Origin of the sequence: Flammeovirga pacifica (assembly GCF_000807855.2) — a bacterium.
GTDB classification, from domain to species: Bacteria; Bacteroidota; Bacteroidia; order Cytophagales; family Flammeovirgaceae; genus Flammeovirga; species Flammeovirga pacifica.
In genome coordinates, this window is sequence record NZ_JRYR02000001.1 from 2281710 (window position 1) to 2339380 (window position 57671).

46 protein-coding genes (2 of these 46 cut by a window edge) are annotated in these 57671 nt (G+C 33.9%); 20 read left to right on the forward strand and 26 right to left on the reverse strand.

The annotated features are described in order from the left end of the window. The 4 genes from NH26_RS09075 to glgX form a co-directional block, all read left to right on the forward strand. Positions 1-900, forward strand: partial view of a chorismate-binding protein gene (locus tag NH26_RS09075; RefSeq protein ID WP_052431926.1) — the 3' portion only. It extends 303 nt beyond the left edge of the window; only the last 900 of its 1203 coding nucleotides appear in the window; its start codon lies beyond the left edge, outside the window; the stop codon is at positions 898-900. 236 nt (positions 901-1136) lie between these two features. Continuing rightward, positions 1137-1772 carry a peroxiredoxin family protein gene (locus NH26_RS09080; protein ID WP_044221559.1) on the forward strand — a complete coding sequence of 212 codons (636 nt, stop codon included), beginning with the start codon at positions 1137-1139 and terminating at the stop codon, positions 1770-1772. Between the two features lie 268 nt (positions 1773-2040). Further along, entirely contained in the window at positions 2041-3354 is a 1314-nt protein-coding gene (gene murA, locus NH26_RS09085) for a UDP-N-acetylglucosamine 1-carboxyvinyltransferase (protein ID WP_044221557.1), read from the forward strand. A 77-nt stretch (positions 3355-3431) separates the two neighbouring features. Then, the gene (gene glgX / locus NH26_RS09090) at positions 3432-5510 is read left to right on the forward strand and encodes a glycogen debranching protein GlgX (protein WP_044221554.1); all 2079 of its coding nucleotides are present in this window, start codon (positions 3432-3434) and stop codon (positions 5508-5510) included. A 65-nt stretch (positions 5511-5575) separates the two neighbouring features. Here the strand turns inward: glgX and NH26_RS09095 are convergent, their stop codons facing one another. The 4 genes from NH26_RS09095 to NH26_RS09110 form a co-directional block, all read right to left on the reverse strand. Further along, positions 5576-5917 carry a cupin domain-containing protein gene (locus tag NH26_RS09095; RefSeq protein WP_044221551.1) on the reverse strand — a complete coding sequence of 114 codons (342 nt, stop codon included), beginning with the start codon at positions 5915-5917 and terminating at the stop codon, positions 5576-5578. A gap of 126 nt (positions 5918-6043) precedes the next feature. Further along, positions 6044-7030, reverse strand: coding sequence for an alpha/beta fold hydrolase (locus NH26_RS09100; RefSeq protein WP_044221548.1), 987 nt, complete (start codon positions 7028-7030; stop codon positions 6044-6046). A 304-nt stretch (positions 7031-7334) separates the two neighbouring features. Beyond that, positions 7335-8588 carry an outer membrane beta-barrel protein gene (locus NH26_RS09105; protein WP_044221546.1) on the reverse strand — a complete coding sequence of 418 codons (1254 nt, stop codon included), beginning with the start codon at positions 8586-8588 and terminating at the stop codon, positions 7335-7337. Positions 8589-8827: 239 nt separating this feature from the next. Further along, on the reverse strand, positions 8828-9520 hold the full coding sequence (locus tag NH26_RS09110) for an endonuclease V (RefSeq protein ID WP_052431925.1): 693 nt from the start codon (positions 9518-9520) through the stop codon (positions 8828-8830). Between the two features lie 252 nt (positions 9521-9772). Here NH26_RS09110 and NH26_RS09115 point away from each other — a divergent pair, with 252 nt between their 5' ends. The 9 genes from NH26_RS09115 (at position 9773) to NH26_RS09155 (ending at position 19019) form a co-directional block, all read left to right on the forward strand. Continuing rightward, positions 9773-10843 carry an L-rhamnose/proton symporter RhaT gene (locus tag NH26_RS09115; protein ID WP_044221544.1) on the forward strand — a complete coding sequence of 357 codons (1071 nt, stop codon included), beginning with the start codon at positions 9773-9775 and terminating at the stop codon, positions 10841-10843. Between the two features lie 34 nt (positions 10844-10877). Further along, a complete protein-coding gene (locus NH26_RS09120) occupies positions 10878-12023 on the forward strand; it encodes an extracellular solute-binding protein (RefSeq protein WP_044221542.1) in 1146 nt (381 codons plus the stop codon). Beyond that, positions 12016-13164, forward strand: coding sequence for a CaiB/BaiF CoA transferase family protein (locus tag NH26_RS09125; RefSeq protein WP_044221538.1), 1149 nt, complete (start codon positions 12016-12018; stop codon positions 13162-13164). Before NH26_RS09120 ends, NH26_RS09125 begins: the two co-directional genes overlap by 8 nt. 10 nt (positions 13165-13174) lie before the next feature. Continuing rightward, complete coding sequence (locus NH26_RS09130; RefSeq protein WP_044221817.1) at positions 13175-14353, forward strand: CaiB/BaiF CoA transferase family protein; 1179 nt, start codon at positions 13175-13177, stop codon at positions 14351-14353. Next, a complete protein-coding gene (locus tag NH26_RS09135; RefSeq protein ID WP_044221535.1) occupies positions 14322-15557 on the forward strand; it encodes an extracellular solute-binding protein in 1236 nt (411 codons plus the stop codon). The genes NH26_RS09130 and NH26_RS09135 overlap by 32 nt, the downstream gene beginning before the upstream one ends. A gap of 11 nt (positions 15558-15568) precedes the next feature. Continuing rightward, on the forward strand, positions 15569-16642 hold the full coding sequence (locus NH26_RS09140; RefSeq protein ID WP_044221814.1) for a Gfo/Idh/MocA family protein: 1074 nt from the start codon (positions 15569-15571) through the stop codon (positions 16640-16642). A gap of 99 nt (positions 16643-16741) precedes the next feature. Next, on the forward strand, positions 16742-17755 hold the full coding sequence (locus NH26_RS09145) for a (R,R)-butanediol dehydrogenase (protein WP_044221532.1): 1014 nt from the start codon (positions 16742-16744) through the stop codon (positions 17753-17755). Between the two features lie 27 nt (positions 17756-17782). After that, entirely contained in the window at positions 17783-18553 is a 771-nt protein-coding gene (locus NH26_RS09150) for an SDR family oxidoreductase (RefSeq protein WP_044221530.1), read from the forward strand. A 22-nt stretch (positions 18554-18575) separates the two neighbouring features. Further along, positions 18576-19019: a MaoC family dehydratase gene (locus NH26_RS09155; RefSeq protein ID WP_044221812.1), complete on the forward strand. Its 444-nt coding sequence runs from the start codon at positions 18576-18578 to the stop codon at positions 19017-19019. A gap of 161 nt (positions 19020-19180) precedes the next feature. Here the strand turns inward: NH26_RS09155 and NH26_RS09160 are convergent, their stop codons facing one another. After that, complete coding sequence (locus tag NH26_RS09160; RefSeq protein WP_044221527.1) at positions 19181-19951, reverse strand: IclR family transcriptional regulator; 771 nt, start codon at positions 19949-19951, stop codon at positions 19181-19183. A gap of 137 nt (positions 19952-20088) precedes the next feature. Here NH26_RS09160 and NH26_RS09165 point away from each other — a divergent pair, with 137 nt between their 5' ends. After that, the gene (locus tag NH26_RS09165; protein WP_044221524.1) at positions 20089-21135 is read left to right on the forward strand and encodes a lactonase family protein; all 1047 of its coding nucleotides are present in this window, start codon (positions 20089-20091) and stop codon (positions 21133-21135) included. 189 nt (positions 21136-21324) lie between these two features. On the opposite strand, the gene mltG is transcribed toward NH26_RS09165, so the two are convergent. From mltG to NH26_RS09180, 3 genes are all read right to left on the reverse strand, one after another. Then, positions 21325-22380 carry an endolytic transglycosylase MltG gene (gene mltG / locus NH26_RS09170; RefSeq protein WP_242427314.1) on the reverse strand — a complete coding sequence of 352 codons (1056 nt, stop codon included), beginning with the start codon at positions 22378-22380 and terminating at the stop codon, positions 21325-21327. A 51-nt stretch (positions 22381-22431) separates the two neighbouring features. Continuing rightward, a complete protein-coding gene (locus tag NH26_RS09175) occupies positions 22432-23676 on the reverse strand; it encodes a M16 family metallopeptidase (RefSeq protein WP_044221519.1) in 1245 nt (414 codons plus the stop codon). A 282-nt stretch (positions 23677-23958) separates the two neighbouring features. Then, a complete protein-coding gene (locus NH26_RS09180; RefSeq protein ID WP_044221516.1) occupies positions 23959-26175 on the reverse strand; it encodes a CRTAC1 family protein in 2217 nt (738 codons plus the stop codon). 684 nt (positions 26176-26859) lie between these two features. Here NH26_RS09180 and NH26_RS09185 point away from each other — a divergent pair. Both NH26_RS09185 and NH26_RS09190 read left to right on the forward strand, forming a co-directional pair. Beyond that, positions 26860-27429 (forward strand): YceI family protein, encoded by a 570-nt coding sequence (locus tag NH26_RS09185; RefSeq protein WP_052431923.1) that lies wholly within the window; start codon positions 26860-26862, stop codon positions 27427-27429. Positions 27430-27568: 139 nt separating this feature from the next. Next, positions 27569-28801, forward strand: coding sequence for a hypothetical protein (locus NH26_RS09190; RefSeq protein ID WP_044221513.1), 1233 nt, complete (start codon positions 27569-27571; stop codon positions 28799-28801). Positions 28802-28923: 122 nt separating this feature from the next. On the opposite strand, the gene thiD is transcribed toward NH26_RS09190, so the two are convergent. The 4 genes from thiD to NH26_RS09210 all read right to left on the reverse strand — a co-directional run bounded on the left by thiD (position 28924) and on the right by NH26_RS09210 (position 32865). Further along, positions 28924-29739, reverse strand: coding sequence for a bifunctional hydroxymethylpyrimidine kinase/phosphomethylpyrimidine kinase (gene thiD, locus NH26_RS09195; RefSeq protein ID WP_044221511.1), 816 nt, complete (start codon positions 29737-29739; stop codon positions 28924-28926). Further along, positions 29727-30380 (reverse strand): thiaminase II, encoded by a 654-nt coding sequence (tenA, locus tag NH26_RS09200; RefSeq protein ID WP_044221508.1) that lies wholly within the window; start codon positions 30378-30380, stop codon positions 29727-29729. The genes thiD and tenA overlap by 13 nt, the downstream gene beginning before the upstream one ends. A 200-nt stretch (positions 30381-30580) precedes the next feature. After that, positions 30581-31720, reverse strand: coding sequence for a CaiB/BaiF CoA transferase family protein (locus tag NH26_RS09205; protein WP_044221505.1), 1140 nt, complete (start codon positions 31718-31720; stop codon positions 30581-30583). Between the two features lie 2 nt (positions 31721-31722). Continuing rightward, complete coding sequence (locus NH26_RS09210) at positions 31723-32865, reverse strand: CaiB/BaiF CoA transferase family protein (protein WP_044221502.1); 1143 nt, start codon at positions 32863-32865, stop codon at positions 31723-31725. Between the two features lie 586 nt (positions 32866-33451). Between NH26_RS09210 and NH26_RS09215 the strand changes: the two genes are divergently transcribed. Next, positions 33452-34642: a DUF6786 family protein gene (locus NH26_RS09215; protein ID WP_044221499.1), complete on the forward strand. Its 1191-nt coding sequence runs from the start codon at positions 33452-33454 to the stop codon at positions 34640-34642. A gap of 167 nt (positions 34643-34809) precedes the next feature. Here the strand turns inward: NH26_RS09215 and NH26_RS09220 are convergent, their stop codons facing one another. The 7 genes from NH26_RS09220 to NH26_RS09250 form a co-directional block, all read right to left on the reverse strand. After that, positions 34810-35121: an FtsB family cell division protein gene (locus tag NH26_RS09220; protein ID WP_044221496.1), complete on the reverse strand. Its 312-nt coding sequence runs from the start codon at positions 35119-35121 to the stop codon at positions 34810-34812. Positions 35122-35132: 11 nt separating this feature from the next. Further along, positions 35133-36977, reverse strand: a complete 1845-nt coding sequence (locus NH26_RS09225; RefSeq protein ID WP_044221494.1) for a M1 family metallopeptidase — start codon at positions 36975-36977, stop codon at positions 35133-35135. A gap of 148 nt (positions 36978-37125) precedes the next feature. Next, positions 37126-37515, reverse strand: a complete 390-nt coding sequence (locus NH26_RS09230) for a hypothetical protein (protein ID WP_044221491.1) — start codon at positions 37513-37515, stop codon at positions 37126-37128. A gap of 69 nt (positions 37516-37584) precedes the next feature. Further along, positions 37585-37971: a GtrA family protein gene (locus NH26_RS09235; RefSeq protein ID WP_044221489.1), complete on the reverse strand. Its 387-nt coding sequence runs from the start codon at positions 37969-37971 to the stop codon at positions 37585-37587. A 166-nt stretch (positions 37972-38137) separates the two neighbouring features. Further along, positions 38138-39952: a DEAD/DEAH box helicase gene (locus NH26_RS09240; protein WP_044221486.1), complete on the reverse strand. Its 1815-nt coding sequence runs from the start codon at positions 39950-39952 to the stop codon at positions 38138-38140. A gap of 340 nt (positions 39953-40292) precedes the next feature. Then, complete coding sequence (locus tag NH26_RS09245; RefSeq protein ID WP_044221483.1) at positions 40293-40865, reverse strand: hypothetical protein; 573 nt, start codon at positions 40863-40865, stop codon at positions 40293-40295. Positions 40866-40877: 12 nt separating this feature from the next. Beyond that, the gene (locus tag NH26_RS09250; protein ID WP_158021910.1) at positions 40878-42335 is read right to left on the reverse strand and encodes a S8 family serine peptidase; all 1458 of its coding nucleotides are present in this window, start codon (positions 42333-42335) and stop codon (positions 40878-40880) included. A 173-nt stretch (positions 42336-42508) separates the two neighbouring features. Between NH26_RS09250 and NH26_RS09255 the strand changes: the two genes are divergently transcribed. Next, positions 42509-43801: an aminopeptidase P family protein gene (locus NH26_RS09255; protein ID WP_044221481.1), complete on the forward strand. Its 1293-nt coding sequence runs from the start codon at positions 42509-42511 to the stop codon at positions 43799-43801. Between the two features lie 248 nt (positions 43802-44049). Here NH26_RS09255 and NH26_RS09260 read toward each other — a convergent pair whose 3' ends face one another. The 6 genes from NH26_RS09260 to NH26_RS09285 form a co-directional block, all read right to left on the reverse strand. Beyond that, a complete protein-coding gene (locus NH26_RS09260) occupies positions 44050-44316 on the reverse strand; it encodes a transposase (RefSeq protein WP_044221478.1) in 267 nt (88 codons plus the stop codon). Between the two features lie 377 nt (positions 44317-44693). Next, positions 44694-45440, reverse strand: a complete 747-nt coding sequence (locus tag NH26_RS09265) for a class I SAM-dependent methyltransferase (protein WP_199880234.1) — start codon at positions 45438-45440, stop codon at positions 44694-44696. 70 nt (positions 45441-45510) lie between these two features. Beyond that, positions 45511-45765, reverse strand: a complete 255-nt coding sequence (locus tag NH26_RS09270) for a NifU family protein (protein ID WP_044221472.1) — start codon at positions 45763-45765, stop codon at positions 45511-45513. Positions 45766-45802: 37 nt separating this feature from the next. Next, entirely contained in the window at positions 45803-46906 is a 1104-nt protein-coding gene (locus tag NH26_RS09275; RefSeq protein WP_044221470.1) for an Mrp/NBP35 family ATP-binding protein, read from the reverse strand. A gap of 241 nt (positions 46907-47147) precedes the next feature. Next, the gene (locus NH26_RS09280) at positions 47148-49046 is read right to left on the reverse strand and encodes a helix-turn-helix domain-containing protein (protein WP_044221467.1); all 1899 of its coding nucleotides are present in this window, start codon (positions 49044-49046) and stop codon (positions 47148-47150) included. A 197-nt stretch (positions 49047-49243) separates the two neighbouring features. Beyond that, on the reverse strand, positions 49244-55261 hold the full coding sequence (locus NH26_RS09285) for a starch-binding protein (RefSeq protein ID WP_158021911.1): 6018 nt from the start codon (positions 55259-55261) through the stop codon (positions 49244-49246). Between the two features lie 252 nt (positions 55262-55513). Here NH26_RS09285 and NH26_RS09290 point away from each other — a divergent pair, with 252 nt between their 5' ends. Continuing rightward, a complete protein-coding gene (locus NH26_RS09290; protein WP_044221466.1) occupies positions 55514-56374 on the forward strand; it encodes an NAD(P)H-binding protein in 861 nt (286 codons plus the stop codon). Between the two features lie 254 nt (positions 56375-56628). On the opposite strand, the gene NH26_RS09295 is transcribed toward NH26_RS09290, so the two are convergent. Beyond that, positions 56629-57501, reverse strand: a complete 873-nt coding sequence (locus NH26_RS09295) for a fructosamine kinase family protein (RefSeq protein WP_044221463.1) — start codon at positions 57499-57501, stop codon at positions 56629-56631. Positions 57502-57601: 100 nt separating this feature from the next. On the opposite strand from NH26_RS09295, the gene NH26_RS09300 reads away from it, so the two are divergent. After that, a protein-coding gene (locus tag NH26_RS09300; protein ID WP_052431920.1) for a porin family protein crosses the window boundary here: on the forward strand, positions 57602-57671 show its start. The gene runs 668 nt beyond the window's last position; 70 of the gene's 738 nt are visible here — the first part of the coding sequence; its start codon is at positions 57602-57604; its stop codon lies beyond the right edge, outside the window.

The window sequence follows — 57671 nt, forward strand, 5'->3', positions numbered from 1 at the left end:
GATTTAAATATCAAGGAGCGCGTAGAAAAAGAAATCCACAATTTTGACCCTAAAAAATCTTTAAAAAGGTGGAAAGGTAACATGTTGAAGGAACATTTCCCTCCAACATCAAAAGAACATTTCACTTCTATAGTTGGTGAATCCGTTCGTGCTATGCAAAATGAGGAATTTACTAAAGTGGTACTTTCTAGAACGAAAGAAGCCTCTATAAAAGATGATTTTTCTCCAATAGATTTATTTCAAAGATTAAGTAGTGCTTATCCAACCGCTTTTGTTTCCATATGTTACATTCCACATGTAGGTTTATGGATGGGTGCTTCTCCTGAAACACTTATCAGTGTAGATGAGAATGGTGTTTTCAAAACAGTGGCTTTAGCCGGAACACAAGCTAGTGATGGTTTGTCGCCAAAAGAAGCTTCTTGGAAGAGTAAAGAAATTGAAGAACAAGCATTGGTGAGTAGATATATCATTAATTGCTTTAAAAAAATACGTTTACGAGAATTTGAAGAAATCGGTCCTCGTACAGTGGCAGCTGCCCACCTTTTACACTTGTGTACAGAGTTTAAAGTAGATACAAAAGCAACAAATTTCCCACAACTTGGTACAGTGATGTTAGAATTATTACATCCTACCTCTGCAGTTTGTGGTATGCCTAAGGAAATTGCTACAGACTTCATCTTACAAAACGAACAATATAACAGATCTATTTACAGTGGTTACATTGGACCTATTGGTCTAGAAAATAGACATCATCTTTTTGTCAACTTAAGATGCTTACAGCTTTTCAACGACCATGCCTTGTTGTATGCAGGAGCTGGAATTACAGCAGATTCTGATCCTGAAAAAGAATGGAAGGAGACTGAAATCAAGATGGATACCATGTTGAAACACTTGAAATAGAACAAAGTCAGGAATTTGCAGTATTAATTAAACTAGTTGATATAACATCTCATTTTTTTATAAGAAAATCCCTTGGTTTCTTTTTAGGAAACTAACAGATGACTATTTTCTTTTTTTGATATCATCTTCTTTATCAAAATACCTGTTTCAAGAAAAAATCACTTGAAAATTGTAAGGAATGGGTATTTCAATTGTCTAATTGATACAAAAAACATTTACACACTCTATCTAATCACATGAAAAAATTCATCACTTTCATTATTTTAATGACTCTAAGCTTATCGATTTTCGCCCAAGAAAAAGATATATATGCTAAATATGGAATTAAAGTAGAAACATTACAACCCGGTTTAAATATTGGTGATACTGCACCTGATTTTAGTGGAGTAGATCAAAAAGGTAATAAAATACAGCTTTCAGAAATGGTGAAAGAAGGACCTGTTATTGTAAACTTTTTTAGAGGTAGTTGGTGTCCTTCATGCTATAAACATCTAAAATCTATCAGAGATTCTTTAGATTACATTTATGATACAGGAGCAAAAATTGTGATGGTAAGCCCTGAGGAAAAAGAAAGCCTAGACAAGTTTGCCGAAAAGAAAAAATTCACCTTCCCCATGTTATCTGATACGGATATGAGCGTAATGAATAATTATAAAGTAACGTTTGAGGTAACAGAAAAATATCAGAAAAAAATTAAAACTTTTTTGATGACAGACATTGCAGCAAATAACGCTTTACACAATGCATCGCTACCTGTACCTGCCACTTATATTGTTGATAAAAACATGAAAATTATAGCAAAACAATATAATCCAAAATACAGTATCCGTATGTCTCCAACTGCGATGATCGAGGCAATTAATGCAGAATAATATTATGAATTAATGATGATTTCGTATCATCTAGGTTTTAATGCCCTATTTTACTTAAAATTTATATTAAAAAAGCAATGAAAACACGATTCTACATAGTGTTTTAAGCTATAAATGATTAATATTGATGTGAGATACTTTTTAATAAGTATCTCCATTTTTTTTACAAGCTTTTTGATAAAGCTTTCCGGATGTTTTTTTATTTGATTAACCCCTATTAAAACATTCGAAAACGGTATTATCTCTGAATTTATATATATCCACTACTATGTCGACAGAACTAGGAGAATTTGTAGTTGAAGGTGGTCACCGCTTAAAAGGTGAAATTACTCCACAAGGAGCAAAAAATGAGGCACTTCAAATTTTATGTGCCGTACTCTTAACAGAAGAAAAAGTTACAATACATAATATTCCAAATATTATTGATGTCATGAAACTGATTGACATCTTAAAAGACTTTGGAGTAAAAGTAAAAAAACTGGCTGAAGGATCATTTGAGTTTATAGCAAAAGATGTAAACATCGATCACCTTCAAACAGAAGAATATTCACAAAAAGCGTCTAAACTTAGAGGATCTATCATGGTATTAGGTCCACTATTAGCTCGTTTTGGTAAAGGAAAAATTCCTAAGCCAGGAGGAGACAAAATAGGTAGAAGAAGGTTAGACACTCACTTTTTAGGTTTTAAAACCTTAGGTGCCAAATTCGATTACACTAAAGATGGTTTCTTTAAAATTGATGCGACCGACCTTCATGGATCGTACATCTTATTAGATGAACCTTCTGTAACAGGTACTGCCAATGTGATCATGGGTGCAGTAATGGCAAAAGGAAAAACCACACTGTATAATGCCGCTTGTGAACCTTACATTCAACAATTATGTAAAATGTTGAACCGTATGGGAGCTAATATTACAGGACATGGCTCTAATTTATTAACTATCGAAGGTGTTGATAGATTAGGAGGAACAACTCACACTATGCTTCCTGATATGATTGAGATTGGTAGTTTCATTGGTTTAGCGGCCATGACTCAATCAGAAATCACTATTAAAAATTGTCGTATTGATGAACTAGGACAGATTCCAACCGTGTTTAAACGATTGGGTATAGAAATGGAATTCAGAGGTGATGACATCTTTATTCCTGCTCAGGAAAGCTATCAATTAGATCGTTTTATTGATGGTTCTATTCTAACAGTAGCTGATGGACCTTGGCCATTGTTTACTCCAGACTTATTAAGTATTGTTCTGGTAACAGCAATCCAAGCAAAAGGTACTGTACTTGTTCACCAAAAAATGTTTGAAAGCCGTTTATTCTTTGTGGATAAACTTATTGATATGGGAGCTCAAATCATTTTAAATGATCCACACAGAGCAACTGTTATTGGTATGAACAGACAATCACACCTTAAAGGTATTCGAATGAGTTCTCCTGATATTCGTGCAGGTGTTGCTCTTTTAATCGCAGCCTTATCGGCAGAAGGTACTTCTGTCATCTCAAACATTGACCAAATCGATAGAGGTTACCAAGATATCGAAGGTCGTTTGAAAGCACTTGGTGCTAAAATAGAAAGACGCTAAAAGGTTTTTACCTTTTCTAATATATGGAGAGTCGGCTATAGGCTCTCCATTTACTATCATAAATTACTTATTGTGCGATGAGCATTAAACATTCAAAAGGAACAAGCTACCCGTTAGGTGCAACTGTTACCGAGAAAGGAACCAATTTTTGCATTTATTCTAAGGGAGCAACCGCTATTGAATTACTTCTATTTAATGACAAGGATAGTCCAAGACCATTCCATGTGATTCGACTAAATCCGCAAACAAACAAAACATTTTATTATTGGCACGTTTTCGTAGAAGGTGTCGGTCATGGCCAAGTGTACGGCTATAGAGCATTCGGTGATTTTCTTCCGGAAAAAGGAGCATGGTTCGATGGTAGTAAAGTACTTGTCGATCCTTATGCAAAAGCCGTTTGCATGAACGATAACTATTCTCGTAAAGCTGCTATAAGACCTGGAGACAATTGTCTTCATGCCTTAAAAAGTATTGTTGTAGATGATAGAAAATACGATTGGGAAGATGATAAACCTTTATCAAGACCATATTCTAAAACTATTATTTATGAAATGCATGTAGAAGGATTTACTAAAGATCCTTCCTCAGGTTTAAGTGATAAAAAACGAGGTACCTATGCAGGTCTGATAGAAAAGATTCCTTATTTACAAGAATTGGGAATTACAGCTGTAGAATTACTTCCTATTTATCAATTCGACCCTTACGATGCTCCTAAAGACCGCATCAATTATTGGGGTTACTCCCCTATTAACTTCTTTGCACCTCACTCTTTATATGCCATGGATCAGAAAGATCCTACAGCTCCCGTAAAAGAGTTTAAAGACATGGTGAAAGCTTTACACAAAGCAGGTATTGAAGTTATTTTGGATGTAGTATACAACCACACCACGGAAGTAAATCCAGAAGAAGGTCCGACCATTAACTTTAAAGGTTTAGATGCTTCTACTTACTATATATTAGATCGTCACAACGACTATAAATTTTTAGATTTCTCTGGTTGTGGCAACTCATTTAATGCCAATCATTCTATTGTTAGAAGAATGATCATGGACTCCTTAAGATATTGGGTCTCTGAAATGCACGTAGATGGTTTCCGTTTTGATCTTGCTTCTGTATTGTCGAGAGACGAATATGGTAACCCATCAGAAAACCCTCCTATCCTTTGGGAAATTGAATCTGATCCAATTTTAGCGGGTACAAAAATGATTGCTGAGGCTTGGGATGCTGCTGGACTTTATCAAGTAGGTTCTTTTGTTGGTGATCGTTGGAGTGAATGGAACGGAGTTTATAGAGATGTACTTCGTCGTTTTGTAAAAGGTGATGATAAATTAGTAGGTGCATTCGCTGGATGTGTGGAAGGTTCTCATCATGTTTTCCAAAATCAAGAAGAAAGAGATCCGAACAGAAGTATCAACTTTGTGACTTGTCATGATGGCTTTACCATGAATGACTTGCTTTCTTATAATGAGAAGCACAATATCGCCAATGGCGAAGATAACAGAGATGGTTCAAACGATAACTTTAGTTGGAATCATGGTCATGAAGGAACGACTGATCATTGGGAAATCGAACATTTGCGTAAAAAGCAAATGAAGAACTTCTTTACTTTACTATTACTCTCACAGGGTACACCTATGATTTTAATGGGAGATGAAGTAAGAAGAACACAAAACGGAAATAACAATGCTTACTGTCAGAATAATGAATTAAGTTGGTTCAATTGGAACGATCCTTCTCAACATGAAGAAACATTACGTTTTGTAAAGAAGTTGATTCAATTCAATTTGAAGCATGAGGTATTTCAAACAGAACGTTTCTGGAGTTCTAAAGCAAGAGCAAGAAGACCAATTATTTCTTGGCATGGTGTAGAATTTGATTACCCAGATTGGAATGATAATTCCCACGCTATTGCCTACATGCTGACTTCTCCTAACACAGGAGAACAACTATATGTAATGGTCAATACTTTTTGGGAGAAATTAGAATTTGAAATTCCTGAACCAACAATCTATGCACAACATACAGAATGGAAATGCTTGATTGATACCAGTAAGGAATCTCCTGAAGATATATTTGAATATGAAGAAGCACCAATTGTAACAGCAGGTTCGAGAGAATTAAACCCTAGATCCGTAGTTGTTTTACAATCGTATTAATTCAGCTTTAAATAAAAAGAGCCTCAATTTCTCAGCAAATTGTGGCTCTTTTTTTATTGTTTTTATTATTGATTGGCTACGGATTTCACTCTATCAGAAGTATCGTATTTCGTTAGAGTAAGTCGAATGATACTATTCTCTAATGCTTCCAAATTATGAGGTACACTACCATCTAATGCCAATAGATCACCTTTAGTTAAATGTAGAATTTCATTATTAACACCAAAGTCAACTTTCCCTTCTACCAATTCTACTACTATAGGAAATTTTGTTTTGTGTTCTTTCATCACTGTACCTTGATGCATCGCTATTCTGATCTCTTTAGTAAAATCAGTCTCGAAAAGTACATTAATTACTGGCTTTTGTGCATCGAATGCTACCTCTTTTAAAATTGAAGATGTTTTCATGTTGAAAGTAATATTGGATAAACGATTGAATCAACTTACAATCAAAGATTGAAGCGATTTATTATTTAGAATGATTCAAAATTACTGAATAACAAAGTAAAAACAAGTGATCACCATCACCAAATTTTATAATGTTTTAATAAACTTATCAACTTCCGAAGCAAAAAATGAAGGTTCGTTCAACATCATAAAATGTCCAGAATGACTACATTCTACATCTGTTACTTTTGTAGCAGATAAATAGTTTTTTAAGTCACTTTTTATTTTCTTGGACACACAATAATCATATTTCCCCCAAATCAATAAAACAGGTTTAGTAAAATTTTTCAAAGACGGATTATTATTAGTCTGAACTATTTCTGGAAATAAAGATTGATTTGTTTTTATTCCTCTCTTTGTCATTTTTAATTTTTGGATATCAACATAATTAGCTGCATCCTGAATATTTGCCATAGCAGAATAAGACAAAATTAAAGCATTCTGCACATTAACCATTTTGAGTAGATGATTCCAATACTCAGCATTTTGATTTGCATCAATATACCTTTTAGCTGCTGATGTTAAATCGTTATAGGCATATTCAAATAAATGAGTTCCATCACTTACTCCTGCTGCATCTATCCAGGCATCAATTTTCTTTCGATGTTCCTCAGAAAGTAAATAAGATGAAGTTAAAGTCCCCCCCCAGCTATGTCCAAATAAAACTATTTTTTTGTGAGGATAAATCGATTTCATAGTATCTATCACATGATCAAGATCAGATACATACTGATTTATAGAATAATATTTAGTATCATCTATTCCTTTCGATTCTCCAGCACCTCTTTGTTGCCAATAAGCTACAATATATTTACCTTCTAAAAGCTGAAGTCCACTTTTACCATTATAATATTCACGGTACTCTTTCACATCACTTCCTGGCCCGCCATGCACAACAAGTATTAGATAATCTGATGCTAAATCTCCATGTAAATAAACTGGCATTGTTTCATGGTTATTGGTCACATGAATTTTTTCATCAATATGTTGATGATTCCAACTTTCACCCCAACTATTTAATGAAGTAAAAAGTAAAAAATGTAGGAAAATTAGGTTTATTCTCGTTAAGCTCATTTTTATAATAGATTGTATAGATTGTGGAAAAATTCAATAATTCATAACTAAAAAACAAATTCATTAGATTATATTCATGAAATTGCCCTTACAATAAAAAATTTCGTTTAAATATTAATTCTAATTATTTTTTATTCGATCAAACTATAGTGTCTGTTCGTTAATTTGAAGTAATAACATTGAACTGTGCGAACTAAAATTACCAAACAAATTGCAATAAAATTCTCGAAATTAAATTGGTCTGATATAGCAAAAAAAGAGGAAAAATAAACTGTTCATTTTTCCTCTTTTTGGTTTTCATCAATTAGTTTATTTGAAAGTTGACCACAAAATAATTTCTATTTATAGTGGATTTCACAGCTGGCCAAGGAGAAGGCCCTCCATTACTTTCATATCTATACTCAAATCCTAATCTATAAAACCTGATGCCTAATCCTCCAATTAACCCAAGAGAATGAGATTTTGGATCTGCATCAATAAAAGCATCTTCTAATTCTGCAGGTCTATTTTCTAAATTATAACTTACCCAACGTTCTGTTTTAGAACTTGTCAAGAAAGAATTAGTTAAACCAAAATTGATAAAAAGCTTAGAATACTTAGATAAGTGAAATGTATATCTGGCCATATTTATCATTTGAAAGTAATTAAACTTCAACATAATATCATGAGTATAATGAGAAGAAGTGTATTGACCAGAATACTCTGAATCAATCAAACCAAATTCATTATAAATAGACCATTTTTGATTTTTCACAGGTAAGATTACATCTAAAGAAATGGCTGGATAAAAAGAAGAAGATGTACTATAATTATCTACTTTGACTACTGGTTGAGCACTACCATCAAAATTAATAGAAGAAGATGTTTTCCCTAAAGTCACACCAAATTTCAATTTCATCTTTACAATATCAATTACTTCTGTCTCCCCTACTTCCTTTTGATAAATTTTAAATAATTTTTGTAATGATGTAATATGGTACTTTGTATTTTTTACCTCAGCAACTACTTTATCGTGTCCTCTAAAATAATAAGCCAATTGTCCTAAATACACCTTATTGTATGCTTTTACATAACTAACAGAACTAGTTTTACTGATATCCTTTTTATACACCTTGTACTTTAGAAGAACAGGTTGTCCCTTTTCTAAAATATAAAAATTAGATTTTGAGGTAGTTTTATATTGATATAAAGGCCTACTTCCACCAATAAGTTTTTGAACAAAAAGTTGTTCATTTTTGACATCCACTTCAGATTCATCTGACATATACTCTAAACTGCTTGTAACACTAATTTCATGATCAATAGCTTGTGACCATAATGTTAGTTCACTACTAATAATTTCGTTAGTGTTTTGAGGGGTTAACACAGTTTCAGTTCCTTTATTAGAAATAAACTCTATTGATTGAGGTGTTTTAGGCCATCCTTTATCAAGAATTTTCCCTGATAAAGTATCCATTTCATTCGTAATAATTTTGGCTTCTACCCACAAGTTTTGGGCATATATGTTTTGAATAGATACTACTAAAAGTACCAAAAAAAATTGGCTTAAGATTTTCATTTACAATTAGGTTTGCTATCTGATTTCCATTAGACAGAAGAGCAGATATTTAGTTTGATTGAATAGATTTACCCTGCAAATATTACCCTTTCTATAATATCTTTTAAACCAATAATAGTTAATGCTTATAATTCACTTTATTTATCGGAGATCTTTACCCATTTACTTGTAATAATTTTAGACAAATACCAATTATAAGGTTTTGTACCTGTCGTTCTTTTTGAGGTTAGTATTGAATATTAATCTATTAAATCATACTCTCCTACCTCTCCTTTTGCTGCTAACCTCACTGCTTGATCTGCCCTTCGGATTGGTTCAAAAATGCGGTATTCGCCATGAAACTTTTTTATCCAGTGTATACTTGCATCTAGACTTATTAAATGGCCTGGCGATATATAAATAGGTTTCACTCCTTTATTTGATCTGAAAGCTACACCCACTACTTCATCATTTAGGAGTAAAGGAGCAATACTACCTTTTCCATTACCCAGTTCCATTTGGTGTGGTATCATGGGTTTCTTTGCCACACCAATAGTTGGGATATTAATTTTCAACCCTAGCCAACAAGCAATTCCAAATTTTCTTGGATGAGCCAATCCATGTCCATCTAATATTACCAAAGCAGGAGTTAGTTTTAATCTTTTATTTAAAACCTGAAGGCATTCCAATAATAAAGGACCTTCGTAATAAGCAAAATAACCTGACTGATAAGGCGTAGTTGGTAATTCATGAATAGTCACAAACGTATTAATCCATTCTCCTGTTTTTCCTCGCATAATATCACAGGATACAAAAGCACAATCCTCAGTGTAAGCCACATCCATACTACAGACAGCATCTTCATCTTTAAACTTTAGCTTAAATTCTCCATCAGGAAATATTTTAACATGATTTGCTAACTCTTCCTGTTCTTTATCTCTTTCATCTTTCATTCCTTGAATTCCACTAAAGTATTATTAAAGTGATAACAAATATAGAAACCTTCCTAAAATATATAGAATTAATTGAAGTAAATATTCTTCCTTAACTATTATACAAGTATTCAAATGGGAGGGGTAAAAGTTGAAGTATTTATGCATTTAAAGGGGGTAAATGTGTAACAAATACATTTGTCTTTGTGCTTTAAATATAAAATGGGTTATTGCATTCATATTTAAAACATTCATTCATATTTGAAATACACAATGCAGCAAAATCCAATAATAGGCACATTATTACATGCAGTAGGTGGCGTATCAGCTTCAACCTGTTACGTTCCTTTTCAGAAAGTGAAACAATGGAATTGGAACTCCTATTGGTTAGTTCAGGCTACATTTGCTTGGTTTATCTTCCCTTTAATAATAGGCTACATTACTGTACCAGATTTATGGGAGGTATTCTTAGAATCACCGTCTGAAGTCGTTTTCAATGCTTTTTTATTGGGTACTATTTATGGATTTGGCGGCATGTGTTTTGGATATGCCATTAAAGAAATTGGTTATTCACTTACCTATACTATCTCTATAGGTATTTCTGCCATTTTAGGAACCATTGTTCCGCTAATAATGCACGGGGAACTTATCTCAAAATTTCATGAACCCGGAGGTAACATCATTTACTTTGGAATGTTTGTTTCTCTTATTGGCATTAGCCTTTGTGGTGTTTCAGGATATAGAAAAGAAAAAGACCTTAAAGCTTTAAACTTAGAAACTACAGACCAACCTTCATTTAATATGAAGAAAGGTTTTATACTAACGCTTATCGCAGGTGTATTATCTGCAGTATTTGGTATCTCTTTAGAAGTAGGTGCACCAATCGCAGAAATTGCAGGACAACACGGTGCAGGTTATTTTGAAGGTAATGCCAACCTTATGCTATCTACAATGGGTGCTTTTGCTACTAACCTTGTATGGTTTGTAGTAGTAGGTATCAAACAAAAAACACTGAAAGAAATAGTTGATGTTAAAGGATTAGGATCAAAAACAATAGGTAAAAACTTCTTTATGTCAATCGTAAGTGGAGCCTTATGGTATGGACAATTCTTCTTCTACAATATTGCTCATGTTAGAATGGGTGATTTCAAATTTGCAAGTTGGGTAATCCACATGTCTATGCTCATTTTCTTTAGTTACATCTTAGGCATTCTCATGCAAGAATGGTCTCAAGTATCTAAACGTACTTACAACACTCTTCTTTTTGCATTGGCGGTATTGATCGCATCCTTCTTAATTATGACATACGGAAGTAGTATGGAAACATTTGCAGTAGGTCATTAATCTGATATAACACAACAATAAGATATACATTGAAATGAAAAAATTAAAAGGTATTACATGGAACCACAGTAGAGGATTCACTTCTATTGTAGCAGTTTCACAACGTTTTGAAGAATTATATCCTGATGTTCAGATTTCATGGGAAAAGAGATCATTACAAGCATTTGCAGATGAACCTATAGATCAATTAGCTGAACGATATGACTTTTTAATCATAGATCATCCTTGGGCTGGATTTGCTGCTCGTACTCAAGTAATAATGCCTTTAGATACTTTACTTTCTGAATCATTAATGAAAGATTTGGAAGAAAACTCCGTGGGTAAATCTCATGAAAGTTATAGTTACAATAATCATCAATGGGCGTTGGCTATCGATGCAGCAACTCCCGTTGCTTCAAGTCGTCCTGATTTACTAGAAAAAGAAGGGTTTAAACTACCTCAAACTTGGGATGATTTGGTTGAATTATCTAAAACAGGTAAAGTGGCTATCCCTGGTATCCCTCAAGATACTTTGATGAGTTTTTACATGGTATGTTCTACACTAGGAGAAAATGTATGTGAATCTCAAGAATATGTAGTATCAGAAAAAGTGGGATTAACTGCTCTTCAAATGCTACGTGATCTAGGTGAAAATATCAATAAAGAAAGTTACGATTGGAACCCTATCAAAGTCTGTGAAGCAATGACAAAAACAGATAATTATGTCTATGCTCCTTTCGGATATGGGTATACTAATTACTCTCGTGATGGCTATGCTCGTGTACCTTTAAAATATCATGATTTGGTGGCTATTGGTGATCAAAAATTAATAAGTACACTAGGAGGAACCGGATTGGCTTTATCATCAAAATGTAAAGAAAAAGAAATGGCTTCTCAATTTTTAGAGTTTGCAGGTTCTTTAGATGTACAGAAAGGAATATTTTTCGATAATGGAGGGCAACCCGGCCATAGAAAAGCTTGGACTGATCAGAAAGTAAATAGCAAGTGCTTAGACTTTTTTAGTGATACATTACCTGCCTTGGACAGAGCATTTTTAAGACCAAGATACAATGGACATATGTATTTCCAAGATAGAGCCGGTGCTCCAATCAGAGAATACATGATGAACGGTGGAGATCCTAAATCACTTCTTAAGCAATTAAACGAGTTATACATTAAATCTCTTTCTCAAAATGACTAGTTCAAAACCTTTAGAAGGCCTTTTGGTGTTAGAATTTTGTCAGTTTTTAGCTGGACCTTCAGCAGGTTTACGCTTGGCTGATTTAGGAGCTCGTGTTATAAAAATTGAGCGTCCTAATCATGGAGAGGCAGGGCGTCAAATTGCCATAAAAAATTTAAGAGTAGATGGAAGCAGCTTAGTTTTCCATACGCTCAATAGAAATAAAGAATCTTATGCCGCTAATTTAAAGGATGCTGAAGATTTACAAAAAGTAAAAGAATTAATTGCTAAAGCAGATGTGATGACCCACAACTTCCGTCCGGGTGTGATGGAAAAAATTGGGTTGGACTATCCTACTGTCAAGGCGATCAACCCACAAATTGTATACGCGACTGTTACTGGTTATGGTGCTGAAGGTCCTTGGTCTGCGAAACCCGGACAGGACCTTTTAGTACAGTGTATGTCGGGCTTGGCACACCTTACAGGCGATAAAAACGACGGCCCTACTCCTTTCGGGTTGGCGGTCGCTGATATCATCACAGGATCACATATGACACAAGGTATTTTAGCTGCTTTATTGAGAAGTGCTAAAACACAAAAAGGTGCATTAGTAGAAGTCAGTTTATTAGAATCTATGCTTGACTTTCAGTTTGAAGTAATTACTACTTACCTCAACGATGGAAATAAACTTCCACAGCGTGCTGAAAAAGGTTCTGGACATGCCTACTTGAGTGCTCCATATGGAGTTTATGCCACAAAAGATGGTCATATCTCTTTAGCAATGGGTGGATTTACAAAGTTAATAGAAGTATTAAATTCAGATCGATTAAGAGGTTACTCAGAAGAGGAAACTTTTACCAAGCGTGATGAAATTATGAAGGTACTTCATGAACTTCTTGCTCAAAAAACTACTCAAGAATGGTTGGCTCTTTTCGAACCCCAAGGTATTTGGTGTTCTGCCGTATTTGACTACGAGCAACTGATGCAACACGAGGCATATAAGGTATTAAAAATGGATCAGAAGCTTCCGCTTGATACCGGTGAGTTCATTCATACCACTCGTTGCCCAATTCGTTTAAATGATGAGAGAATTTTTGCTTCTAAACCTGCTCCAAGAGTAGGACAAGATACAGATGCAATTACACAAGAGTTTAACTTATAAAGACAAAAATATGCTTCCATTAAAAGATATATTAGTAGTTGATCTAAGCCAGTTTTTGTCTGCTCCATCAGCTACCTTAAGATTAGCAGATTTAGGAGCGAGAGTAATTAAAGTTGAACGCCCCGAAACAGGTGATATTTGCCGTCAGCTTTATGTTTCCAATGTAATGCTGAATGGAGAGTCTTCTGTGTTTAGAGCTATCAATAGAAATAAAGAAAGTTTTCAAGCAGATTTAAAATCGTTAGATGATAAAGAAAAAGTATTAAAACTTATCGCAAAAGCAGATGTTTTAGTACACAACTTTAGACCTGGAGTAATCGAACGTCTAGGTTTAGACTATGAGACGATAAAACGTACGAACCCTTCTATCATTTATGGAGATATTTCTGGTTATGGATCAGAAGGTCCTTGGTCTGCTAAACCCGGACAAGATCTTTTATTACAATCATTATCAGGTGCAACTTGGTTAAGTGGGAACGCCGATAAAGGTCCTGTTCCTATGGGGATTGCAATTGTTGATATTTTAGCCGGTGCCCACTTAGCACAAGGCATTATCGCTTCCTTAATCAAAAGGTTCAAAACCAAACAAGGTAGTAAAGTATCTGTAAGTATGTTGGAGTCTATTCTTGATTTCCAATTCGAAACGATCACTACTTTTTATCACGATGGTGGTGAACCAACAGTCCGTACTGCTAGTAATAATGCTCACGCCTATTTGGGTGCTCCTTATGGGGTTTATGAAACTAAAAATGGACACTTGGCTTTAGCTATGGGGGCAATCCCTGTACTTGGAGAATTATTAAGTTGCTCATCATTAAAGAATTATCCAGAATCGGATACTTGGTTTACACAACGAGATGAGATCAAAAATATACTAGCAAACCATCTTCTAACAGCAACAACAGAACATTGGTTATCTATTTTAGAACCTGCCGATATTTGGTGTGCCGATGTATTGAACTGGGATACCCTTTTTAACCATGAAGGTTTTAAAGCACTAAATATGATCCAAAATGTAACAATGGGTGATGGTTTTGAATATAAAACCACTCGATGCCCTATTAAAATTGATGGAGAATACCTTACTTCTCCACTGGGATCACCTGCTATTGGAGAACATACTCAGAAAATATTGAATGAACTAAACACTCTTGATCATGAAGGAAAAATTGAGAATTGCTGTTCGTAAGTTTGGTCCTTTTGAAAGTGCTCTTCAAAAGATTTGGAGCGACTTCTGTTCTCAAAGATCATGCGATGTTGAATTAGAAGCAGTACCACTGGACTTGCATCCTCTTTACGATACAACCTTAAAAAATTATGGGTTAAAAAATGGTGATTGGGATATTGCATTAATGAATACAGATTGGATCACTGAAGCATTTAGTACTAAATCTATTATTGATCTTATGCCTTTTATAGGAAATGATCCTTCAGTAATTGAAACGGCTTGGAGTCCATCTCTTTTAGGGAAACAACGTTTTGAAAAATCTGTGGTAGGATTACCTTTTCATAATGGCCCTGAGTGTTTGATGTATAGAACCGACTTGTTTGAAGATCCAAAAGAAAAAGAAGTATTTAAGAAAAAATATAATAGAGAACTTACTGTCCCTTCTACTTGGGATGAACTGATGGAAGTGGCTACTTTTTTTAACCGCCCATCAGAAAATTTATACGGAACTACCTTTGCCGCCTACCCTGATGGACATAATACTGTTTTTGATTTTTGTCTCCAATTATGGACTAGAGGTGGACAATTAATTACAGAAAACAATCAAGTAGTTTTACACTCCAAAGCAACTGTAGATGGTATGAAATTCTACAGAAAAGCTCTACAAAATAAAGATGCTATACATCCTAAATCTAGAGAATTTGATTCAGTAGAAGCTGGTCTTGCTTTTGCCAACGGTGAACTTGCTTTGAGTGTTAACTGGTTTGGGTTTGCCGCAAACTGTGAAGTAAACCCAGATTCAAAAGTAAAAGGGAAAGTAGATGTAGCCTATATTCCTGCTGGCCAAGGAGGAGAAGGTGTTTCCTTAAATGCTTATTGGATGTATGTAATTGGTGCTGGAAGTAAAAAGCAACAATTGGCATATGACTTTATCCAATTCGCTACATCTGTAAAAAATGATGAACTACTTACGTTAGAAGGTGGAATTGGATGTCGAATTTCTACTTGGAGAAGTCCAAAAGTAAACGAAGAAATTCCTTATTATCATAAGCTTGAAGAACTACATCAAAATACCGAATCACTACCAAGAATGAACAATTGGTCTCAGGTAGCTGATATAATTGATGAGCTAGTGCTTAAAGTAATCAATACCGATGAAACGATTGAAAGCATTTTATCAAAGGCTCAAATTAAAGTCAATCAACTTCAATTAGTCAATAACTAACCAGTATGAAAATGGAAATAGATTATCAATATACCTTACCGAAAGCCTCTCGCCCTATCATTATTATAGGTGCTGGTGGTATTGTAAATGATGCACATATGCCCGCTTATAGAAAAGCTGGATTTGAAGTATATGGCATCACTAATAGAACCAAAGAAAGAGCTGAAAAAATAGCAGAGAAATATAATATTCCAAGAGTTTTTGATAGCATTGATGATGCGATTGCTAAAGCTCCAGAAAATGCTGTTTTTGACCTAACATTAATGCCTAATCAGTTTGAAGCTACATTAGAAAAGTTACCTGATGGCGCCGCCGTATTGATTCAAAAACCTTTAGGTGATTACTTTGAGCAAACTAAAAAAATCATCGAAATATGTAGAAGAAAGAAACTTAAAGCAGCTGTAAACTGTCAGCTGCGTTTCGCTCCTTACATCATGGCGGCGCGTGACCTAATCACAAAAGGGCACATAGGTAAAATATATGATATGGAGGTTAAAGTCTCGGTATACACTCCTTGGGAAATCTTCCCGAATGTGGTACATCATCCAAGATTAGAAATCCAACAACATAGTATTCATCATATCGATCTAGTGCGATCTTTCTTAGGCGATCCTACAGGGATAATGGCAAAAACGTTGAAACATCCCGCCAAAGCCATGTCATCTACTCGTACCAATGTAATTATGGAATATGCTGAAGATGTTCGAGCATTAGTAAGTACAAACCATGATCATATTTTCGGATTTGATCACCAAGAAAGTTATGTAAAATGGGAAGGTACTAAAGGGGCAATTTATGCAAAAATGGGTCTTTTAATGAACTATCCTGATAGTGTGCCTGATGCTTTTGAGTATTGTATCATTGAAGAAGGTAAAAAACCAGAATGGAAATCTAAGCAATTAGAAGGGTCATGGTTCCCTGATGCCTTTATCGGTACGATGTCTTCTTTAATCTGTTATGCTAATGGTGAATCAGATCATTTAGATACTTCTGTAGAAGATATTCTAAAAACTATGCATGTAGTTGAAGCAGCTTATAAGTCGAGTGATATGGGTGGAGTGAAACCTGAATATGGATCAATATAATACATCAAATTGTTTGGCTTAATTCCTACTCAAAAAAATCAAAGGCATAAAAAAGCTCAACATTGGTGACATAAAATATATAGAAATAATAATAGAGCAATGAAAGCATCATTATACGAAGGAAATCAAACTTTTTCAGTAATAGAAAAAGAATTAGAAGCTCCCGCTAAAGGAGAAGTAAGAATTAAAGTGGCCTATTGTGGCGTTTGTGGTACAGATGTACATATTTATCATGGTATGATGGATAAACGTGTAAATATTCCCATAACCATAGGTCATGAAATGTCTGGTACTGTAGATGCCATTGGCGAAGATGTTAAAGGGTTTGCAGTAGGTGAGAAAATTACTGTTCGTCCATTAGATAATCGTGGTGAAACTGCATCAGATAAAGGTCATAGTCATATAGCAAAGGCTCTTAAATTTATTGGAATTGATAGTCCTGGTGCGATGCAACAATATTGGAATGTACCTGCTTTTACACTGCATAAACTAAAAGAGGAAACAGACCTTAAATTAGCAGCACTTATAGAACCACTATCTGTTGCTTGTCACGATGTTCGTATGAGTAAACTGAAAAAAGAAGAAGTTGCCATTGTTCTTGGTGGCGGCCCTATCGGTTTACTTGTAGCAATGGTGGCAAAAAGTAAAGGTGCTAGAGTCATTATTTCTGAAGTAAATGATGCTAGAATCAAGATGGCTGAGGGAATGGGCTTTGAGGTAGTGAATCCTATCAATACAGATCTTGTGGCTTATGTCGATCAACAAACAGAAGGTGGGTTAGCTGATGTTGTCTTTGAAGTAGCAGGTGTTCAAGCATCTTTAGATGTTATGACTGAAGTTGCTGGTATAAGGGGACGTATTGTAATGGTGGCCATTCATGGTGAGAAAAAACCGGTAGACTTATTCAAATTCTTCTGGAAAGAATTAGAGTTGATCGGTGCTCGTGTCTACGAAAAAGAAGACTACGAAGAATCGATTCAATTAATTACTGACAATAATTACAACTTCGATAAAATCATCACTGGTACAAAACCACTGGATGAAATTCAACAAATTTTTGAAGACATCGATAAGAATCCAACAGGAATGAAATTCTTAGTGGACTGTCAATAATATTACATCAATAGAAAAAATATAAAAATGAGCGTTTTAAATACATTTAGTTTAGAAGGGAAAGTAGCCTTAGTTACTGGTTGTAAAAGAGGGATTGGTATGGGTATGGCAGTGGCATTAGCAGAAGCAGGAGCTGATGTTATTGGTGTGAGTGCCTCGCTAGAAAAAACAGGTAGTAATGTAGAAAAAGCAGTGACAGCTTTAGGACGTAAGTTCTCTGCTTACACATGTGATTTCTCTAACCGTGCATCTCTTTATGCTTTTATTAAAGAAGTAAAAGCAAACCACCCAGTTATTGATATTTTAATCAACAATGCAGGTACTATTTTAAGAGCTCCTGCGGCAGAACACCCAGATGAAATGTGGGATAAAGTGATTGAAGTAAATCAAAATGCTCAATTCATTTTAACGCGTGAAATTGGTAAAGAAATGGTTGCTCGTGGTTCTGGTAAAGTAGTATTTACTGCATCACTTTTAACGTTCCAAGGTGGTATTACTGTCCCTGGATATGCTGCATCAAAAGGAGCAATAGGTCAAATGACTATGGCTTTTGCGAATGAATGGGCATCAAAAGGTGTAAATGTAAATGCAATCGCACCAGGTTACATCAATACTGATAACACCGAAGCTTTACGTAACGACCCTGTTAGATCGGAACAAATCTTAGCACGTATTCCTTCAGGACGTTGGGGTAAACCAGAAGACTTTGCCGGCCCAGTTGTTTTCCTTTGTTCAGAAGCAAGTGCTTACATGCAAGGTGCCGTGATGCTTGTTGATGGCGGATGGATGGGTAGATAGTTTGATTAAAAAAAAGACATTTATGCATATAAAATCTCAATTTTTCGAAGACTATACACTAGGAGATTATAGAGAAACTCTTGGTAGAACAATTACTGAAACTGATTTTGTTGTACATGCAGGTCAGACAGGAGACTTCTTTCCACATCATATGGATGCGGAATGGTGTAAAACACAACCGTTTAAGGAACGTATTGCACATGGTACATTAACGTTTAGTGTCGCAATAGGAATGACGGCTACGGAAATTAATCCTGAAGCATTCTCTAAGGGATATGACCGCTTACGTTTTATAAAACCGGTACATATTAATGACACTATCCATGTTAAAGTAACCATTTCAGAGAAGACAGAATCAAAAAAACCAGAATTAGGTCAGGTGATTGAACATGTTGAAGTGTTCAATCAGAAAGAAGAATTGGTTTTGGTTTGTGACCATATATTACTAGCTAAGAAAAAAGGGTAATTATATTCTCTAATTAATAAGAGAGAAAATTATAAAAGTTCTTTTTCTTAAAATTGATAGTATTTGAGCGTCATTAAAGATTTACCTTATTTGACTACTGTAGAACCTACGACGTTACACTATCTATACCTCGATCTGATGTTCTTTACATCATTTCGGGGTTAATTTTTATCACTTGATACACCTCCAATAGAAACATTAATTGCATCAACGGTATGTAATATTTCTTTAATAATATCTTCCTGAGATACATTTTTTAATTGTGATGTTAAACCAGAAACTACTAATACAGCCATCACTTCGTTATTGATATCATACACTGGAGCGGCAAAGTCAGTAACCCCTTCTGTTAAGGTACTTTTTTGAACAAAACATTTTAGTTTTTTCAGTTCTAAAAACTCCTTATCAAGTTCAGCTTTCTCTGTTTTTGATAACTCTTGATAATCATCTGAGGCTTTTAAAATTTGCTTTCTTTCTGAAACTGATTTATTGGCTAAAATAATTTTACCAGAATTGGTTTGCGTAATTGGAAAAACTCCGCCTACCTCTACAGACAAAGATATGGGAGTCATACTCTTTGCCTGACAAATAATCAATAACTTATTCTGATAGAAAAAACTGAGGTGACATGATTGATTTATTGTCTGAGAAAGCTGTTCCAAATATGGCATTGATGCTTTTACCAAATAATCAATTGAAGAGTGATGATGAGATAATTGAAATAATCGTAGAGTCAACTGATATTTTCCTGAAATAGGTTCTTTATTAATATAACCCCTCTCCTCTAGACACACCAACATACGGTAAATCTCATTGGGTTTACGTTGAATTCCTGTCCCAATTTCTGCTTGAGATTGAGGCACCGACTGTGCTGATAAAAATTCTAATATATCTAATCCTTTGTCTAAGGCTGGAGAGTTATAAGTAGTCATATGTTTCAATTAGTTTTAACAAAAATAAGAAATTAGGCCTATTTTAGGGTGTAAATCCATTAGTATTTTTGAAAGATTATCAATCTATTTCAAATCAAAAAAATATTAGCTAAAATCAACAAAATAAACTTAATGAAATGAATTTTTATACTTCTTCTTATACAGAACATGTCGGACCTGGATTGTCAGGTGACGGTATAGGTATTCAATACTTCAGTATCAATAATGAAACTTCTAAAATTACATTATTACAAAGTTTTGAAGCGATTAATCCAGGGTATTTTTCTCTAAACCTAAGACATCAAATAATATACACTTTTCAAGAAAGACTACAATCATTAAAACCCAAACTGAACTGTTATCAAACAAATTTGGGGCATTTAGAATTGATAAGATCTTTAGATATAAATGGAGGGTTACCATGTCATATATTACATATCAAAAAGTACGATTGTTTAATAGTGAGTTGTTATCAAACAGGTAACTTTTTAAAATACAATTTGGATGAAAATGGTCTTCCTCTCCCTTATTCTCAAAACATAAAATATCAAGGAGGTAGTATCAATAAAGATCGACAAGAAGGTCCTCATGCTCATTTGGCTTACTATGATGAAGCTCATGACCTTTTACAACTGATCGATTTAGGAAATGATAAGATTTATTGTTTGAAATATCACAATAATCAGTTCGAACAAATGAATGAAATAAGTGTTCCTTCAGGTGGTGGACCGAGGCACTTAGTACAACATCCGAATGCCAATTTCAGTTTTGTTTCCAATGAAATGACAGGAGAAATCAGTCTTTTAAAATGGGAAAATGATGCTTGGCAATGGATTAAAAATGTCTCTGTTATGACACAAAATCATAATAATGAGGCTTCTGCTTCTGCAATAAAAATATCAAAATGTGGACAATTTGTGTATTGTGGTGTGAGAAGTACCAATAGTATTGCCATCTTAAAATTTGATGAAGCAACAGAAAATCTACAATTAATCGACGATGTGCCTACACTTGGAATTACACCCAGAGATTTCGAAATCTCATCCGATGGAAAAATATTGGTTGTGGGTAATCAAGACTCTGCTTCTTTAATTACATTTTCTCTTTGTGAAAAAACAGGTAAAATGGAGAAGATTGAAAAAGTGAATGGTATAAGATCTGTTTGCTGCGTGAAGTTTGAGTAAATTTTTCACTTGTCTAAATGTCATATTTAGGTAATGACAAAAACATTCATTTAAACAATGAATTAAGCTCTATAATACCTTCAGGTCATTTCTAAAAAATGGGGATAATACAATTTTCGAGATAAAATATTTTCAGAAAAAAAGGGAACATTAAATGTTCCCTTTCTTCTATTTAGATATTAACTGTATTTACTTATAAACACGAGCTTTATTTAAAGCTCTTTGATATTTAGCGGCATAAATATTATGCTCTCTTAATGTCTTTGAAAAATGATGGTATCCTGAAAAATCATCAGAAGCAACCATATACATATATCTATGCTTTTCTGCATTTAATACCGCATTAATAGCCTGTGTAGATGGAATTCTAATTGGTCCAGGAGGTAAACCAGAATACTTATAAGTATTATAAGGAGAATCTACCTCAAGATGTTTATTCAATACCCTTTTTACATCAGTAAACTCTGCTACAACACCTTCTTCTACACAACCAAAAACTACTGTAGGGTCTGATTGTAGTGCCCAACCTTTATTTAGACGGTTCACATACAAACCAGCTACTTTAGGCATCTCATCTACCTTAATTGTTTCCGATTCAACAATAGAAGCTAAAACAGTTACTTGATAAGGTGTGAGACCTAATTTCTCAGCTTTCTGTTTTCTTATATCGTTCCAAAAGTTATCATATTCCTTTTTCATTCTTCTTACCAAATTCTTGGCAGACAATGTCCAATACACCTCATAGGTATTCGGAATAAAGATGGCTTTTACAGTCATGCTATCAAGTCCTAAAGAAAGAAGTAATTCTTTATCGTAAATAGCATCCAATACTTCATCAGGAGTAACTTCTAACCTTGGAGTAATTCTATCTGCAACATCTTTTAAAGTACGTGCATTATTGAATGTGATTTTTGTCGGTGATTGTGCGCCTGATCTTAAATATCTTACCGCTTCAATATTTGTCATATTAGGCTGTAAAACATACAGACCCGGTTTAATATTTTCGTTGTACTTCATCGCTTTACTAACAAAACGGAAAGGTACCAACTCAGAAATAAGATCATATTTCTGTAAAGTATCAGTTACATTCTTTATCGTTGCATCATGAGGGATTCTAATCACAGCAGGTTCTCTGTTTTGTCCCGGTAAAATGTTTGCAGTGTAAAAAATTTGGTAAAAATAAACAATCATACTGATGGCGAATACTGAACCACCAATAAATAAAAAAACGCGTATGTTCTTCACTGTTATAATTCACTTAGTTACCCTCAATATAAAAAAATCGTTAATTGAGGTTTATTGTTTTATTTCTGAACGGTAAATCAACGTAGATAAACGGTCTTTTGCAAATATTTCGTTGGCAACATCAAGTAAATCTTCTGATGTTATGTCCTTAATTTGCTGAAAAACTTCTTCTATTGTTTCAAATTTTTCTTTGTCCAAAAGTGCTTTCCCCATACCCAACATAATAGATAGGTTCGACTCTCCAGACATGGCAATTTGTCCCATGATTTGCTGTTTAGCTGCTCTTAACTGCTGCACTCCCAACTTCTTCTCTCTTAACTTACTTAACTCTCTATCAACAAGTTTCAAGCATTTATTGAGACTCTTTTCTTCAGTAGCAAAGTATATACTAAACTGCCCACTGTCTAAATAAGCAGAAGAACCTGCCGTAATATCATACACATAGCCGTACTTCTCACGAATTCCTAAATTCAATCGAGAATTCATAGCTGGTCCTCCAAGAAGATTGGTCAATAAAAAGAAAGGCATGCGTTTTTCGTGATGCAGTTCGTAAGCTTCAGCTCCCATCATCACATGACATTGCGTAATAGGCTTTTTTCTTTCAACAACAATGGGTTGGTAACCTGTAAATGGAATTCTACTTTTCTCATTTTTCACTTCTGGAATATGAGAAAAATATTTCTCTCCTAAAGCTACCACCTTTTCAAACTCAAGGTTAGAAACCGAAGCAAATACTACTTCATGAGTATTCACATTTTGATGAATGAATTCGAAAAAGTCTTGTTGCTCAAAGCTATTGACACTATCTATTGTTCCTAATATATTTCTACCTAAAGGATGATTAGGAAAAATCATTTCATCAAATTCATCACCAATAGCATCGGCAGGATCATCTCTATACAAAGACATTTCTTCCAATATCACAGACCTTTCCTTATTGATCTCTTTGACCGGAAAGCTTGAATTAAAGGTTAGATCAGATAGAATATCCACCGATTTTTCAAAATGCTCTACTAAAGTCGACGCATAAAAGTTGATCTTCTCTTTAGAAGTATAAGCATTTAACTCTCCACCAACAGCATCAATACTGTTAAGAATATGATAAGCCTTTCTCTTGTTAGTGCCTTTAAACGCCATATGTTCCCAGAAATGAGCAATACCTTGTTGTTCCAAAGTTTCATCTCTACTTCCGACATTTAAAATCACTCCACAATGTGCTAGTTTAGTGCTTTTGACTTGTCTATGAATTATTCTTATTCCGTTATCTAAACGGTGTATCTGAAATCTCTTATCCATGAGTTGTAATCCCCTCCAAATGAATACGCTATAGTTAACGTATCCACTATAATATAATTAGCGTGCAAAATTACGCATTTGGAATGAAGAATTAGCTTTTAGGACCGTTTTTTTAGTGAACAAGCTTTTATTAATTGAAGTCTCTTAAGGATAAAGTAATTAATATAAAAAAGGAGACCCTTAGGCCTCCTTCATTTATCAGAAACGTAATCAATTATATTTAAGCACTTACTTGTTGATGTTTCACTGATTAATTCATTCAAATCACCAACACTTTTATGATTAATTTATGTTCTCTTTTCCTGCTACTACTACTTTATTCGCCTCTTGAAGTTCTAAAGTTTCTTGCTCTCCATTTCTCCAAGTGATGATCGCTTTAGTAGGAACTTCTTTACCTAATCCAAAATGAACGGTATTTAAAATACTTTGTGAATGGATTTCTCCGGCTGAAGCAACTCGTCTTTTATATTTATGTTGAGCTGTAAATAACTCCACCACTGCAGACATAGGATCTATATTGTTCTTTGCACTATATCCTACTCTAACTTGTAAGTAGTTGTTTTCTGTGTTAGTGTTATTTTTATAGAGATACCATTTCCCATAATTATCACTACCACTTAATAAATCTACTTTACCATCTAAGTTATAATCAAATGCCTGCCCCATGTCTCCATGTCCTTTATCGTTAAGATCTACCGCATTATGAGACGTAGTAATATCAAACTTTCCGTGACCATTATTAAGTAGAAGCCAATCGGTTACTCTTCCTTTTAAAAATCCAAAACGATAAACATACAAATCTTGAAAGCCATTATTATTAAAATCGCCTACTGTTACTCCTTGGTGACTGCCACCTTTTGGAATATTATAAGCTTCAGAAACATCAATAAATTGACCTCCTACATTTTTTAATAAAATATCTTGTACATTTCTATTTTGTGGATCCCATTTTGAATTAACGTTGGCAACTCCATCAATGGAAATTCTTACATCCCAATAAATATTATCATTCCTCACCCATTCCATTTTCCATTTCCCATCTCCTACATATCCTAAATACCAGCCATTTTCAGATCGATCTTCAGGCCAGCCTTCTGCCATCTTTTGAGATACTACTAATTGATCTTCTTCTTTAGGTGATTGAATAGTTTGTTTTTGTTTGCCTAAGTGAATAGGAAAACCATCATCATAAAGACGATACCATAAGAAAATACCAGAAATAGTGATATCACTTTCAGCTTCAAACTCTAAAGAAGTAATCGCTTTATTTCCTTCATCTCTAATATCTAACCTATTGGCTACGGGATCAAAATCATACGATTTATTTGCCGTTTGATAATACGTTTTACCTCTAGCTAAATAAAGATCTAAGAAACCATCATTATCAAGATCTATATCTGTAGCTCCTGTTATATAATCCAAATGCTGAACATCTTTGGGTAGCCACTCGCTCGTTTTATCCTCAAAAGTAAAATCACCCTTTCCTATCCAAATTGATAATGGTTCAAACAAGATTAAATCTTCAACCCCATCATTATTAATATCTGTGACAAGAACTCTTTCCGCATCTGCACTTTCAATACCTTCACTTCTTACATTTGTAAAAGTACCATTTCCATTATTTTTATAAATGATATGTCTCTGACCATCTGATGTATTTAAACCTTGTGCATTAATAAATAACAGGTCCAAATCTCCATCTTTATCCATATCTATCCATCTTACAGACCTCCCTCTTGAGCCTAAAGTGATTCCCACTTCTTGTGTAACAACTGTAAAATGATCACCATCATTTCTTAATAAATGAGGTGGTTGAGGGTTAGTTCCATTTCCTCCTCCTTGAGATATTAAAATATCAAGATCTCCGTCGTTGTCATAATCACCCAAAGCCGATCCATGAATATCCCACCTCCTCAATTCTTCTGAATGTTGTGTGACAGTGCCATCTCCATTATTCCAAAATAATTTTGCGGGTACTTTATCATGATTATTTAAAACAAAATCGTAGTATCCATTATTATTGACATCTCCTATGGAAGGTCCTCCATATTTCCAGGTTACTTCAGTTGTAAAACCCGATTCTTCAGAAACATCTTCAAACATCGGAATACTGGCATTATCAGCTTCATTAAGTGCTATTTGATGAATATTGATTTTAGAACCTTTATTAAATAATTGAATTTTTTTTGTTCCTAGGCTTTTAAAGTCCACTAGAATTTCAAAAGTTTGAATTCCTTTTTGGGGTATATCAAGGTTGTCTACCAAAGTAACATTCTCTGACTTTATTGTTAAGTTGGCATAATTCCCTAAACATTCTACCTCCAACAACATGGTCTTCACCGGCGAAGATTGAACCTCAACTTTAATTTCTTCGGTATTTAATCCTACACCTAAAGGCTGTTGTAAAATCTGATTTGGAGAGGTGACACAACTAAAAAATATTAGACTAAAAAATAATGATAAAACAGGTCTTGTATTCATAATTTCAATTCGTTTCATTTCCAATGCAAAATCAAATTAAAATCAGAAATTATAAAGATTTTAGACTAGACAATAAATTGACATAAAATCAAAAAGTTTGAATACACACCTTTTAAACATGACTTTAGCTAAACAACAGCCCTAATTACCGATCATTACATTAAATTGATCAAAGAATTCGCCTACTCTCTTTCTATTTATAGTATTTAATCGATATTGGTTTATAAACCTTCATTTCTAATTCATGACTTAAGTCACTTTTTAAGATAAAAGATAATAAAGTCTATTATGATTTTTTGACATTCTTAAAATAAGAAGGTAAATGTTAATACATTTAGAAAACAACACATTGTTAATAATAAATATATCAATAAAAGACCTGTATTATTAATATTTATCAAAAATACACCCTTATTTTACAATTATCACAAACCTCTTCTATTTCTCAAAAAATAAATGATCAATATTTTTCTATAGTTTTAACGTTCATATTCTCATTTTTCATCATTTAGTGACTTAGGTTAAGAAGAATAATTGACGATCATCACCATGCGTAAGTGATTTTTCATAAAGGCTGTAAACGTTAAATCTTGTTTACAAAAAAACTATTTGATTTAAAAAAACAGCCTACATATTTGAATCACAAACAAAACACTAAAAGATATTTTTATCTGTTATCAACTCAATCAATCAATTTTAATCATGAGAGAATTATCCAACTTCATCATATCATCTTTAATTTTATTTCTATCGTTATCTGCTTCTATCAATGCTCAAAACATTAAAAGCCTGACAAAAGAAAGTAAAATAATTATTGAAGGTACTTCTTCGCTTCACGACTGGCATTCTGATGTTAATCAAGTTTCAGGATCTGCTCAAGTTTCTGTAGAAGACAATAAAGTAACTTCTGTAGAGAGCCTATCTCTTACATTTGTAGTTAAAAGCATTGAATCTGGAAAAGGAGCAATGAATAAAAATATATTCAAAGCACTGAAAGAAGATAAAAATCCTAATATCCTATTTACTTCTACTTCTACTACTGTTGATGCTAAAGGAGTTGTTACTGCTAAAGGTAACTTAACTATTGCAGGAGCTACTAAAGAAGTAACATTAACAGCTAATTCATCCGTTAGCGGCAATAATGTAACTTTCGAAGGGAAAACCACATTCAAAATGACGGAGTATTCTGTAGAGCCTCCTACTGCAATGTTTGGTACAATTACCACTGGTGATGAAGTAACTATCGTTTATTCTGCAGTTTTTGGTAATTAATCCATCTTTCTAAATCGTCTATTCATTTGCTCCAAGCAAATCTCAATTTATATATTTTAATCAGGAGTTTTTATCTGTAATTATCCTTTTTGATAATTTACTCCTAGCTAAACACAACCTATTTTAAATAGAACAAACAATGAAAAAATTTTTATTATCTATCGTAGCGTCATTATTTGTAATGTCTGCTTTCGCTCAAGCTCCAGTAAAAGTTACTGAATCTGATACAACTTCAAGAAGAGTCCAAATTGGTGGTGGTTTAAACCTAATCTACCAAGGTCTTAACCAAACAGGTGTTACTGCTGTTGATGGAGAGGGTAATACTTATGATGCACAAGTAACTGATTGGTTCCGTCTTCCTGCTGGTGACTTAGATCTTAAAGTAAGAATTGCTGATGGTGTTACTTTACACTCTTCTATCTGGTTGGCTTCACACCATCACACTGATACTTACTTTGGTTTCGGTTATTTAGAAGTACAAAAGTATGATGTTTTAGGATTAGGTGGTAACGCTACTGATTTCTTAAACAACCACTTAGTAATTAAAGCTGGTATTGGTAACTCTATGTTCTCTACAAACCAATACTACAGAACTACTAACGCGAACGCTAAAAACAATCCTTTCATCTCTAACACTTTAATTGATGATTTCGGTACTGCATTATTTGGTGAAGCTTACTTCTACGCTAACGACAAAGAATCTTTCTTAATGTTCGGTCTTCATGACTTCGCTTCTAAATTTGGTAACGCAGTAGTTCCACAAGGACAAGACAAAGGTAGACTTCCAAGATTATCATTAGTAGGTAATAAAGCATTCAACTTCAACGAAGACACTAAATTAGCTATCCAAGCTGGTTTTGTTACTTCTTTAGAAGATGGTACTTCTTCTCAACAATTCAAAAATAACAGAGCAGGTGCTGAATTAGCTCAAATCTTCAACCAAGGTGACTTCGGTGGTGATATGGGTCTTCAACAAAGAAATGAAAACAACATCTCTGTTGACGGTACTTTCAACTGGAAAAACTTACAAGCTAGAGCTTCTTACCAATTATTAATGGGTGAGCATAGCATCAACAGAAACTGGATCGAAGGTGATGTTAACCAAGTAACTTTAGACTTAACTTACCAAATCCACCCTAAAGTATATATCGCTGGTCGTTACAATGCTGTAGGTTCTAACCTTGAATTATCTGCTGAAGATGCTGGTAAAGAATACAAAGGTGACAAAATCGAGTTAGGTTTAGGTTACGAAATGACAAAAGGTATCTTGATGAAAGCTTCTTACTTCAACCAAAACATGACGAATGATTTCGTAGGTATGGAGAATGGTAAAGCTGAAGGTTTATTAGTAGGTCTTAACCTTTACTTCTAATCCAACGCTTTCTAAAAAGCATTAATATATTAAGCCTCTTGATTGATTATTTATCATTCAAGAGGCTTTTTTATGAATCAAAATTTAGTCGCTAATCTAAAATTCAATTTTTCTTTTTCTATTTACTTCAATCCAAAATGGTTGATAGGACCATTGCCCTTTCCTAAAACTTTATCTTTCCCAGCAGCAATTGCTCGATTCACATAAAGACATGCCTCTTTTACAGCCTTTTCTAAAGGATACCCTTTAGCCAAATAAGTAGCTATACTCGAAGATAAACTACAACCAGTTCCATGAGTATGATTCGTCATGACTCTTGGATTGTTTATTAGATGTAACTGATCGGTAGTCTGCTCGTACAACACATCCATCATCTTATCAGAAGAGGGATCTAAATAACCTCCTTTAAGTAAGACAGATGTTTTAAATTCTTTACCTATTTCTTTGGCTGTCAATTCACAATTGTCCTTATCGATTGCATGACCAATAAGAATTTCTGCCTCTTTTTTATTAGGTGTGATTACTGTCGCTTTAGGTAAAAACTTCTTCAGACAATCAATCGCTTCATCGGTAATCAGTTTATCCCCTGAGGTGGCTACCATTACAGGATCAATTACTATATTTTTAGCATTATAATCTGACAATTTTGATGCGATTGTATTGATCACTTCACAAGAATGAAGCATACCTATTTTAATAGCATCAAAATCAATATCACTAAAAACAGCTTCTAATTGTTTTTCTAAATGAGGTATTGGTAAGGCATGAATATCTGTTACACCTTTAGTATTCTGAGCAGTTGTCGCAGTAATTACCGATGCAGCATAAGCTCCACAAGCAGAAATACTTTTAATATCAGCTTGAATTCCCGCACATCCGCCAGAATCACTTCCAGCTATCGTTAATACCGTTTCATAGGGTGTTTTTATATTTTCCATGCTTCTTTATTGTATGCACTATCCCAAAACATCCATTCTAATTTCGATGCTTTTTCAAAAGCCTTATTCATTTTTTCTAACCTTTCGGGCGATGCCTTACTTGCATATTTATTGGTGATTTCAATGGCTTTATTCACTGAATTTGCAAATGCTTCACCTCCATATGTATTGATCCAATCTTGGTATGGGTTTTCTCCTTTATTACTTTGATTGGCTAAAATATAATCACCTACCTGTTTATAAATTGTGAAACAAGGAAGTACGGCTGCCAAACCCTCTTCTAAAGAAGTAGTATGCACCATCCGAGACAAGTAACTAATGTAGAGCTCGCAAGTAATTGAGGCCTCATTTGTTGTCATCTCATCTTTTAAAAAATTCTGATGTAAAGCATTTTCAACATTGATAATACCTGTAGCAGAACCTAAGAAAAATTGTGTATCATTTTCATCATCACACATAATACCTACCTGAGCCAATACTTTTTTGTATTCTGCCAAGTAAATGGTGTCTTGATTGATATAAAAATAAAATACTTCTTTTGGAAGAGTCCCTGCCATCAGTTCTTTAATAAAAGAATGCTCCTTTATTTGTTGTAAAATGGAATCCGTTTTTTCACTGATTTCTTTGTACCAATTATTCATTTGAAGTTTGAATTATAATTTCAAGTTTAGCTACTGCTACTATCAATTGTTAGATAGTACACCCTATGATGAACTAATTAGAATGTAATTTAGTTTATGATAGTTATAAATCATTGAAATTTTGATTCAAATGTACTTTCTCAGAATAATTGATTTGATAATCATCAAGAAGTATCTATGGTTGAATACACTCATATATTTTATAAAAACTCCTCTTCAATTTTATCCGTATCTTCTCCTAAAATAGGTGAACCTTTTTCTGAGGTCATTAATCGCCCATCAATTTTGATAGGACACCTTGTAGTTTGATACTTATAACCATCACTCATTGTTACAGTTTGAAGCATTTGAAGAACTTTAAATCCATCGTGTTTCAACAAATTATCCCAATCCATTACATCAGCACACCAAACATCTGCAGGTTCTAAAATTGAAAGCCAATATTCTGTTGTTTCCGTTTTAAGGTGATCTGCCAACGTTTGTTTAATGATATCTCTTTGATCATACCAAGTACTTTTTTCTTGATAGACCAATAAATCAAAACATTGTAACAACTCTCCTAACTTTGGTATCGATACTAATGCTAAAGTTATGTATCCATTTTCTGTTTGATAAATACCATAAGGAGCACCTAGATAAGCGTGCCCGTTATTTTGAATCGTTCTCTGAATTGGCTGTCCTCCATCGTGATAATAAGAGGTAATTGTTTCAAATTGAAGATCTAACATTGACTCCAATAAATTCACAGAAACTTTACAACCTTTACCTGATATCCCTTTCTGCACTAATCCCGCTAATATTCCTTGTGCTAAATGACCTCCAGCTATCATATCTGCAATAGCTAAACCAAATGGAACAGGTCCTTTATTGGCATTCCCATTTAAAAATGTCGCTCCCGAGATGGCTTGTACAAATAAATCTAGTCCTGGCTTTTTCTTCCATGGGCCTTCTTTTCCATAACCAGAGATTTCTCCATAAATAATAGAAGGATTCAATACTTTTACTGCATCATAATCTAAACCCAATCGTTTAATTACACCGGGCCTAAAGTTGTGTACCAACACATCTGCTTTTACAATTAGTTTTAATATTTTTTTCTTCTCTGAGTAGTTCTTAAGGTCGGCACAATAACTTTCTTTATTCCTGTTGATTACTCTAAATAGTGATGATTCTCCGTTCATATCCACATTCGATAGATACAATTCTCGACCTGCATCTCCAGTTATAGGGCGTTCAATTTTAATGACTCTTGCACCTAAATCTGCTAACTTAAGTGTACATGAAGGACCGGAAAGGTATTGGCTTAAATCTAGGACTAATATATCTTGAAGTGGCTTCATGGTTATAAATTAAATTCTTTAGCAATTTGATCTGTATGTTCTCCTACCCTTGGAGCCCCCTCTGTAGAGAATATTTTATTTTCATTTATCCGAATAGGGCACCGTGTTGTATGTATTTTTTCACCATTGGTTAAAGTTAGTACTTGATCAAAATTTAATATTTGATACCCTTCATGGTGGATCAATTGTTCAAGGTTGAAAACTTCTTCACATACAATACCCTTTGCTTCTAATTTTTCAATCCAATATGAGCTATTTTCTTTTATTAAGCAGTTATTGATCAACTCCATAATATCATCCTTTTTTTCAAACCAAGTTTTTTGATTTTTATACTTGGTGAATGCTTTACTTCCTAGTGCTTCTCCTAGATCTTTGATTGAAGCTAAAGCAATTACTAAAAAACCATCATTTGTTTTATACACTCCGTATGGGGCACTTAAAAAAGCATGAGCATTACCATTCCTAGCTCTAGTAGGTTTGTACTTATCTCCATTAAGGTAAGTGGTAATACCTTCAAACTGTAAATCAATCATAGATTCTAAAAGACTAACTTCGATTAAAGCACCTTTTCCTGTTTGAGTACTTCTTATCAAACCGGCTAAAATACCTTGAGTAAGATGAGTCCCACTAAAAATATCAGCAACAGCTAATCCCATTGGTGTTGGTGGATCTTCTTTATCGCCCGTTAAATATGTTACCCCTGAAATACTTTGTGCCAATAAATCCTGTCCTGGCTTTTTTGCCCATGGTCCGATAGTACCATATCCTGTTATTGTAGCATAAATAATTTTAGGGTTTAATACTTTTATTGTTTTGTAATCTAAGCCTAATGTTTCCATTACCCCTGGACGAAAGTTGTGTGTCATCACATTGGCTTTTTGAATGAGCTTTTTTACATTAATAAGATCTTCTTCGTCTTTTAAATTTGCAGTATAAGATTCTTTATTTCTATTAAGTGCATGAAAGAGCAAACTAGAATCATCAATAAAGAGATTCTTAATGTTAATTTGACGACCTTCTTCTCCAAATTTTGGTCGTTCAATTTTTATAACTCTTGCTCCTAAATCTGTTAATTTTAAACCCGCCGATGGACCTGCCATATATTGACAGAATTCCAATACTAAAATTCCCTCTAATGGAAGCATTTTGTTGTATAGTTGTAAGTGTTGCTATTCAATTTTTGTCGTGTTGCTGTTTATAAATCATTAAACCCCTTTCAAGGTCTTCTTAAATGAATTGAACTATCCCATACAATTTTTGAAATATGAAAAGTATACAATTGGTTCATAGTCGTAATATTCATTTCAAAATCGTTTTATGTATTTCTAATATCAACTTTAGAAATCATTTCTTCAAAAAAATGAGTTACCTAAAACGAGAAGTCTATATTATGTCTACTAAAAAAATAAATTGATATAGGATATTTTTAAATAGACATCAGCAAGCCTACTCATTGTTATTATTCATTGTAAATATTCTGTTTTAGAAAAGTACGATGATAACACACTACACTACATTATGTCATTATTCTAATATCCAATCAGTTATAAAACCTTGTCTATTTAATATCTAGATTTTCATATCAAATTATAAGGCATTAATCATTATAATGTAATTACTAAAAAACAGGTTTAGAGATAAAGCAACTATTTTACATTCAGAAAAAATAAAAATGTCTAGAAGTTGAATACTTTATTGAATACATCATAGTAATTAATTGAATTAAACAAGATGAATAAACAGCTTTTATTTCTTTTACTTAGTCTGCTCTTTTATGATTGTCAGACACCAAATAGCGATGAATATATTACATTTCAAGATGATATAAACTTCCTTCAAAAACATATTGATGATATAGAAATACTTGAAAGTGGGGAATCTCTTATTGCTCTATCTCCAAAATTACAAGGAAGGGTATTTACTACTTCTAACAAAGGGCTACAAGGGAGAAGTCTAGGGTACTTTGATAAGGAACTTATAGCAACAAAAAAAGCTCAAAAAAACATTTCTAAAATCGGAGGTGAATCACGTATGTGGTTCGGACCTGAAGTAGGAGAATTTTCTATATTTTTTCCTCCAAATGTAGAGCAAGTAGGAGAAAACATGAAGGTGAGTATTGGTTTAGATACTACATTATTCCATTTATCTGATAAAAAATCAGATCAGATTTCTTCAAGCAATACAATGTATATTCAAAATACATTTGGGTCTTCATTTCAATTAGAAGCATCAAGAACTATCACCATTCTTCACTCCTTGCAGATTGAAAAAGAATTAGGTATCTCATTAGATAATACATGTGCAAATGTGGGTTTTTCTACTTCTACTACAATTAAAAATATAGGTAATAAACAATGGAAAAAAGAATCAGGATTACTTCCGATATGGGATTTAGGATGTTTTCATCCCTCTAAAAACCAATGGGCAATTGTTCCTTCATCCAACTCTAAATTAGATACTGTTACTAATTATTTTACGGATCAAAAAGGTCGAGTGATGATAAAAAATGGTGTAGCCTTTTATAAAGTAGATGCTAATTATCTTAATAAAATGGGGATACCAAAAGAAGATGTAACACCAGTTATGGGTAGTTATTCTCCAGAGATGAATTTACTAACCATAGTCAAATATTCTTTTGAGGAAAATAATGATGACTTATACGTAAGTTCTGAATGGGGTTCTGATAAAAATTATGATGGAGATGTTATGAATATCTTTAATGGAGAAGTAAACCCATCTTTAGATAGAAATTGGCCTTTCTTTGAGTTGGAGTCTTTTTCTCCGGCTAAAGAATTAATACCTAATGATACGATAACACATGAGGTGCAAGTGTATCATTTTACTGGAAAAAAGGATGAGCTATCTAAAATTTCAGAGAGTGTATTGGGTGTTAGTTTATTCAATGCTCCTTTTTCAAATTAATTATCAAAAGATGAATAGAGCGCCGCTACACCCCAACATTATATCCCTCATTCCTAACACTTTAATAAAAAAGAAAGCCAGCATTAAGAAAATGCTGGCTTAAGTTGATGGATCACGGTCATGTTCAACCATCAATACTTTATAAACGAATATTTAAGTATATATGTTTAATTGTCTGTTTCTTTAATGACATAAACATCCTCCCCTTTTTTATGAAGAAGATATTTTTCTCGAGCAAATTTCTCCAATGCTTCATTATTCGATTTTAACTCTTTCATCTTAGACTCGAGTTCAATAATCTCATTTTGATAATAAAGCTCTTGATTCTTTAAGTCTTGCTCTTTATTCTTTTGAGCATGTCTTTTGAAAAAGTTATCATTATCAAAAAAGAGCATCCATACCAAAAACACTACACCTGTCAAGATGTAAAAGTTCTTGAAATATTTTAACAAAGGATGATTTGAAAGGGGTGTTGCCATAAATTTTAATGTTATAAACCTGCTCCTTTTTCAACCATGTAGCTCACTTCAAAGATATTATTTTCTCTGTTTACATCAGCTACTTTCATGGATGGATCAATTTCTACTTTTTTCAATTTAACACCTTTTGTTGGAACCGCAATAGTATACACAGGATGTGTCCAAGGCCAATCTTCTAATTGTATCCAATTCCCTTCAACTTCTTTCTGTTTAGCTCCTCTCATTATACGTAAAGGCATATAATAAGTCGTTTCATCACCATTATCAAAAGTCATCTTTACTTCCATAGGCATTGGCATATGGCCAATACGCTCTAGAGTGACATATGTAGTATCATCCTCTACAAAAGTATTTTTCACTCCGTAATCAACAGTTTTAGTCGTGTAAACGAAATACTCTTTATACCATTGTAGTTGCATTTTAGATTCCTTTTCCATCACACGAATAAAATCGTGAACGTTAGGATGCTTAAACTTCCACTCTTCATAGTAACGCTTAAAAGCTTTATCAAAAGTATCTTGTCCAATAATATAACTCAATTGATGTAAGAAGACTGCTCCTTTAGAGTAGGATGCAATAGAGTAAGCGGAATTTAATTCAAAATGATCTGCATGAGTGCTTAAAGGTTCTTCTATCCCTCTTTTCACTACATAAAAATAAGAATTATATGAACTACCATGAGCATTATCCTTACCATTCACATACCTCTCTATTTCATTGCCAATATAACTGTTAAAGCCTTCATCCATCCATGCATACAAGCTTTCATTTGATGCTAAAACAAATTGAAACCAGCTATGTAGCATTTCATGTACAGTTACTCCAACTAGGCTATTTAAATTTCTCTTACCTGTTATTAAAGTAAGCATACCGTATTCCATTCCTCCGTCGCCACCTTGAACAACGTTATATACTTTATACGGATATTTACCCACTCTTTTATTAGTATATCTAATTGCTTGCACAAGAAAATCAGGTAATTTCTCCCAATTTTCGTCAATACCTTGATTCTTTTTCCAGAAGAAATGAAGTTCGGGACCGTCTTCCATCTTCACCACTTTATGATTGTATTCTGGATCTGCTGCAAAAGTAAAATCATGTACTTTAGGTGCTTTAAAATGCCATGTTAGTTTTCCATTCTTTGGCTTTCCTTTTTTAAAACCTTCATAACCATGACCTACTTGTTCTGCATTTTGTATGTAGCCAGTAGCTGCTACAACATACTTGGCATCCAATGTTAATTTTACATCAAAATCGCCCCAAATACCATAGAATTCTCTACCTACATATGGGTCAGGATGCCACCCTTCGTAATCATATTCTGCTAGTTTCGGATACCACTGAGCCATAGAATAAGCTACTCCTTCTTTATTATCTCTACCATTTCGGCGAATTTGAATAGGCACTTGTCCATCAAATTGCATCGATAATTTTACCTTAGATTTTGGCATGATAGGTTTTTGAAGTTCTACTTCTAAAATAGTACCTACCATTTTATATTGAAGAGGTTTCCCGTTAAGTTTAAGTGAATTTACTTTTAAGTAACCTATTTCATCTGGAGACAATTTAGATATACGGTCTCTTACTCTTGGATCTGGATCTTCAATAGTTCGAGATCTCACATCCATCATACTACCTGGCTGAAATGCATTCATGTATAAATGATAATATACATGATACAAAGTATCTGGAGAATTATTGTAATATTCTAATTCCTGTGTACCTGAGTATTGATGAGTTTCAACATCAAGTTCCACATTCATTTTATAGTCTGCTTTCTGTTGCCAACGGTTAGATTGCCCCAAAACAACAATACTTAAAAAGCATCCAATAACGGTTAAAAAAAATTGTCTCATGGAAGAAAGTTCCTCTTTAGTTCTTCTTACTTTTACTGTTTTGCAAAGTACGAAAGAATTTACACGAATTGAATTATTATAGGGATCAGATTAAATTTTGAATCAGATTTCATAGAAGAATAAGAATTTATTTAGATTTTTTACAAAATCAATCCCCTAACATTATTTCTAATTCTTCAATTTTTTGTTGTCTTACCATAGAAAAAGTCATCACGTCTACTTGTTCTATTCTTTTATAAACTTCGAGAGCTGCAACTAAGAATTTATGGTTGCTTTCAATTTTCCCTTTCACTGTTAGAGCATCTGCTAATAATTCAATTTCATTGTATCTCAATTTTGAAGATAAATCGAATACTTTCAAAATCATTTCATCAGCATCATCATCTGGGTCAATACCAACAATTTCTCCTAAGTATTTATCAACAGATGTTACAAGTTCTTCTCTATACTTAATCCAATCAAGTCCTGAGATACGAATCATTAATTTCTCAAGGTCTTTAACTAACCTTTTGATGTAATCTTTTTTGTCTTGTAACATGTCTTATCAATTAAATTATGATTGAGAGGGCTATAAAAGTGTTAGGATTTACTGAGACTTTAATGGAATTTATTTAAAGGTAAAAATCAAGTTGGCAAAGAAATTCCAAACCACAACTACACCAATTGCTATGATTTTAGCTACATAAAAATTCATTTTAACTTTCTCATGCAATACCCAAATGATCGCATTTGAAAATAATAATCCTATGACTGCAACGCCAAAGAATTTAAAATATTCTACTCCGATTTGTTCATTTTGACTCTCAAATGTCCAGATTCTATTTAGAAAATAATTGGAAGTAGCCGCACAAATAAAGCCTAAACTATTGGCTAAATATTTGTGTCCTTTCATTACTTCTTTGACTAAATAAGTAATGCCAAAATCTACAAATAATCCAGAGAATCCTACGACTCCGAACTTTACAAACTTCCAAAATAAAACTTCCCAGTTCATCCAATCATTTTAAATTATACATAGAATACAAATATAAAGAAAGATAGTGCCTTAAATTTTATAATGATAATTTTTTATCAATCATTATTAATAGAGTGAAGTGTTACCTTGAAGAATAAAAAAACGCTCTTCCTTTCGAAAGAGCGTTTTGATATCTATATCCAGCTTAGTTGCTTGGTCTTCTTCTTCTACGGTCTCCACCGCCACCGCCTCTGCGATCACGATCTCCACCTCCACGGTTTCCACCGCCTCGGTAACCACCACCGCCTCTACGATCACGGTCTCCACCGCCACCGAATGAGCGACGACGACGATCTCCGCCTCCGCCTCTACGGCCTCCGCCACCTCCGCCAGGAGCATTAGAAACTTCAACGTCAATTTTTCTACCGTTGAATTCCAATTTACCCATGCCGTTAGTAACATCTTCATCTCTTCCTTCTTTTACTTCAAAGAATGAGAAGTTTTGTTTTAAGTCGATACGTCCAATTTCTAAACGCTCACCTCTAACACCTTGATTGATTAAATCAATTAGATCTTTTGGTCTAACTTCATCACGCTTACCAAGGTTGATAAAGAAACGAGTGAAACCATTTTCAGCATTTCTTCTGTTATTGTTTTCACCTCTTTCTCTAGAGTTAGTATTGTCTCTGCGATCAGCAACATTAAGATCTCTAGCACCTCTGTAGTAATCTAAGAAACGGTTAAACTCAAGAGCAACAAATCTATTAATGATTTCTTCTCTACTTAAGTCTTCTAATTTCTCATATACTTTAGGAAGGTATTGTTCGATCTCATCCTCCTCCATTTCTACATCATGAATTCTGTCTACTAAGTGGAACAACTGACGCTCACAAATTTGAGGTCCAGTTGGTACAGGATCCATGATAAAGCTTTGTTTCAACACTCTTTCGATTGCTCTCAATCTGTGTTTCTCTCTCATGTGGATGATAGCAATAGAAACACCATCTTTACCTGCTCTACCAGTACGGCCAGAACGGTGGTTGTAAGTTTCTATATCATCTGGAAGATTGTAGTTAATTACGTGAGATAAGTCGTTAACGTCCAAACCACGAGCAGCTACGTCTGTTGCTACTAATATTTGAAGAGAACGTTGACGGAATTTACCCATCACATAATCACGTTGTGCTTGTGATAAATCACCATGCAAGGCATCTGCGTTGTAACCATCGATCATTAATCTCTCGGCTACATCTTTTGTTTCCTGTCTTGTTCTACAGAAAACGATACCATAAATATTTGGATTGTAATCCACTACACGTTTTAATGCTTCGTATCTATCATTAGCACGAACCATGTAACAGAAGTGTTTTACATTTTTGTTACCTGTGTTTTTAGTACCTACAGTCACCTCTTTAGGTTCAGACATGTAGTTAGAAGCAATTCTTGCTACTTCTCTTGGCATAGTTGCTGAGAACAACCATACGTTTTTCTCTTCAGGAGTGTTTTCTAAGATAGAATCCAATTCGTCTTTGAATCCCATTTTCAACATCTCGTCAGCTTCGTCAAGAACAACCGTTTCTACTTGAGTAATATCTGCTTTACCTCTTTTTAGAACGTCGTCCATACGACCTGGAGTAGCTACAATTACGTGTGCACCTCTTTTGATCTGACGGATTTGTTGATCAATTGGAGCTCCACCATATACTGCTACAACTTTTAAACCTGGGATTTTCTTCGAGAAATTTTCTAAGTCTTTTGCTATTTGCAAACCTAATTCTCTAACCGGACATAACACAAGTGCTTGTGTTCTTTTATCTGATACGTCTACTCGGTGCAAAAGTGGTAAACCGAAAGCTGCTGTTTTTCCTGTTCCTGTTTGAGCCAATCCCACCAAATCGGTGTCTTCTGTTAAAAGTGTTGGTATTACTTCTCCTTGGATTGGTGTTGGTTCCTCGAAACCAAGTTCAGAAACTGCATCTAACAGCTCTTGTTTAAGCCCTAATTCGCTAAATTTTGCCATGTTGTGTTTTTTAGAGCGCTTACCCCTTTTACAATGTGAATAGACAGCGGACAGCTGCCCTTTAATAATGAGATGAGGATAAAAGCGCCAACTTATTTTAATTCGGAAATGCAAAGGTAACTCTTTTATTATTTGTTTCACCTTATTACTTCACAATCATTAGTCTTTAAGTGGATTTATTTATGAAATTCTCGGTTGTTAACAAAAAAACGGCTGTTTTTAGTCAAAAAAAAATCAGAAAGTTGGTGTTAACTGTCTGATTTTGTAAAGTGTTATAATTACGCTATTTCATTAAACCCTTAGATTCTTATCTTTCGTCTATTAAAAAAAAGTGAGATCATTAAGGCTGTATCACTTTTGCATTTACAGCAAAATACTTATCTCCCAAAAAGACAATTTGATTCGTACCTTCTAAAGAATAGTTCTCTAGTATTTCTTTATCATCAAATAGCAACTCTCCTTTTTTTGATACCTGAAAAAGTGAATTTTTAGTGCTTATTTCAAACATCAGTTTTCGAATTTTACCATTATTATCTTTACTAATAGATAACCACTTTACATCATTCTTATCATTTTGAGAATTGAACTTAATAACATTATAGTCTCCTTCCTTTTTTTCTGTTTTCTGATATGATTCTTTAAATATTGGACGATTAATATCTGCATCGTTGAAAATATCTAATTCTTTAGACCAATCCACCTCTTTTATACTAACATCCTCTTTCTTGTTATCATATTCTACATGCTTCTTGATACTAACTTTTGTCTGATCTAAAACTTTTGCTTGTTGCTCTATCAACGACTTTAAATCAAAATTGTATACTTGATGTTTTTCATCAATATTCTCATTAAAATCACAAGAGAAAGCTAAAAAAACAACGATAGCTGTAATCAAATATCTAAATGGGTGCATTTTCATTAGGTACTATTTCCAAATAATTTCAAAGTGACGCTTACCTGTCCATACTGTGGAAGAGGTTTCATTATTGACGCGTCTTATTCTAAACTTTTCCTTTTCCAAATATACAACTTCTTGACGTATCACTACAAAATCATCTTTTTTATGAAAAACAATTGCCATACTATGTTCTTCTTCAATAGCATCTATTTTGATTTTTTTATTTTCTTTACTATGTATTACAATCGCATCAGATTGCACTTCGCCAGTGGATAGTATTTTCATTGCTTTATGCGCATCTGGCACTCCAAACCCAGTGTAATTATTACCGTATGGATAAAAAGAAGAAGATTTAATTATTACGTCTTTTAATTCTTGAGCCGTTAAAGAAGGAGCTATTTCCCAAAGACATGCCGCTAACCCCGTAATAACAGGAGCCGAAAAAGAAGTTCCAAAAAGAGAATAACAAGTTACTTCTGGCTTCACATAATCTATATAAGTAGGCCCTATACTGCTGTAACTAGCTTTTTGTCCATTTTTATTATTAGCGCCTACGCTTAACACACCTTTCGCATCTGCAGGTGCACTAACAATTCTCCATCGATCATTCTCGCCTTCATTTCCTGCGGATACTACTAATAAAACACCCTTTTTTACAGCAGCTTCAGCAGCCAAAGTAACCATACTGGTGTTTCCATCCATTTCATGCTTTTTATAATTATCTTTAGAAGAATCAAAACCAATAGAATAACCAAGTGAACTGTTGATAAGTTTAATATCTAAAGAGTCAACCATCCATTCCAAAGCTGCAATCCAATTCTCTTCATCCGTTCTATTTTCTTTATCACCATGATCTGTTCGAGCTAAATAAAAATTTGATTTATGAGCTAAGCCATAACGCATATTTTCATGCTGTCCTGCGATCATTCTTAAAACAGTTGTTCCGTGACTATCGCTTCCTGTAATCTTTTCATTAAAAAACGATTTTTCAGATCTATTCTCAACAAAGTAATCTTTATAGGCTTTTATTTGTTGATTATTGAATAAGCTTTTCAGATATTCATTCTTATGAGCGTTCCAGAAACCTGCATCAATTACTCCTATTTTAATATTCTCTCCATGTACTCCTTCCTCCATCAATTTCTTAGTATTTAGTTGCTTAATCACATAAGCCGATTGTTGCTCTCCATAAATCGGAGCTAACCAATCACAAGTACCCAATTTCCAATCATTTTGAACAGGACGTACTTCTTTTATAAAGTCAAATTCTTTAAGATGGTCAACATCATCTTGTTTGTCTATTTTTATAGTAGCAGCATTAAGCCAATGTGATATGGTTTGAGGTTCAAATCCTCTGCTTTTAAGCATAGATAGATAATCATCACAAACTTTTTGGTTAAAAAAGTCTAACGATATATTATTGCACTTATCATCAAAAATCACCCATACCCTCTCCTTGTCGGAAGAATATGCTGGATAACTCACTACAAAACAAGTAAATAAAGAAAGTGTTAATATGTTTATTATGGTTGTCTTGCAATTTTTTTTCAATTGTTTTGCTAGTCTTAACGTCATGTAGTTTTGAAAAATCAATGGAAGAAGTAAATTCGAATATAAAGTAAGATAATTAAATAATTCATATAAACACATCAATTCAAATGAGATACGATAAAATCGATCAAAACTTATTCATTGAAAACCGTAAACGCTTTGTTGAACGCTTAAATGATAGTTCAGTTGCTGTATTCAATTCTAATGATATCATGCCAACAAGTGCTGACGGTACTATGCCTTTTATTCAACATACCGACATCTTTTGGATGAGTGGTATCGATCAAGAAAAAAGTATTTTGGTTATTAACCCAGATGCAAAAGACCCAGCTCACAAAGAAATCTTATTCTTAATCGAAACTAATGATGAAATTGCCATTTGGGAAGGTGCAAAACTAACTAAAGAACAAGCTACTGAGGTTTCAGGTATTGAATCTGTTTATTGGTTATCAGAATTTGACACTGTATTCAAAAGTTTAGCTTTTGATAGCGAATACATTTACCTTAATACAAACGAACATTTAAGAGCAGATACTACTGTTCAAACTCCTGATGATCGATTTATTGCTGAGTGTAAAAGAAATTTTCCTCTACATAAGTTGGAACGCTTAGCTCCAATTATGCATGACCTTAGAACTGTAAAAAATCAATACGAGATTGATGTAATGCAAAAGGCTTGTAACATTACAGAAAAAGGATTTAGAAGAGTTTTAGACTTTGTAAAACCAGGTGTAATTGAGTATGAAATAGAGGCTGAAATCACTCATGAGTTTGTTAGAAATGGCTCTAGAAGACATGCTTACACACCAATTATTGCTTCAGGTTTTAATGCTTGTGTACTACATTACATCGATAACGATCAAGTATGTAATGATGGGGATTTATTGTTGATGGACTTTGGATGTGAGTACGGAAATTATGCTTCTGACTTAACACGTACCATCCCAGTGAATGGTAAATTTACTGAACGTCAAGCTGCAGTTTACTCTGCTGTTTTAAGAGTACATAAAGATGCTGCTAAAATGCTTGTTCCTGGTAATAACTTAATGGATTACCATGTTGAAGTTGGCAAATTAATGACAAAAGAATTAATTGATCTTGGTCTAATTACTCAAGAAGATGTAGATAACGAAGATCCAAAATGGCCTGCATACAAGAAGTTCTTCATGCATGGTACTTCTCACCATATTGGTGTAGATGTTCATGATTACGGACATCGTTATAAAACTTTTGAGGCAGGAATGGTATTTACTGTTGAGCCAGGTATTTATATCAGAGAGGAGAACATGGGTATTCGTATCGAAAACGATTATGTCATCCAAGAGTCTGGTGAGCCTTTTGACTTAATGAAAAATATTCCATTCGAAATTGAAGAGATTGAGTCGATTATGCAGAAGTAATCAGCTCTTCTGAAATATCACTCCACTGTATTTACCCATGATTAAAATCATGGGTTGATGAAATAAAAACCTTGTATGACTGAAGTCGTACAAGGTTTTTTTATGCTAGTAGTACATATTTTTGAATAATTTCAATTCTTCTTCTAATTGCAATTTTTCATGTTTTATCCATTGGTCTACAATGTACTTCCGAACTTTCGAAACCATAAATGGACTGACAGATGATGCATAATACCCTACATTCCAATTTATATTTTCATCATAAAAGTTTCGTGAACTAACACTTTTAGCATCTTCACTATTCTTGAAATACTCAATGTAGAAGGTACTTTTAAAAGACAATGAATATGATCTGTATGACTATTTACAGCATCTAATTTAAAACCTTCCTGAAATCCAATTTGAAATAGAAGGGGTATAAGCTGATTATCCAAAAATGTTTTTGATAAAATAGCTTCTTTCCCTTTTGTGGTCCAAACAATATGAACCCAATTGTGGCAGTAAGAATGAGACATTATTATTAGAATGTTAAGCAAAAAATAGTTTACACTAATGAAAATAAATAAACTAAAATGAAAAACCTACTGAGTTTTGATTTATGGGGTACTTTATTTCATTAACCCATGATTGAAATCATGGGTTAATGAAATAAAAACCTTATACGACTGAAGTCGTACGAGGTTTATCATCGAATATTAAGAAACCAAATACAATTTCAATCGCAATAGGTTCAAAACTTAACACTATTGATTTCAATCATGAGTTATATACAATAACCAATCTACCAAAAGAAGTATAATCAAAAAAGACCTAATTCGATTTCAATCGCATTAGGTCTTAAACTTAATAACCCATGATTTCAATCATGGGTAAAAACAGTGCACTAGCAACACTAAACCTTCCTAGCCACATAAAACCCATAACTATACACATCTTTATGTTTCATGTAAAGATCTATTTCAGCTTGAGTTTCCTTGACAATAAGTTGAGCGTCTTCGCTATTATTATGTCTTTCTAAAAAGTTAGAAAAACTATTGATTAAAGGTTGATAATACTCTTTGATCCAACTATCCTGAGACAAAAAGAAATATCCCACAGGCGAATAACCATTTTCTTCAAGAATTTTAATTTTATCAGAAGCCGTTCCCACCTCAGGGTAATTTACCTTCCAATATTCATCAATTTCTTGATCTCGAGAAGGAGTTGTCCAAGTAATTTCACTCACACATAGATACCCTCCTTTCTTTAAGAATTTCTTCCATTGCTTTACACCCTCAGCAAATCCCATATTATAGATAGCACCTTCAGACCATAAAATATCAAATGAAGCTTCCTGTAATGGTAAATCAGTCATTGATCCTTCTAAAGTTTCAATTTTATCATCAACATTTTCTTTTTTGGCATTTTCCTTAAGAATATCCAAAAACTGAGGAAATAAATCTATTGCGGTAATTTTAGCATTTATTTTTTTTGCTAAAGCGATAGTTGAAGCACCGGTCCCACAACCAATATCAGCCACTTTTAAATCAGATGTTTCAATGAATTCTAAAAAGGATAAAGCTTTTAAAGTTTCTTTTTCAGAACCCGGGCCCTGTCTATATTCATTGATATGCAGGTCTACAAGAAGTTCAAAATTCATAATATTTAGGTTTAGTATGTAGCAAAAAAGGCTATCAATAATGATAGCCTTTCATTTATAGGAATTAATACTAATTCTCCAATTCTTCCATATTGATGGCTTCTACCTTTTTTACCTCAGGTACAGCATTGATGATAGCTTGTTCGATACCTGCCTTCAATGTCATCGCTGACATAGGGCATGAACCACAAGCACCAAGTAATTCTACTTTAGCGATACCATCTTCGGTAACATCAACAATTTTTGCATCACCGCCATCTGCTTCTAAGTAGGGACGAATCGTATTTAAGGCTTCCTCTACTTTTTCTATTAATGTCTGACTCATATCTTTAGCTCCCTTACAGGGATGTTAATTTCTTAAATTATTCCCAAGTCTTTATTTCGACTCTATCCGTTTCCGGTAATTCTGCATTTCTAATGGCTACATTTCTTGCTAATTCCTCAGCAATTGTTGTGAATGCATCGCCTGCTGGGTTATCAGCTTCCATAACTACAGGTACACCATCATCTCCACCTTCTCTTACACTTTGTACCAATGGTATCTCTCCTAAGAAAGGAACTTCGTATCTTCTAGCAAAAGTCTTTCCTCCATCTTGACCAAACAAATAGTATTTATTATCTGGAAGTTCAGCCGGAGTAAAGTAAGCCATATTCTCAACTACACCCAAAATAGGAACATTAACGTCTTTAGACGCAAACATTTTATATCCTCTAACTGCATCTGCAAGAGCTACTTTTTGAGGAGTTGTTACAATTACAGCTCCAGTTACCTTTGCTGTTTGTACTAACGATAAATGAATATCTCCAGTTCCCGGAGGAAGGTCGATTAATAAATAATCCAACTCTCCCCAATCAGTATCCATAAAGAACTGACGGATTGCAGAAGAAGCCATTGGACCTCTCCAAACTACAGCATTATCTGGTGACGTTAAGAAACCAATTGAAAGTAATTTTACTCCATATTTTTCAATTGGAATAATTACATTCTTGCCGTCTCTAACAACAACACCTGGCTGTGCATTTTCTACATTAAACATTGTTGGAATAGACGGACCGTAAACATCCGCATCCATCACCCCTACTGTTGCTCCAGACTCTGCCAAAGCAAGTGCTAGGTTTGCTGTCACTGTTGATTTACCAACACCACCTTTACCAGAAGATATAGCAATCACGTTTTTCACACCTGGCAATACAGGTCCTTTTTGTTGAATAGAAGTTACTTCTGCAGTCATATTAACTGTAATTTCAAGATCTTCAGAACAATCTCTTTTGATTGCATCTTCACATCTTTGACGGATCAACTCTTTCAACGGACAAGCAGGAGTAGTTAGTACTACTGTAAAAGATACCTTGTTACCTTCTACCTCAACATCACGAATCATGTTTAGTGTAACTAAATCCTTCTTTAAATCCGGTTCCTCTACTGTAGAGAGTGCCTTTAATATATCTTCTTGCGTGAAACTCATGCTGTTTGTTTAAGCCAATGATTATGTTGGACAAAATTAATACAAAACTAATTTTAATCCTTATGTTTATTTGGATTAATTTTGAATTTGTATCTGTTTAAACAACAATTAACCAAAATATATGTTTATTCCTGTTGATATTATCAATAGAAATTGATGTTTTTGATCAATTTAAAGAAAAAACACCCACCTTTTTTCAGTTAAAAGGTAGGTGTTCAAAAAGTTATCAACAATTTGATGTTTACATCAATTGCTTTTCCTTATTAAAATATTGTGTAGGTGTTTGTCCTGTTTCTTTTTTAAACGCTCTATTAAAAGCTGTTTTTGAATTAAAACCAACATTATAAGCGTGACCTAAATAAGTAAATTCCTGCTTTTCATCGGAGTATACTTCCTTTATAAAAGCTTCGACTCTATAGGCGTTTACAAAATCATAGAAGTTTTTATTGTAGCCTTCGTTGATCACTTTAGATAAATCATGAGTATTTGTATCTAATTCTTTGGCTAATTCTGGAAGGGTTAATCTAGGGTTAGTGAATAATATCTTAGTGGTCATCATCTCCCCTAATTGTTTTTTCACCTCTAATAACTCTTTCGAAAGCCCTTCTTGTACATCAATATTTTGAGTATTTACTGGAGAAACAACGCCTTCTTCAGGTACTTTGTAGGTAGTTTTTAATTCGGACACTCTTAACATTTCTGGTTGATTCATCGCATAGTACCCCATCATAAATGAAACTCCAGCAATAATAAACCACATCACATCAATTAAAAACTCAATCAATGGTAAGGTTTCTAAATCGAAAACTAAACCAATACCTCCACCAATGTAAAGAACTCCCCAAATAGTCAGGCAAACTAGATAAACGGTGAGTACAACATTTAAATAATTCAAATTTCTATCTTCTGATAAAAAAGCTGCACTTTCCTCTTCTTGTTCTCTAATAAGATTTCTACATTTCCACCAATAATAACCAGAAAAGAGTAAACCTACTCCTCCAACTAATTGATAAAACCATGCATATTTAAAATTAATTACTGACTCTATAAATGCATCTTTGGGCATGGCAATCATAGGAGTATAGATTAAAAGCTGTATCATAAAAGGAGACAACCTTTTAAAGTAATCTTTAATATCGATACTTTCTTTTATGGTTAGTGACTTGATGTACAAATAGAATAATGGCCCATATAAGAAAAATAACATCTCTGGAAATAAATATAATTTAGGTGCCGCATTAAAGATTTCTCTATAAAAAGTACCTACTCTACATATTATCGCTATTGATGTTAAAAATATCAATGTGATTAGAACCACATTGGCCTTTCTGTTATTTTCTTGTATTCCAAAAATTGATATTATTAATAGTAAGCCTTGAAATGCTCCAAGAAGTAATAAAAACATGTAAGGAGTCATAGTATTACCTGATAAATCTTCCCATGAATTTACTTTCACTTCTGACATCCATCCATCCTCTTCCATATTAAAAACACGGTTATGAATAGCTCGACCATTATCTCTACCCTCTACAGACTCCCAACTTCCTCTTGTTATTTTATATTCTAATTTTTTTAAACCCAATGGTAACGATAGATAATACTTTCCATCAGGATGTTTAGACATTTTACTCTCAGGATCTCTCGGGTTCCAATTATTAAAATCCCCTGCCACAAATAAAGTAGCATCATAAGGTGTTTCTTCAGGAATCGAATTGACAGTAATTTTCAGTCTATTCAAATATCGTTTGGCCATATCTTGCCACGACATAATCACGACATCTATTTGCTGAGGACCCTCTGGGTCATACCATCGATTTTGCTTGATTTCACCTATATCATTTCCTTCTACTTCTAGCCAAGTTCCTCTAGTAAATTTATATTGAAAAGGTTTATCTCTTTTTTGTAAAGTGATAAAAAACTCTCCATTTGCATTTTTCTTTAATTGAAAATTCTCATCACTTGGATTCCAATTATTGTAGGAGGTGACCAGAAAAACCTCTGTATCTTTAGGTGTATAATCTGGTAAATGTTTAATTGTAATCGTGATATGATCAGAAGCAAATAAGGAAAAGCTAAATAATAATAATATAAAAGTTAGCCTTCCTGTTATTAAAGTTGAATTGCTGGTAATAATTCTCATACGCATCTGTTAGTAAAAAAAATGTTGAGTGGACAGTAGATTGAACCTTCATATAGTTATCAAGATCAAAAAAGTGTCCTATTTTAACTCTATTTTATCTAAAAAAAAAGATTTAGATATAAAAAAATAAGCCTAAAGTAAGCTTATTTTAGAAAAAGTAAGAGTGTACAGTAAAACTGTACACTCTTGTATATCAATTAGTTTTTATAAATTTTCCTGATTAGTATCTGATTATCTACTTGAATTTTTAGAATATACATTCCAGAAGATAACCCTTGAGCATTCATTTCAACTTTCTGATGCCCCAATTCTAACATTTTCACTTCACTATGATGTACTTTACCATTAAGATCAAACAATGAAATCATTGCTTTTGATTCATGATCTATAGTATAATCAACGGTGAATGACGTATTTACAATTGTAGGATATACTGAAAGCTGTAATTGATCTTCTAAATCAATCAATCTACTACCACTCATCTCTGGATTACTATCATACCAAGTCCCATCTTTATACCATCCTTCTTTATTTCTATTGAGGTCTGAAGTTTGAGCTCCGCTACCATTATGAAATAACAAGTTAGATGATGATGCACCCTCAATTGTGTATTGATACCATCCATTCCCTTCATCAATCATGTTCTCTCCTGGCCAATTTGATGATGTGCCATTTGAAGTATTCCAATAATGAATCTTGGTACTGTTTCCCCATCCACTTTTAAAATGAACTGTTAAACCTGTTGGCTGTGGAGGTTTTGAATCATACCAAACACCATTCTTAAACCAACCTTCTTTATCTCTAGATAAGTCTGCTGATTGAAAACCTGCATTGTTATGAAATAATAAACTGATAGATGATACGCTTGATGGAAATTCATAATAATACCATCCTTCTGCTTCTCCTGCTCCTTCTGTCATACTCACTCCTGGCCAAGTAGTACTTTGATAAGCACCTACTGGAGAAGCATTCCAATAATGTATCAAAGGATTACTTACACCTTGGAAATACACTCTAAAACCACCTGTAAATGGTACAACCGTATACATGGTTGAAACTATATCAGAAGTATTATTAGCTTCATCTACAGCATAAGCTTTGATTACATGATCTCCTTCTGTTGTTAATGTAAGGTCAATACTACCTGATGCACTTGCAGATGATTCTGTTGGAGCACTTCCATCTACTGTATAATAAATAGTTGGAGAAGTAGTTACATTATCTGTAGCAGTGATCGTTACTGTTCCTTGACCATCAAATGTAGTAGAAGGGGTCATACCAAGACTTGGCTTAACAGTATCAGGACCGATTTCTACCCATTGTCCATTTTCATAACCTTTTCCTTCATTTCCACATGTAGTTAAATCTGCAGTTTGACCTCCTCCGTTATTAGAGAAGATGACATTCGAACATGTTCCTCCAGAAACCGTTACTTTTTTCCATCCTGTGCCTACTTCTGAAGCATCTTCTAAAGTAACGCCAGGCCATTCCACTGGGGTAGGTACAGTTACAGTTCCATTTTCTTCAACTTCCCAATAATAAGCATGAGTATATCCTTTTACATAAATAGTAAAAAGAGTTTCATCTTTAAAGGTATACGTTGTGGTAGCTACTTCAGAAGCTCCTGCTGAATTAAATGCAATAGCTTTTACTGTTTTCACATCACCATCATTACCATTCAACACAAAATTACCTGTGTATTCTTGGCTTGACATAGTTGGAGTACTTCCGTCCGTAGTGTATTTTATTTCTCCATCAAAAGTAGCTGTAATACTTACTGATAAATCTCCAATAGGATAACTTCCTGTACTTGGATTAATACTTACTACTGGCTTAGGATCTGTTGGACACTCCCCAGGACATTGATCATACCATTGCCCATCTTTATACCAACCATCTTTAGTTCTTGTAAGGTCGTCTGATTGCTCACCTCCATTATGATTAAAGACAATACCAGTAGAAAGTGCGTTAATGGTTATGTGATACCAATTACTTCCTGGAATTTGATTCATTGGGACGCCTGGCCACGCAGTATCTTCGGTAATACCAACAGGAGTAGCATCAAAGTGATGGATATTGGCAGAAGACCAAGAGCTTGGCTTGTATAAATAGACATTAATGGGGTCAATAGCTCCGACTTGATACTTCTCTTCCCCCATTAAACTTGTTATACCATTATTATTTAAGCCTACAGCTTTTACAGTAGTTGTAGAAGTAACTGTAAATGTTGTGTCTTGTCCATTTACTTTAATCCAATTTAGATAATTATCTTCTGTTTCATTTTCATCAAAAGTAATGTATAAAGCAGGTGATGGATCTTCTTTATCTGTGACAGATATATCAACTAAAACACTATTCTCATCATAGATACCTTTAGTCATACTTACTTTAGGACGAATTATTGGCACGTAGTTAATATCTTCCAGCAAGATAATCCCTTCTGCATCTGCAGTAAATACTACTTTTCCATTTTCAACAATATCCATTGCTCCAGAGTATCTATCAAATATAGAATCACCATCTGCAAAGTAATTTTTCACATCAAAAGTAACTTGACCTGAAGCTCCGATAGCAACAATTACTCTATCATAAATTTCTTTAGTATCATTACTATAATCACGAACAAAAGTATAAGGAGCATCTCCAATTTTTTGATGAGAACCCGCTCCAACCGCTGGGTGATCTCTACGGAATGTCCCTAACTTCTTCCATACTTCATGCTGAGATTGATTGAAGTTCCCCCAGTTCATATCTGAACGAGTATTTTGTTCTTCATCACTCCACGATCCTTCAGGACGACCTGATTCATCTCCATAAAAAATCTGAATACCACCTGGTAATAATAAGAAACCTGGTGCTGCTGATTGAAGACTATTTCTATCAAATAATGGAACTACATCATGTGAAGATAAGTAACTCAATGAGTTCCATGATGGGTCATCATTAATAGTCGCGTATTCTGAATACAATGATTCTAATGATGATGCATCTCTACTAGAAACACGTGCATCATTTTTTAAACCAAAATTGATTACCGAATTAAAACCACCATCAGAATGATATTCTGATTTATTTTTTCCATGTCCCCAAACCTCTGCAGTCATCCAGAAGTCTTCATCATCCATTGCTTTATTTGGATTTTCAGCTTTCCAATCCTTCAATGCTTGTACTGCATATTGTTTTAACCTTGCCCATCTATCCAACTCTACATGTTTTGCAGTATCTACTCTGAAACCATCGATACCATATTTTCTAATCCAATCAGTCAACCAAAAAATCATATAGTTAGATACTACTCTTGGCAAACCTGTTTCATTAAAGAATACATCCAATTCGGCTTGTTTCTGTGATAATGTTCCTTCTTGTGTCCATTTATTTACTAAGATTGGAGGAATTCCAACAGTACTTACATCCTCTGTTTTTAAATCAGGAAGGAAACCAACACAATTTTCAATTCCACCACCAGAAGAACATCCATCATAACCATCGATGTCCGGATGACGCATCCAATCTGGCCCCCAATAATTGCTTAGCCAAGATCCACCGCTATTATAGTCTACAAATTTCTCATGATAAGAGTGCCACGACTCTCCTCCTGAAGGCTGCCATGATCTCCAAGCTTGATCTACAGAACCATAATTATATTGTTCCATATCTTGCATGGTCACATAACCTGTATGGTTCATCACTACATCTACCACTACACGAATACCACGACTATGTGCTTCATCAATAAATTCAACAAAATCGTTTTCAGTACCCATGTTTTTATCTATTTCCGTCCAGTCCATAGCATAATAACCATGGTAACCATAATGTCTAAAAGATCCATCAGAAGATCCTCCAACCCATCCGTGCATTTGCTCTACAGGTGAAGTAATCCAAATTGCATTCACACCAATTGACTCGAAATATCCTTCTCTCAATTTTGCTGTCATACCTTTTAGATCACCTCCGTGGAATTCACCTGCAGAAGAATCGTCAGTATAATCTTGTCCGTTACCGTTTTTTCCTCTCCCGTAAGAATTATTATTTGATGCATCTCCATCATAGAATCGGTCTGTCATTGTAAAATAGACCGTTGCATTATCCCATGTAAATTGAGATTTTTTAGCGGGAGTATCGACTACAATTACAGTATCATCATCAATAATGATATTTTTGGTGTAAGTCGCAGAGACTACTTCAGAGCTTTTTGCGTTCAGTGTTGCAAATGCTTTTACAGTAGCTGTTTCTGTGATTACTATTGGTTGATTGTAAACCGTAGATTGATTTGTTGGATCCGTACCGTCTGTTGTGTAATAAACAATAGCATTCTCTGTAGCTGATAATGTAACTGATATTTCATTATCGAAATTAGTTGACACTGGAGAAATAGATGCTATTACCTCTGGGTCATTATTATCAGGACAATCAATAGTACAAGTAGTCGCTACCACTCCTTCTCTGTACCATGAGCTGCCAGTAATTGTAATATCCTCCGCTTGATTTCCATTAAAATCATGAAATACAAAATTGGAAGATTCTGTACCAGGAAGGCTTACCTCATACCAATTTTGTGTACCTGCAACTTTTGTCATTATCTTTCCAGGCCATTCTGAATCCTCAACAACACCAGCAGGAACAGCACTCCAATGATGAGCGTATAAAGTTCCCCAACCATTTGGCTTATAAACATAAACCTTCATTTCAGGAACAGCTTCACCTATATAATAAGTACGTTCATCTCTCCCTATGTTACCTGCACTGTCAAATGACTTAGCAATAACAGTAACTGTACTGCTAACTGTAAATGGGGCTGTATATAAAGAAGACGATTGATTAGGTTCTGAACCATCCAATGTATAATAAACGGGTAGTACACCATCTCTATCATCATCAGAAGAAATACTTACAGTTATAGTAGAGTCTGATTGAATAATATCATTAGGAGAAATACTAACCATTGGTTCTTGATCAATATCTTGTTTACTCCAAATAGAATAATTTAAACCATCCGATTGTAAAATCCACCCTGCCCCAGAAGGAGACCAAGAAGTATTCCCTAGTCGAACAGCTACACTATTATCAACTATTGCAGCATAACCATTACCATCTGCTTGTTGAATATTTACTGTACTATTATTATGGATACCATTTGCTTTTCTAATAGCAACCATCTTAGAGATATCGTCATATAAGCCATACTCAAACATATGAGAATAGAAAATCATAGGATTTCCTGCATGCGTTAAAATGTATGCATATCCTTGTAAAATTTGAGAATTTGAAGAAGGATCATTAGGAAATGCTGTACCACCATGATCTGCTTGTCTTACTGGTTCTGTATCATGGTTTTCTAAGAAAGTAACTGCATTTTGAGGCCATACTCCTGCTACACCTGGCATCTTACCACCATTATTTAACGCTCCATAATTACCATTAACAGCATCATGAAGAGTAAACTTTAATGGAAAATCAAAAGCTGTAGAAGTTTGTTGAGTTCCATCCATCCAATTTACAATAGCTTGTGTATCGTTAGTCCAGTTTTCACCAATCGAGATGTACGGGTTAGTCGCATTATTATATTCTGCAAAATACTCAGCACCGAATCCATGAACAAAATCATATCTCCAACCAGAATATCCTACATCATTAATTAGCCAGTTCATCCAATCCTTAATTGCTTGCCTTGTTTCAAAATCTCTATGATTAATATCTCTAGCAGCACTATAAGGTGTACCAGTATCTTGATCGCCACAACCTTGACCTGGGAATTGTTGGTTTACCTCATCGTCAGAGGTAATCGCATTACAGCCTAAAGTTGGTTCACAGAAATCTGCCCAACCTGTACAGCCTACACGATGGTTAATTACGATATCAGCGATCGAAATTATTCCTTCATTATTTAAAGAAGTAATTAAGGCACGTAATTCTTGTTCGGTACCATATTTAGAATTTAAATCATACCATTTTCTAGGTAAGTACCCTGCTCTATCGGCAGCATCAGACGAAGGAGGTAACCACACTCCATCAATATTAGCAGATTTTATGGCAGGTACCTGTGATTGTAGGTTCAACCACCATGTGGGGTCAGTCTCATCTGCAGATTCCCAATGGAATCCTTGCAGGTACACTTCAGTACCATCAGCTTGTTGTGCAAAAGCAAACTGCACATTAAAGCACAACAGCACACCTCCTAAATATAGGAGGAAATTAGTTAGTGTTTTTTTCATTTTCATTTCATTTAAAAAAGTGTAGAGAGAACACTTTTGATTAGTTTCCATTCAATGTAGGTAGGCTGAAAAGAAGTATCGCACCACTTAAAAAAAATGATGTTCTCGTTAAAGAGAAACGTACCACATAATAAATCGGCACTTTAAAAAACATTGATATTAGTATCAAAAAACAATAAATGATAGGAATCGTTGTACTTAAGGTTTTCAATTGATAACTTGATTTTAAAATCAAATACCAAACAAACTATTATGGGTTTCTCAGAAATTAAAACGGTAAGTGTTATTGGAGCTGGTTGGTTAGGGCTTCCTCTTATTGAAAAGCTACTTGAAAATGGTTATCAAGTGAAAGCTAGTACAACCACTGAATCAAAAATATTGAAATTGCGTACTATGGGAGTGAAGGCTTACAACTTAAACTTCTCGCCTACTTGTGCCGATATGGATCAATTAAATGATCTTTTAGCTACTGATGCTGTTGTTATTTGTATTCCGCCAAGGTTTAGACAACATCAATTACAGGCCTATCACGCTGAACAAATCAAAGTAATAAAAGATGCTATTGAGAGTTTACCTGTAAATAAAGTGATCTACACGAGTTCCACTGGAGTTTACGAAAATTCTAATACAGAAATTAATGAAAATTCTCCTACATCAACTTCACCAAAAGCTAAATCAATTTTATTAGCAGAAGAAGTTTTGAGAATTAATACAGATTTAGACGCGACTATTCTTAGACTTGGTGGTTTAATGGGGTATGATCGTATTCCTGCGAAGTATGTCAATGGTAAAAAGAATTTAAACTATGGTGACATTCCGGTGAATTATGTTTTCCGTGATGATGTTATTAGAGCAATTATTTCCATCTTGGATATCAATGATCATAATAGCTGGAATAAAGTTTTCAACTTGGTAGCTCCTGAGCATCCTCCAAAGAGATTGGTTTATTCAGAATCTGTAAAGTATGGTAATTTCACTTTACCTACATTTGATGATCCTAATTCTCCTCCTCCATTCAAGATTATCAATAGTGATAAAATTAAAAGTAAGATCGGTTTCGAATTCAGTTTTCCTAACCCTCTAGATTTTAAATATGATACATTGGTAGATTAGGTGTATCAACCTCATAAAAAATAAAAGAAACTTACCTTAAAAAAGTAAGTTTCTCTCCCCTTAACAATTAAACCAAATAATCTTTAAATTTCTTTATGTAACCTTTCTTCATTTTGAAGCATAACATTGGAGGTAGGCCCTAGATGCTTTTCTAATAAGCATACCTAAAAGTACATTAGAATTTATTTACATTTGATTTATTTCGGTTAAGACGTATATTTTTTCGATAAACTTCCAATATGTATCGATAAATATTAAATATCTGCAATTTTACTCAAAACCTCTTCTATTTCAGACAGATAGCTCTTCCCGAAAAGGTTTAAATGTACCATTAAAGGATATAAATTATAGATTGGTATACGTTCTTTAATGCCTTCTTTCCAAGGGTAAGCTTCGTTATAAGCCTCAAAAAATGTATCATCAAATCCTCCAAATAAAGTAGTAAAAGCTATTTCTGCTTCACGATGACCATAATACACGGCAGGGTCAATTAAACATGGCTCTCCCAATGCACCCACCATGGTATTGCCACTCCATAAGTCACCATGCAATAAAGAAGGTGGTTCTTTAGGAAAAAAGTCTTTCAACTTATCCTTTAAATTAAATATTTTATCCAAATGGGATTGTTGGAGGTAATTATTTTGAACCGCCATTTCATATTGTGGAATTATTCTTTGATGAATAAAAAAATCCAACCAATCCTCAGTTTCATTATTAAATTGAGGTAGCTTCCCAATAAAATTATGGTATTGTAATCCAAATGTAGTATTGGTATGTTGGTGCATTTCTGCCAATTGTTGTCCCATAACTTCCCAGTAATCATGACCTGATCTACTACTATCAATATGTTCCATCAATAAATACACTCCTTCTTCATAAGTACCAATACCAAGAAGTCTAGGGACAGTAAAATTTGAGTGATTTCTCAAAAGGTTTAATCCTTTTTCTTCAACCTCAAAAAACCGAGTATTATGATTTGAATTATATTTGATAAAAAACGCTCCTTTATTGGTTGTGAGTTTAATTGACTCATTAATACAACCACCCGTAATGTTTGAAGTGTCCTTTAATTGAACATCATTTCCGAGGTGCTTCTTTAATATTTCTTGATAAAAGTGATCAGACATTGATAATATCAATAATTAATTACAATGGAATTACTACAATAATGACGAATATAATAATTTGATAATTATCTTTACCTATTCAAAATTTGATTTACCATATATGAATAACATATATAGAAATATATTTTTCTCTTTCATTTTAGTGATTTCATCATTTCAGATCACTATTG

Bases quoted from the DNA above. Each gene is read 5' to 3' on its own strand.
- NH26_RS09150 (WP_044221530.1), top strand. From the start codon at position 17,783: ATGAGCGTTTTAAATACATTTAGTTTAGAAGGGAAAGTAGCCTTAGTT.
- NH26_RS09165 (WP_044221524.1), top strand. From the start codon at position 20,089: ATGAATTTTTATACTTCTTCTTATACAGAACATGTCGGACCTGGATTG.
- NH26_RS09245 (WP_044221483.1), bottom strand. From the start codon at position 40,865: ATGCACCCATTTAGATATTTGATTACAGCTATCGTTGTTTTTTTAGCT.
- NH26_RS09155 (WP_044221812.1), top strand. From the start codon at position 18,576: ATGCATATAAAATCTCAATTTTTCGAAGACTATACACTAGGAGATTAT.
- NH26_RS09265 (WP_199880234.1), bottom strand. From the start codon at position 45,440: ATGAATTTTGAACTTCTTGTAGACCTGCATATCAATGAATATAGACAG.
- NH26_RS09110 (WP_052431925.1), bottom strand. From the start codon at position 9,520: ATGAAAGATGAAAGAGATAAAGAACAGGAAGAGTTAGCAAATCATGTT.
- NH26_RS09080 (WP_044221559.1), top strand. From the start codon at position 1,137: ATGAAAAAATTCATCACTTTCATTATTTTAATGACTCTAAGCTTATCG.
- NH26_RS09280 (WP_044221467.1), bottom strand. From the start codon at position 49,046: ATGAGAATTATTACCAGCAATTCAACTTTAATAACAGGAAGGCTAACT.
- murA (WP_044221557.1), top strand. From the start codon at position 2,041: ATGTCGACAGAACTAGGAGAATTTGTAGTTGAAGGTGGTCACCGCTTA.
- NH26_RS09205 (WP_044221505.1), bottom strand. From the start codon at position 31,720: ATGAAGCCACTTCAAGATATATTAGTCCTAGATTTAAGCCAATACCTT.
- NH26_RS09235 (WP_044221489.1), bottom strand. From the start codon at position 37,971: ATGAACTGGGAAGTTTTATTTTGGAAGTTTGTAAAGTTCGGAGTCGTA.
- NH26_RS09130 (WP_044221817.1), top strand. From the start codon at position 13,175: ATGCTTCCATTAAAAGATATATTAGTAGTTGATCTAAGCCAGTTTTTG.
- NH26_RS09100 (WP_044221548.1), bottom strand. From the start codon at position 7,030: ATGAGCTTAACGAGAATAAACCTAATTTTCCTACATTTTTTACTTTTT.
- NH26_RS09115 (WP_044221544.1), top strand. From the start codon at position 9,773: ATGCAGCAAAATCCAATAATAGGCACATTATTACATGCAGTAGGTGGC.
- tenA (WP_044221508.1), bottom strand. From the start codon at position 30,380: ATGAATAATTGGTACAAAGAAATCAGTGAAAAAACGGATTCCATTTTA.
- NH26_RS09255 (WP_044221481.1), top strand. From the start codon at position 42,509: ATGAGATACGATAAAATCGATCAAAACTTATTCATTGAAAACCGTAAA.
- NH26_RS09220 (WP_044221496.1), bottom strand. From the start codon at position 35,121: ATGGCAACACCCCTTTCAAATCATCCTTTGTTAAAATATTTCAAGAAC.
- NH26_RS09260 (WP_044221478.1), bottom strand. From the start codon at position 44,316: ATGTCTCATTCTTACTGCCACAATTGGGTTCATATTGTTTGGACCACA.
- NH26_RS09215 (WP_044221499.1), top strand. From the start codon at position 33,452: ATGAATAAACAGCTTTTATTTCTTTTACTTAGTCTGCTCTTTTATGAT.
- NH26_RS09160 (WP_044221527.1), bottom strand. From the start codon at position 19,951: ATGACTACTTATAACTCTCCAGCCTTAGACAAAGGATTAGATATATTA.
- thiD (WP_044221511.1), bottom strand. From the start codon at position 29,739: ATGGAAAATATAAAAACACCCTATGAAACGGTATTAACGATAGCTGGA.
- NH26_RS09180 (WP_044221516.1), bottom strand. From the start codon at position 26,175: ATGAAACGAATTGAAATTATGAATACAAGACCTGTTTTATCATTATTT.
- NH26_RS09135 (WP_044221535.1), top strand. From the start codon at position 14,322: ATGAAGGAAAAATTGAGAATTGCTGTTCGTAAGTTTGGTCCTTTTGAA.
- NH26_RS09145 (WP_044221532.1), top strand. From the start codon at position 16,742: ATGAAAGCATCATTATACGAAGGAAATCAAACTTTTTCAGTAATAGAA.
- NH26_RS09095 (WP_044221551.1), bottom strand. From the start codon at position 5,917: ATGAAAACATCTTCAATTTTAAAAGAGGTAGCATTCGATGCACAAAAG.
- NH26_RS09295 (WP_044221463.1), bottom strand. From the start codon at position 57,501: ATGTCTGATCACTTTTATCAAGAAATATTAAAGAAGCACCTCGGAAAT.
- NH26_RS09290 (WP_044221466.1), top strand. From the start codon at position 55,514: ATGGGTTTCTCAGAAATTAAAACGGTAAGTGTTATTGGAGCTGGTTGG.
- NH26_RS09185 (WP_052431923.1), top strand. From the start codon at position 26,860: ATGAGAGAATTATCCAACTTCATCATATCATCTTTAATTTTATTTCTA.
- NH26_RS09210 (WP_044221502.1), bottom strand. From the start codon at position 32,865: ATGCTTCCATTAGAGGGAATTTTAGTATTGGAATTCTGTCAATATATG.
- NH26_RS09120 (WP_044221542.1), top strand. From the start codon at position 10,878: ATGAAAAAATTAAAAGGTATTACATGGAACCACAGTAGAGGATTCACT.
- NH26_RS09175 (WP_044221519.1), bottom strand. From the start codon at position 23,676: ATGGATAAGAGATTTCAGATACACCGTTTAGATAACGGAATAAGAATA.
- NH26_RS09125 (WP_044221538.1), top strand. From the start codon at position 12,016: ATGACTAGTTCAAAACCTTTAGAAGGCCTTTTGGTGTTAGAATTTTGT.
- NH26_RS09225 (WP_044221494.1), bottom strand. From the start codon at position 36,977: ATGAGACAATTTTTTTTAACCGTTATTGGATGCTTTTTAAGTATTGTT.
- NH26_RS09285 (WP_158021911.1), bottom strand. From the start codon at position 55,261: ATGAAAAAAACACTAACTAATTTCCTCCTATATTTAGGAGGTGTGCTG.
- NH26_RS09190 (WP_044221513.1), top strand. From the start codon at position 27,569: ATGAAAAAATTTTTATTATCTATCGTAGCGTCATTATTTGTAATGTCT.
- NH26_RS09230 (WP_044221491.1), bottom strand. From the start codon at position 37,515: ATGTTACAAGACAAAAAAGATTACATCAAAAGGTTAGTTAAAGACCTT.
- glgX (WP_044221554.1), top strand. From the start codon at position 3,432: ATGAGCATTAAACATTCAAAAGGAACAAGCTACCCGTTAGGTGCAACT.
- NH26_RS09275 (WP_044221470.1), bottom strand. From the start codon at position 46,906: ATGAGTTTCACGCAAGAAGATATATTAAAGGCACTCTCTACAGTAGAG.
- NH26_RS09270 (WP_044221472.1), bottom strand. From the start codon at position 45,765: ATGAGTCAGACATTAATAGAAAAAGTAGAGGAAGCCTTAAATACGATT.
- NH26_RS09240 (WP_044221486.1), bottom strand. From the start codon at position 39,952: ATGGCAAAATTTAGCGAATTAGGGCTTAAACAAGAGCTGTTAGATGCA.
- NH26_RS09140 (WP_044221814.1), top strand. From the start codon at position 15,569: ATGGAAATAGATTATCAATATACCTTACCGAAAGCCTCTCGCCCTATC.
- NH26_RS09105 (WP_044221546.1), bottom strand. From the start codon at position 8,588: ATGAAAATCTTAAGCCAATTTTTTTTGGTACTTTTAGTAGTATCTATT.